This is a genomic window from Microbulbifer regidiadema (SeqCode) (genome assembly GCF_052466995.1).
This window is the reverse complement of record NZ_CP174297.1, coordinates 4007501-4064589: the sequence shown is the minus strand read 5'-3', so window position 1 is coordinate 4064589 and position 57089 is coordinate 4007501. Positions and strand designations below refer to the sequence as shown.

Sequence of the window (57089 nt, the reverse complement as noted above, 5' to 3'; positions counted from 1 at the left end):
GGCCTCAAGCAGATTGAAACCGATAAAGAATACCGTCAGCGAGACAACCAACAGCCAGCTGCTTGCACACAGCAGGGCCGCACTGCCACCGATCAAAGCCAAACCGGCAAAGTTAAGTGCGAGTGCTACCCGGTCACTTTTCTCCGCCACCCTCATCAGCGGCAACATCACCAGGAAAGTGCCGAACATTAACGGCCCATACAGCTTCCAGTGTTCATCTGCCGGCCACTCCAACCTGTCGACCAGTACCAGTGGCAGGGCGACAAATAGCGCCGTGAGCAACAAGTGGGAGAAAAAGGCTCCGGACACCAAGCGCCAAACAAGGCCGTTTTTAACTACGCTATGGAAGCCGCTGCCATAAACCGCCGGACGCCGCGCTACCTCTGGTGTCGGCACCAAACGCCAGACCAGCAATCCGCCCAGTAGCGCCAGACCCGCCGTCACCCAGAAAATCGCCGGCAAGCCGCCAACACCGGCCAGCGCCGGCCCCAATATCACCGCCAGCATAAACGCGACGCCGATCGAAGCCCCGATAATTGCCATGGCAATACCGCGCTTTTCATCGCGGGTTAAATCGGCCACCAGCGCCATCACCGCAGCGGCAATCGCGCCACAGCCCTGTAGTACCCGCCCCGCGATTAGGCCGTAAACCGAGTCCGTCAGCGCAGCGATAACGCTACCCAGGGCGAACAGCGCCAACCCCGTATAAATAACCGGTTTGCGCCCCCAGCGATCGGACAGGAGCCCCAGGGGAATTTGTAGTATCGCCTGGCTCAGACCATAGGCGCCCATTGCCAGTCCCAGCAGCATGGGCGTGCTATCGCGATAGCCCTCGCCGTACACAGTGAGAACCGGCAGGACCATAAACAGGCCCAGCATACGAAAGACATACAGGGAAGCCAGCCCACCCAGGGCACGGCGCTCAATGGAATTCATGCAAATCCCGGAACAGCATCAAATAGGGCGCGCATTGTACAGTGAGCCGCCTCCCGGCTGTAGGGGAAACAGCACAACTTTTATCCACAGCTAGTTGCGACCGTACTCATCATCGAGTCGGACAATGTCATCCTCCCCGAGATAACTGCCGGATTGCACCTCAATCAGCTCTAGGGGAATCGTGCCGGGGTTCTCCAGGCGGTGCACCACCCCCAGGGGAATATAAGTCGATTGGTTCTCGGTGATCAGGACCTCTTCTTCGCCCCGGGTAACCTTGGCAGTCCCCTGCACCACAACCCAGTGTTCAGCGCGGTGGTGGTGCATTTGCAGGGATAGCTGCTGACCCGGCTTTACCACGATACGCTTCACCTGGAAGCGCGGCCCCGCATCAATCGAATCGTAGTAGCCCCAGGGCCTATACACCTTGCGATGCCTTTGGGCCTCACTGCGGCCAGTGCTCTTGAGCTTGCCGACCAGTTTTTTGACTTCCTGAACCCGCTGCCGGTCGGCAATTAAAAGCGCGTCATCGGTATCCACAACTACTAGGTCGGATACGCCGAGAAGGCTAACCAAGCGGCTCTCACCACGCACCAGACAGCGCTGGGAGTCTTCTAGCAACACATCGCCCTGGAGCAGGTTGTCATTGGCATCGCGTTTAGCCAGCTCCCACAGCCCCTGCCAGGAGCCCACATCGCTCCAACCCGCATCCATGGGCACTACCGCAGCGGACTCCGTCGGCTCCATCACTGCATAGTCCACAGATTCATCGGCACAGGCAGCAAAGGCCGCTCTATCCACCCGGGTAAAATCCAGGTCCCGGACGGCGCTCTGATAGGCACTGCGACAGGCCGCGAGAATATCCGCACGGTATCGCTCCAGCTCCTCCAGATAGCGGGAAGCGCGGAACAGGAACATACCGCTGTTCCAGGAGTAATCACCGGATGCCAGGTAAGACTCTGCGGTTTCAGCGTCCGGTTTTTCGACAAACTCCGCCACTTTCCAGGCCGTTGCCGCCAAGTTATCCCCGCGTCGAATGTAGCCGTAGCCGGTCTCCGCCCGGGTCGGCACAATGCCAAAGGTCACCAGGTGCCCCTGCTCCGCCAGGGTTCGAGCCGACTCTACAGACTCTTGAAAGTTTGCCTCATTGGCAACGGCGTGATCTGCCGGCAGCACTAACAGCAAGGGGTCTGTGCCGGACTCCAGGGCTGCCAGGGCAGCCAGGGCGATAGCCGGCGCGGTATTGCGCGCGCAGGGCTCCAGCAAAATAGACTGGGCCCCGTGGCCGATTTCCTGCAATTGCTCGGCGGCGGCAAAGCGATGCTCTTCATTGCATACCAGGATCGGCGCCTGTAACTGCTCAATGCCCTCCAGGCGCCGCACAGTCGCCTGCAACATTGTTTCGCCGCCGATAAGGGGTAGGAACTGCTTGGGGTAGGCCTCGCGAGAGAGTGGCCACAGGCGCGAGCCGGTACCACCACAGAGAATCACAGGAATCATCAAATGCTATCTGCCTGAATGTCGGGTATTGCGAAAGACAATTTTCGCACATCAGGTGGCGAGTTTATACTTGACTGTTTTTCCGGCACCGCAGTTGTGATCGCCCCGCGCGGAGCAAGTCCGAGGCCCGGCCCCGTATTAGCAGCATATAGGTAGAGTGTGGACACGATTTATGTAAGGGGTGCTCGCACCCACAACCTGAAGAATATCGACCTGGATATTCCCCGCGATAAACTGATCGTTATTACCGGCCTATCCGGTTCCGGTAAATCCTCCCTGGCCTTCGACACCCTCTACGCCGAGGGGCAGCGCCGCTATGTGGAATCCCTCTCCACCTACGCGCGCCAGTTCCTATCGATGATGGAAAAGCCGGATGTGGATACTGTCGAGGGGCTATCGCCGGCCATTTCTATCGAGCAGAAGTCCACCTCTCACAACCCACGCTCCACCGTGGGCACCATCACCGAGATCTACGACTATCTGCGGCTGCTGTTCGCCCGGGTCGGCGAACCCCGCTGCCCCGAGCACGACGAACCCCTGCAAGCCCAGACGATCAGCCAGATGGTGGATCAGGTACTGGCTTTACCGGAAGGCAGCAAAATTATGTTGCTGGCGCCGGTAGTTCGCGATCGCAAGGGTGAGCACCAGCACGTGTTTGAACAACTGCGCCGCGACGGGTTTGTGCGGGCACGGATCGACGGGGTTACCTGCGACCTGGACGACACCCCCAAGCTGGATAAGCGCCGCAAGCACACCGTTGAGGTGGTAGTCGACCGCTTTAAGGTGCGCGAAGATCTGCAACTGCGCTTGGCGGAGTCCTTTGAAACCGCTCTGAATCTCACCGACGGCATCGCCTCCATCAGCTTTATGGATGGGGACCAGGAGGACCGTCTGTTCTCCGCCCGCCACGCCTGCCCGGTGTGCGACTATTCACTGGATGAGCTGGAACCACGCCTATTTTCCTTCAACAACCCCGCCGGGGCCTGCCCCAGCTGTGATGGCTTGGGGGTCAAGCAGTTCTTCGATGAAGACAAGGTGATTATCGATGCGGAAAGCAGTATTTCCGAGGGCGCCATTCGCGGTTGGGACAGACGCAATATCTACTATTACCACATGCTCGACTCCCTCGCCGAACACTACGGTTTCGATCTGGATAAGCCCTGGAAAAAATTACGCAAAGCCCACCGCAAGGTTATATTGCAGGGCAGTGGCGACGAAGAAGTCGACTTCAGCTACGTCAACGATCGCGGCGATGTCACCGTGCGCCAGCACACCTTCGAGGGCATTATTCCCAACTTTCAGCGCCGCTACCGGGATACCGAGTCCCAATCGGTTCGGGAGGAGCTGGCCAAGTACCTGAGCACACAAAAGTGCCCAGAGTGTCACGGCACCCGCCTGCGCCGCGAGGCCCGCCATGTCTTTGTGGATAACCGTACCCTGGCGCAAATTACCGAGCTGCCGGTAGGCGATGCGTTCGAGTACTTCGACCACGAACTGACTTTTAAGGGCGCTCAGAAAGAGATTGCCGATAAGATTCTCAAAGAGCTGCGCGATCGATTCCGCTTCCTCGTCGATGTCGGCCTGAATTACCTGACCCTAAACCGCAGTGCCGAAACCCTGTCCGGCGGTGAGGCGCAGCGCATCCGCCTCGCCAGTCAGATTGGCGCTGGCCTCGTGGGGGTTATGTATATTCTCGATGAGCCCTCCATCGGTTTGCACCAGCGAGACAACGAGCGCCTGCTCAATACCCTCACCCACCTGCGCGATCTCGGCAACACCGTGATTGTGGTGGAGCACGACGAGGATGCCATTCGCAGTGCTGACTTTATTGTCGATATCGGCCCCGGTGCCGGTGTCCACGGTGGAGAGGTTGTGGCAGCGGGCAGCGCCAGTAAAATTGCCAAGTGTAAAAAATCCCTCACCGGCCAATACCTCTCCGGCAAAAAGAAAATTGCCGTCCCAGAGGAGCGTTACGTCCCCGACCCGGACTACCTGCTGCGCCTCGAAGGCGCCAGCGGCAACAATTTGCAGGATGTCGACCTGGAGATCCCAGTAGGATTATTTACCTGTGTCACCGGTGTATCCGGCTCCGGTAAATCCACACTGATTAATACAACCCTGTACCCGCTCGCCGCCACAGCACTCAATAAGGCCACAACCCTTAAGGCTTCCCCCTATAAAGCGGTACACGGCCTGGAGCACTTCGACAAATGCGTGGATATTGATCAGAGCCCTATCGGGCGCACGCCCCGCTCCAACCCGGCAACTTATACCGGTATTTTCACCCCCATTCGCGATCTGTTTGCCGGCACCCAAGAGGCCCGTTCGCGGGGCTATAAACCCGGGCGCTTCAGCTTTAACGTCAAGGGGGGCCGCTGCGAGGCCTGTCAGGGCGATGGCGTAATTAAAGTGGAAATGCACTTCTTACCGGATATTTATGTCCCCTGTGATACCTGCCACGGCAAGCGCTACAACCGCGAGACCCTGGAGGTGCACTACAAGGGCAAAAATATCCACGAGGTTTTGGAAATGACCGTGGAGGATGCCCGGGAGTTCTTTGATCCCGTGCCCGCAATCGCGAAGAAGTTGCAAACCCTAATGGATGTAGGTCTGTCCTATATCAAACTGGGGCAGGCCGCCACCACCCTCTCAGGTGGTGAAGCCCAGCGGGTAAAACTCTCCCGCGAACTCTCCAAACGCGACACCGGACAGACCCTGTATATCCTCGACGAACCCACTACCGGCCTGCACTTTGCCGATATCCAATTGCTGCTGGACGTTCTGCACCGCCTGCGCGATCACGGCAATACTATCGTAGTGATCGAACACAATCTGGACGTAATAAAAACTGCGGACTGGATTGTAGACCTGGGCCCGGAGGGTGGCTCTGGCGGCGGGCAAATTATTGCCACAGGGACACCCGAGGACGTCGCAGAAATGGACATTTCCCATACCGGACATTTCTTAAAAGCAATGCTGGATTAACCGAACAAGAAAGGATGCCGGCCTAGAGCTCGGCATCCTTTGTTATCAATTTATTTAAGAATAACGACTAGACAGGCTCGATAAAATATGAGGCTTTTAAATCGCGAACACTTGAATTTAGTTGTCGCGGTAAGTGCAATTATGATTTCTCTGGTATCTTTCTATGCCACCTACTTACAAGCCAGTGCCCCAATGACCAAGCATCTTAATAGACAGGCCCCTAGCATTTAAACCAACTCCAATTTAGTACGATCGGGATGCCACAGTGAATATCGATATCAACTGCGATCTGGGTGAAGGTACGGATTTACACAGCTGTGATAGGGACGCTCAAATCATGCCGTTTATTTCCCGCTGTAATATAGCGTGCGGTGGTCACGCCGGCACCCCAGCTATCATGGCCAGATCTATAGAAAATGCACTACAAAATAATTTAAAAATTGGCGCTCACCCCAGCTATCCCGACAGGGATAATTTTGGTCGAAAATCGCTAGACATCCCACAAACAAAATTACTCGACTCTCTCTGCGAACAAATAGATCGATTAGAAAATATTGCACACCAGCTTGGAGCCAAGCTCGACCATATCAAACTACACGGCGCTCTCTACAACGATGCAGAATCAAACAGAGAAATGGCCAAAAGTATCACCACCCTATTTAATAAACGCTACCCATCTCTAAAGGTTTTGGGCTTAGCCAATGGCGCCATGCAGCTCACCGCCCCCCATAAAGCATTTATTCGCGAAGGCTTTATCGACAGGCAATATCTGAGCGACCACCAACTCGCGCCTCGCTCACTGAGCAACGCGGTTATTAGCGAGATAGAAAGGTGCCTGGAGCAGGCAACTTGCCTGGCAAAGGGGTTGGAGTTTAAAGATTACCACGGCGGCAAATTACTATTTTCCGTAGACACCCTCTGCCTTCACGGTGATAACCCCCAGGCGCCCGCTATCGCCAGACAACTCTATCAACACCTCAACACCAATGGTGTGAGTATAGTTCGATGACACACTCCAGCCCGCCAACACTGATTGCCAACGGGGATTGTGCGGTAGATATTCGCTTTCCCGGACAGCCCAGCAAGGCACTTAGCCGGACAATTATCGACTTAAGAGCAGCGCTGTTAGATGAAGATCAAGCAGGTATTATCGATATTATTCCCGCATATCAGTGCCTGACCGTTATTTTCAGCCCGGCTCTATGGGAGCATAAAGCCCTATGCCAACTACTCAGTAAAACTATCGGGGATTTTCTCCGCAACCCTCCCCCACCCCCCGACAAGCCTCGTATAGTGCGTATTCCTGTATGCTACGAGGAGGGCTTTTCTCCAGATCTGGAGATTTTAGCTAGGCACAGCAAACTATCCCCACAGGAAATTATCAGGCGGCACAGTGCACGACGTTACTTAGTGCATATGCTGGGCTTTACCCCAGGCTTTTTATACCTTGGCGGGCTTGACCCAAAGCTCTACTGCCCAAGAAAAGAAACCCCCAGAACAAGAATTCCCGCAGGTGCAGTGGGTATTGGCGGAGAGCAAACCGGTATCTACCCCCAGGCCACACCGGGCGGATGGCAAATTATTGGCCAGACACCGCTCAATCTTTTTCAACCAGCAAAGCCCTGCCCCTTTATCGCTGCGCCCCTAGATGAAATCGAATTTTACCCAATAGATACCCGGCAATTTCAGCAACTCTCACAGAGCGCCAAAAACAACCTCTCCTAACAAGGAAAATTTATGGGCATTCGCTTTATTCGCGCGGGGTTACAGACAAGCATTCAGGACCTGGGGCGCCCGGGATTGATGCACTGTGGAATTCCCTGGGGAGGTGCTGCCGATCCCCTGTCGATGAAAATAGCCAACCTACTACTGCAAAACCCCCTGGGAAATCCGACTTTTGAAATCACCCTGCTCGGACCTAAAATCGAATTTTTATGTAACCTCACTATCGCTATAGCCGGAGGCCAGTTCAGAGGTGCCTTAAACAATAATCCACTGGAAAACTTCCGGACTTACAAGGTTAAATCCGGGGATATCTTAGATATTTCCCAGGCGATCTCTGGCGCAAGAACTTACCTTGCAATTTCTGCAAAAATAGACACACCCGACATTTTAGGCAGCTCGGCAACCCATATTATTAGTCAATTTGGCGCAAACAACGGCAGACCAATAGGCTCCGAAGAGATTATCCCCCTAAAAGAAATTCACCCGACAAAAGAGCTCGGCCTCGAGCCAAGGTTTCACCTCCACTACTCCAAAAATTTACAGCTGCGAGTAGTACCTGGAGCAGAGAGCAAATTATTTTCCAGGGAGTTTATTGAGCAGTTCTACCGGTCAACTTATCCAGTATCCCCCCAGAGCAACCGCATGGGTATTCGCCTATCCGGCAAAAGCGACTGCGCCCCCTATAATATTAAAACCGGCAAAGAGCAGCTGCGATCATCTGGGCTCTACCCCGGCAGTATTCAGGTGCCGGCGGATGGAAACCCTATCATCTCATTTATTGAAGGACAGACTATTGGTGGCTATCCCCGAATAGGTCATATTATAAAATCAGAACTCCACCGTCTGGGCCAGCTATCCCCCACAGACAAAATAGCCTTTCAAAAAATCAGCATTGAAGAAGCACAGGAAATCCTCAAACAGAAGCAGAAATTATTAAATGACTTACAGTGCAGTCTAGGATTCCAATCAAAAGAACCTCTATATATTTAACCCCAACAATAAACAATACTGGCTCTATATTTCCCCAATCAGGCGCCCCAAACCACACAAGAAACTATTGCGCCAAAATATGCGAGTAAATTCCGGTAAACCGAAATAATTTTGAACAGCGTTCTACGTATATCAAAAAAATTGTGACCAACAAGTTTTTAAGCTTATCCTGCTAGACCAAAACAATATTGTTAACTAACCTCATTACGCTTTACCCAAACAGCGATTTGGATTGGCGCACTCCACCGCCCAATCAAAGGGAGCAGGTAAAACTCCAAGCAATAAATTCAGGAGCGGGGAATCGCAATCCAAAGAGAAAACCAACAATACCGACAGGGGACTAATAATGATAAAAATTCTCCGCAGTTTTATCTCGATATTCATATCGATCTCACTACTTATCAGCACGGCCGCCCATGCAGAACCAGGCGACTATAACTTTTGGACAACTCTCAAACATTTACTCAATCCACCCAGCGCCGACGAACCGGTAACCTCACAACAAACTCAGGGAATGTACCCACTAACAATGGACGACCCTGACTTCGATGATGACTTTGATCCCGCAGACTATAATACCTGGCAAAAAATTGATGTCCCTGCCAGCACTGGCGCCATGTGTGGAAACGGTTCAGCCTATAAGTTTTTTGTTCATCGGGTTCCCGATACCAGCAACACTATTTTTTACTTTGAAGGTGGTGGCGCCTGCTGGGATTATGAGAGCTGTTCAGGGCAAACCGGCATTCGCGGCGCCCGCAATCCCAATGGCATTCCCGACGACTACCTCAGCAATGTACACCTGTTAGATTTCACCAATCTCGACAACATTGCCACTGCCGGGGTCTCCCCCTTAATTTACACTCACCACCCCTACGACCAATACAAAACCGGTGAATGGAATATGGTTTATGTCCCATATTGCACCGGGGACATTTATGTCGGGGATAAAACAGAAATATACGCAGATAGTAGCGGCGAAAACCCAGATCTTATCTGGCACCACAATGGATTGCGCAATGTGCAAGCTGTAACATCCTGGGTCAAGAATAATTTACAGAAGCCCAAACAAATGCTCGCGACGGGATGTAGCGCGGGCAGTATTGGCGCCCTGCTAAACTATTCAAAACTGCGCGAGGATATGGACGTTGACTACGGTTATCTGCTCGACGATTCCGGCCCTCTTTACCAGGCTCCCCTCGATGGCGAAGACAGCGCCACATTCCCCTCACTGCCACTGCATAAGGAGGTAATCAGCGCCTGGACAAGCTACACGCCGAGCAGTAATCCCAGCGCAGAAAACCCTATCGCCATGCTCTCGGCAATAACTCCCGGATTTGAGGCCAATGAATTAGCATCCATTTATGCAGCCCTATCCAACAAATTCCCCGCTGACCGCCTGGGTATTACCCACTTTCTTGCTGACGGGAACTTCTCGTCTTACTCTTACGAAAGATTCTATGAGGATATTTACAATGATCCAGATGCAGAATCCCGCCTGAATAAATTGCGCCAGCGCTGGCAAAAAGACACCCATGAAAACTTGATTCCACTATTGGAGCAAACCAGCAACTGGGGTTATTACTTCCCCATGTTCCGCAACCTCAATGAGAGCCACTGCACCACCATTATCGATTTAAACTATGGTGAGATTGCTGAGCACGGGCTTGAGCTAGAGGATTTTCTCGACAATATTATCAATCATAACGGCGGCGGGATGATTCGGGCCTACGAAACAGACGACGTCTCAGACTATGAGAATAACACTAACTGGTTCTATGACCTGATCGCCTTATTTATGTAGTAAGAATGGAAGTTCAGCGCTGCCAGCAACTCACTGGCAGCGCTTTGGAAAATTAACTGCCATATACAGACTCGCGAGCTTCCTGCAGGCGCTTGCGCAAGTATTCATCCTTGCTCATACCCTCGGGAAAGGACGTCATCTGCTGAACCTCCTCGACGATAGAGCGCTCCATAGCCTTATAGGAGGAAAAACCGGGCTCCTCGGCGGCGGGATCGTAATCCCTAATGGCTATTTGCGCTTTATCCCGATAAACATTAAATAGCGCTTCTGCCCGGCGGATAAATTCAGTTCGGTCTGGAGTATTTTTTTCCAGCCAGGCCAATTTCATCGAGAGTGCTTCGGAGGCGCTAACACGCGCTTCCCGCTCTATTTTTTCAATGGTATCCCAGGCCTCTTCAGCGGAGAATTCCCCCAGACCGGCAAAGTAATCCTTCAGTGCCTGCTTCACACTCTCCCGATCCAGATAAGCTTGAACACGGGGGTGATTTAACAGCTCTTCGTCTTCAGTATTTTCCAACTGTGGCTGGGGCATACTGTCAGAAATATTCTGTGCTGAGCCACTGTCATCTTTTAGCGGCTTTATTATATGGCGTACTTTCTCCACGCCTGAGCGCACATCAATATCGTAGTGATCGACCGCTACAACGGCGAGGACTGCCACCCCGACAAGAAAAATTAGTTTCTTCATAATTAGTTACCGAGCAAATTAGAAATTATATATTTGCCTATCGCTAACTATCTAAGCAGAGAAATGGAAGGGCATAAAAGGAAATAACGCCCGCTCCAATGAACGGCGCGTCAATATCTTCCCCAGCATCAACTAGCCAACCCAGTTTACAGCCTGCTCATCATCTTTCTTGCCCACGCAGGGCTCATCCTTGGTCTTTGGCGCCACATAACCCACCTGCTGCTCCCTCGGTAGATTGGCGGATTCCCAGTTGGAAACGGCTTCTGCACAGAGGCTGCGTTGCTCAGAAGTTAGCACAACACCATTGGGCCATTTTCCAAGCTCAATAGCCCGCTTTAAGCTACCCACAATCTCCGGGTTCAAACGTTTTAACAACTGCTCAAAAGACATACAAAAATCTCCTTACCGCAAAAAAAAGGCCGGTCTAAGACCGGCCTTCCGTAGCGCTAACTAGCAACGCTTAAGCTTCAGCAGCTTCGTCTTCTACTTGAGGACGGTCTACCAGCTCAACGTATGCCATCGGCGCCTTATCACCAGCGCGGAAACCGCACTTCATGATACGGATGTAACCACCAGGGCGGGCTTCGTAACGAGGACCCAGCTCATCGAACAGCTTGCGCACAGCATCCTTATCACGGATACGAGCGAAAGCCAGACGGCGGTTAGCAACACTGTCTTTCTTAGCCAGAGTGATCAGCGGCTCGGCAACGCGACGCAGTTCTTTGGCTTTGGCCAGTGTGGTTTTGATCAGTTCGTGCTCCACCAGAGAGGCGCTCATGTTCTTGAACATGGCCTTGCGGTGAGCGCTCGTGCGGCTGAATTTACGGCCACTATAGCGATGACGCATGACTCAATTCCTTACGACCTAAGTTGCTGTCACAGCAGGTCGTTCTGGAGCGGTGTCGCGCTAAGCTGTAGCACCGCTCGGGTTCTTTCTACTAGTCGCAGCATCGCCGCGACTACCAAATGCTTACAGGGGGCTTAACTTGCTGTCGCCTTTCAGACTGGCCGGCGGCCAGTTTTCCAGGCGCATACCCAGGGACAAACCGCGGGAAGCCAGTACATCCTTGATTTCAGTCAGAGACTTCTTACCAAGATTCGGCGTCTTCAGCAGTTCTACTTCAGTGCGCTGGATCAGGTCACCGATGTAGTAGATATTTTCCGCTTTCAGACAGTTAGCCGAACGTACAGTCAGCTCCAGATCGTCTACCGGGCGCAGCAGTACCGGATCAACTTCCGGCTCTTCAGCCTTCGGTTGTGCATCCTTCTCGCCTTCCAGGTCCACAAATACTGCGAGCTGTTGCTGCAGGATAGTGGCGGCGCGACGAATTGCCTCTTCCGGGTCCAGGGTACCGTTGGTCTCCAGGTCCAGAACCAGCTTATCCAGGTCGGTGCGCTGCTCTACACGCGCGCTTTCCACGCTGTAGGAAACGCGACGCACTGGGCTGTATGAAGCATCCAGCTGCAGACGGCCAATTGCACGACTTTCCTCTTCCTCGTCACGACGAGCATCGGCGGGCTGATAGCCGCGACCGCGCGCTACAGTGAGACGCAGGTTGAGCTCGACATCACCAGTAATATTGGCAATCACGTGCTCAGGATTAACGATCTCGATGTCGTGATCTACCTGGATATCTCCAGCAGTCACTGCACCTGGGCCCTTTTTGCTCAGGCTCAATACCGCCTGATCCTTACCGTGCATAACAACGGCGATTTCTTTCAGGTTGAGCAGGATTTCAATTACATCTTCCTGCACACCTTCGATCGCGCTGTACTCGTGCTCGACACCTTCGATTTCCACCTCGGTGACGGCGCAGCCCGGCATGGAGGACAGCAGGATGCGACGCAGCGCATTGCCAAGAGTGTGGCCAAAGCCACGCTCCAGGGGCTCCAGAATCACTTTGGCGTGATTCGGATTGTACTCGGTGACGTCAATACGACGCGGTGTCAAAAACTCGTTGACAGCAGTCTGCATAGCCATACCTGTTTACAGTTGCATTCCTTAAAGTGGACTAATTGTTACTTAGAGTACAGTTCCACGATAAGGTTTTCGTTGATCTCTGCCGGCAGATCGACACGATCCGGAGTGCGCTTGAAAGTGCCTTCCAGTTTGCTCGCGTTTACGTCTACCCACTCGACATCGCCACGCTGGGCAGCGAGGGAAACGGAATTCTGGATACGCAGCTGCTTCTTGGCTTTTTCACGTACAGCGATAACGTCGCCTTCTTTAACCTGGAAAGAAGGGATGTTAACGGTAGTGCCGTTTACCAGAATCGCTTTGTGGGAAACCAGCTGACGCGCTTCAGAGCGAGTTGAGCCGAAGCCCATGCGGTAAACCACGTTGTCCAGACGCTGCTCGAGAAGTTGCAGCAGGTTTTCACCTGTAGCGCCCTTCAGACGTGCCGCTTCCTTATAGTAGTTACGGAACTGCTTTTCCAGTACGCCGTAGATACGACGAACTTTTTGCTTTTCACGCAGCTGAATACCGTAGTCGGACAGACGACCGCGACCCGCGCCGTGCTGGCCGGGCTTGGATTCTGCGCGACACTTGGAGTCGTGCGGACGAACACCACTCTTCAGCTGCAGGTCAGTCCCTTCACGACGGGACAGTTTACATTTTGGTCCAATATAACGTGCCATTTTGTCAGCCCCCTCTTACACGCGACGCTTTTTAGGTGGACGACATCCGTTATGCGGGATTGGCGTCACGTCGGTGATGTTGGTGATCTTGTAGCCGCAGTTGTTCAGTGCGCGAACGGCAGATTCGCGACCGGGGCCGGGGCCCTTAACTTCTACGTCGAGGTTTTTCAGGCCGTATTCCTGAGCTGCAGTACCTGCGCGCTCAGCGGCAACCTGGGCTGCAAACGGGGTGCTCTTACGCGAGCCACGGAAGCCAGATCCACCTGCGGTGGCCCAGCTGAGGGTATTACCCTGGCGATCAGTGATCGTCACGATCGTGTTGTTGAACGATGCGTGGATGTGGGCAATACCGTCGACAACGGTCTTTTTGACCTTTTTGCGAACAGTAGTTTTTGGCTTAGCCATACCAGTATCCTAAATCCTGTATCAAATCCCCTCGGCGATTAGCCGGACGGGGCATCTTGAACCGCGATTTCGCGCCTTAGTTAAGGCTTACTTGCGAATCGGCTTGCGCGGACCCTTACGGGTGCGAGCATTGGTCTTGGTGCGCTGACCACGCAGCGGCAAGCTGCGACGGTGACGCAGACCGCGATAACAACCCAGGTCCATCAAACGCTTGATGTTCATGGATATTTCACGGCGCAGGTCGCCTTCCACGGTCAGTTTTGCAACTTCACCACGGATGGTTTCGATCTGCTCTTCAGACAGTTCGCGGATTTTGGTGGATTCAGCGATACCAACCGCTGCCAAAATAGACTTAGCCGTAGTGCGACCAACCCCATAAATGTGGGTCAGGGAGATTACGGCGTGCTTGTGGTCTGGTACATTGACACCAGCAATACGTGCCATAGAGGCATACTCCACGTATTGGAGCCACTGCTTTATATATAAGTATGTGACTCTACTTTGATTTCGGCGCTGACAGCGACTAAAAAACCGGCGGCGCCACCAAAAAGGCGCGCAAGAATAGCTTTTCAGACACTAATTTGCAATAGCCAACGTCCGCAGCGGTCCCCCGAAGCGGATGAAGACGACAGTCAACGCCCCCAGTTGGAAGCTCGCTGTTGCTCACTTCCCACCCCAAAAAGTTCCCGGGGTGTTGCCATCCGATACGGGGCTGTATCGAGTGGCGAATTCTTCCAGCTTTTACAGAGGCGCCCAGAGGGCGCTCTCCGCAAGGGGCTGGCCCCTTCTTAGCCTTGACGCTGCTTGTGACGCGGCTCAGCGCTGCAGATTACCCGCAGAACACCCTTGCGACGCACGATTTTGCAGTTACGGCAGATCTTTTTTACAGAAGCACGTACTTTCATGACCTTACCTCAATTCAATCAAACTGCGAGCAGGTGACGCCCTAGCGACGACCGTAGCTTTGCAGGTTAGATTTTTTCATCAAACCCTCGTACTGGTGTGACAACAGGTGCGACTGTACCTGTGCCATAAAGTCCATCACTACGACTACAACGATCAGTAGTGAGGTACCCCCCAGATAGAAGGGAACGTTAAACCCAACCACCAGGAACTGCGGCAGCAGGGATACCAATGCGATGTATACAGCACCCACCAGGGTGAGGCGAGTCAGCACGCTATCGATATAGCGGGCCGTCTGCTCTCCAGGGCGAATACCTGGCACATAAGCACCGGACTTTTTCAGGTTATCTGCCACTTCATTCGGGTTGAACATCAACGCCGTGTAGAAGAAACAGAAGAAACCAATCAACAGTGCGAACAGAATAATGTTCAGCGGTTGCCCTGGCCCAAGCTGCAACGCCATCCACTGCAGGATCTCTGCACCGAGACCTTCCCCGCCCTGGCCAAACCACTGTGCCAGTGTGGCCGGGAACAGCAGGATACTGCTGGCAAAGATTACCGGAATTACGCCGGCCATATTTACCTTGAGCGGCAAGTGGCTCGACTGCGCAGCCGGAGCTGCGGAGTAACGCCCCGCTTGGCGCCTGGCGTGGTTGATGGTGATGCGGCGCTGGCCGCGCTCCATAACAACCACAAAGAACACTACAGCAAGAGCGATGACGCCAATCATCAGCAGCATGAGTATGTGCAGCTCACCCTGTCTCGCCTGTTCAAATGCCTGGCCGATGGCACCGGGCAAGCCGGCGACGATACCGGCAAAAATCAGCATGGAAATGCCGTTGCCAACACCGCGCTCAGTGATCTGCTCACCGAGCCACATCATAAATACAGCACCAGTCACCAGTGACGTGACCGCCACAAAGTAAAAACCAAACGCCGGCTCAGATGAGTAAGCCAGGTTCTGCCCTGCCAAGCCGAAAGTCATGCCGATACCCTGAATCAGGGCCAGCAATACCGTCAGATAGCGGGTGTACTGGTTGATCTTACGCCTTCCGGCCTCCCCTTCCTTCTTCAGCGCTTCCAGAGAGGGAGTCACCGCGCTCATCAACTGCATGATGATGGACGCGGAGATGTAGGGCATGATGCCCAGCGCCAGAATACTCATCCTTTCCAGGGCGCCGCCTGAAAACATGTTAAACAGGCCAAGAATGGTTCCCTGGTTCTGATTAAACAGGTTTGACAGCTTTTCCGGATCAATGCCGGGCACCGGAATATGTGTCCCCAGACGATAAACAAGAATCGCTAGAAACAGAAAACGAAGGCGAGCCCAAAGCTCGCCCAATCCCTTGCTGTTGCCCAGGGGATTTCCACCGGATCCTGGTCGTGCCATTGGCGCCTCGATTAGTCTTCTATTTTACCGCCAGCAGCTTCAATCGCTGCCTTTGCACCTTTGGTAACTCCCAGACCCTTAACGGTAACAGCTTTGGTCAGCTCACCTGAGAGGAACACTTTGGCGCGTTTAATATGGCTGCCGATGATATCGGCATTCTTAAGCGCTGCCAAATCGATTACGTCATTTTCTACCTTCGCCAGCTCAGCCAGACGTACTTCTGCGGTGAAGCGAGAAACACGCGCGGTGAAACCGTACTTAGGAAGACGCTTCTGCAAAGGCATCTGACCGCCTTCGAAGCCCGGACGAACACTGCCGCCGGAACGCGCTTTCTGACCTTTGTGGCCGCGGCCACCGGTCTTACCCAATCCACTACCAATGCCGCGACCAACGCGCTTGGCGCTGTGCTTGTGGCCCGGTGCAGGAGACAAGTCGTTCAAACGCATGTTATTCCCCTTCAACCTTAACCAGGTAGTTAACTTTATTGATCATGCCGCGCACGGAAGGAGTATCTTCCACTTCCACTGTGTGGCCGATACGGCGCAGGCCCAGACCCGCAACGCACGCCTGATGACTTTTCAGGCGTCCGTTGATGCTTTTGGTCTGGGTCACTTTAATGGTCTTTTTAGCCATGGTCTTAACCCACCAATAACCTTAAATCCGGGCTGTGATTAGCCCAGAATCTCTTCGACAGATTTACCGCGCTTGGCAGCGACATCTTCCGGGCTCTGCATTTGCTCCAGAGCTTTGAAAGTTGCACGTACGACGTTCACCGGGTTGGTGGAGCCGTAACACTTAGCCAATACGTTGTTTACGCCAGCCATTTCCAGTACGGAGCGCATAGCACCGCCGGCAATTACACCGGTACCCTGGGAAGCGGGCTGCATGTAAATCTTGGAACCGCCGTGGCGACCATTGGTAGCGTACTGGATGGTGTCACCATTCAGATCTACCTGGATCATGTTGCGGCGTGCAGCTTCCATCGCCTTCTGAATCGCTACAGGCACTTCACGCGCCTTGCCGCGACCGAAGCCGACACGGCCATTGCCATCACCAACGACAGTCAGTGCGGTAAAGGCGAAGATACGACCACCTTTAACAGTCTTGGCAACGCGGTTGACCTGGACCAGCTTCTCCTGCAGGCCTTCGTCGTTGCTTTTGTCTTTCTCTCTAGCCATAACTCAACCCTTAGAATTTCAGACCGGCTTCGCGGGCAGCGTCAGCCAGAGCCTTAACACGGCCATGGTATCTGAAGCCGCTACGATCGAAGGCAACTTGTTCAACGCCAGCGGCTTTCGCGCGCTCAGCGATCAGTTTGCCAACTGCGGCAGCAGCGTCAGCGTTGCCGGTTTTACCAGAGCGCAGGTCCTTGTCCAGGGTAGAGGCGGAAGCCAATACCGCACTGCCTTCGGCAGACAGGATCTGTGCGTAAATGTGGCGCGGGGTGCGGTTCACGGTGAGGCGAACGGCGCCCAGCTCACGGATCTTGGCGCGGGCACGACGTGCACGACGCAAGCGAGATGCTTTCTTAACGTTCATATCTATGCCCTACTTACTTCTTCTTGGCCTCTTTGCGATACACACGCTCGTCGGCATAACGGACACCCTTACCTTTGTAGGGCTCCGGCGGACGGAACGCACGGATCTCAGCGGCCACTTGGCCCAGCAGCTGTTTATTGCTGCTCTTCAGTACGATTTCAGTCTGGGATGGAGTTTCCGCAGTCACACCTTCCGGCAACTGATAATCGATCGGATGGGAGAAGCCCAGGGTCAGGTTAACCGCTTTACCGGCTGCTTTCGCACGATAACCAACACCCAGCAACTGCAGCTTCTTCTCGAAGCCCTTGCTTACGCCTATCACCATGTTATTGACCAGAGCACGGGTAGTACCCGCCAGCGCTTTGGCCTGCTTGGAGTTATTGCGCGCGGCAAAAGTCAGCTGGCTTTCAGCCTCGCTCACTTCTACATCACCGTGAATAACCATATCCAGGTTACCGCTACCGCCTTTAACAGCGATATTTTGACCTTTCAGGTCTACGGTTACACCTGCGGGGATAACTACCGGACTATTTGCTACTCGAGACATTGCAACCCCCGCTTAGAATACGGTGCAAAGCACTTCGCCACCGATACCGGCCTGACGTGCAGCGCGGTCAGTCATCACACCGTTAGAGGTGGAAACGATCGCGATACCCAGGCCACCACGTACGGTAGGCAGAGCTTTTTTACCAGTGTAAGCGCGCAGGCCCGGACGGGAAACGCGATTGAGCTCGGCAATAACCGGCTTGCCCTGGAAGTATTTCAGAGCAATGGTCAGTTCCGGCTTAGCGCCTTCGCTTACGTTTAAATCAGTAACGTAACCTTCGTCTTTCAGGACGTTGGCCACTGCTACTTTCAGTTTGGATGATGGCAGGGTGACTTCCGCCTTTCCGCGCGCCAGGGCATTGCGGATGCGAGTCAGCATATCTGCCAACGGATCTTGCATACTCATCTTATGAGACTCCTCAAATCTGCCTTAAACCAGCCGGTAATTACCAGCTGGACTTCACGAGGCCAGGAACATCACCACGCATCGCAGCTTCGCGAAGCTTGTTACGGCACAGGCCGAACTTGCGGTATACAGCGTGGGGGCGACCAGTAATACGACAGCGGCGTTGCTGACGTACCGGGCTTGCATCGCGCGGCATTTTCTGCAGCTTGAGTTGAGCCTCCCACTGCTCCTCTTCGGAAGCAGTGGAACTGGCGATGATCGCCTTCAGCTCTTGACGCTTTTCGGCGTACTTAGCTGCGGTTCGAGCGCGCTTGTTTTCGCGCGCAATCATGGATTTCTTCGCCATGGAATCCTCTTAACCCTTGAAAGGGAAGTTGAACGCTTTCAGCAGCGCACGACCTTGATCGTCGTTTGCAGCTGTAGTGGTAATACAAATATCCAGACCGCGGAGTTTGTCTACTTTGTCGTAGTCAATTTCCGGGAAGATGATTTGCTCAGTCACGCCCATAGAGAAGTTACCGCGGCCGTCGAACTGCTTCGGGCTAATGCCACGGAAGTCGCGGATACGCGGAATCGCGATGTCAACCAAACGCTCCAGGAACTCATACATGCGCTCACCGCGCAGAGTTACCTTGCAGCCGATCGGCCAACCGTCACGAATCTTAAAGCCCGCAATAGACTTGCGCGCTTTAGTAACGATGGGCTTTTGACCAGTAATTGCTGTCATATCGTTGACAGCGTGCTCCAGCACCTTCTTATCACCAATCGCTTCACCAACACCCATGTTGATGGTGATCTTGGTGATGCGCGGCACTGCCATCACATTCTCGAGACCAAGCTCTTCTTTTAGCTTGGCCACGAGGTCCTTAGTGTAGAGCTCTTTAAGCTTTGCCATGATCTACCAACCTGCTTTTGCGTCAAGAGCCTTAGATGGCTTCGCCGCTGGATTTGAAGACGCGAATCTTAGTGCCGTCTTCCAGTACTTTAAAGCCCACCCGGTCAGCCTTCTGGGTGCTAGGGTTGAAGATAGCTACGTTGGAAGCTTGGATAGCAGCTTCTTTCTCAACGATGCCACCTGCAATACCCATCTGTGGGTTTGGCTTTTGGTGCTTTTTGATCATCTGTATGCCGGAGACAATCAGGCGACCGTCGTTCAGTACTTTACGTACTGAACCACGTTTGCCCTTGTCACGACCGGCGATAACGATCACTTCGTCGTCACGCTTGATCTTGCGCATAACTCTTCTCCGCTCGAGGCCTAGATAACTTCGGGAGCGAGGGAGATGATCTTCATGAACTTCTCACCGCGCAGTTCGCGAGTTACCGGACCAAAAATACGGGTGCCAACCGGCGCCAGTTGCTGGTTCAGCAGCACCGCTGCGTTATCGTCAAATTTAATCAGGGAACCATCGGTACGGCGCACACCTTTCTTGGTGCGAACCACAACCGCGTTCATTACCTGACCTTTCTTCACTTTACCGCGGGGAATGGCTTCCTTAACGGTTACCTTAATAATGTCGCCCACGCCGGCATAACGACGATGGGAGCCGCCCAGCACCTTGATGCACATGACGCGGCGAGCCCCACTGTTGTCAGCTACTTCTAAGTAGGATTCCGCTTGAATCATTGTCTCTCTCCGAAACCTTTCAATTCGGCAGTCAATGCGCTAGGGGTTATACCTTCGCCGCACGCTCTACAATTTTCTGCAAGGACCAGGACTTGCTCTTGGACAGCGGACGAGATTCCTCGATCGTTACAACATCACCGATGCTGCAATCGTTGTTCTCGTCATGAGCCTTAAGCTTTGTGGACTTGCTCACAATTTTGCCGTAGATCGGGTGCTTAACACGGCGCTCGATCAAAACGGTGATGGTTTTATCCATCTTGTCACTCACAACCTTACCGGTCAGAGTACGCTTCAGTTTTGCTTCAGCCATGATTAATTACCTGCCTTCTCGGTCAACACAGTCTTTATGCGAGCAATGTCGCGACGAGTCTGCTTCAGCAGATGAGTCTGAGCCAGTTGACCGGTGGACTTTTGCATCCGAAGCTTAAATTGAGCTTCGAGCTGGTTCAGCAGTTCCTGGTTCAGCTCTTCAACTGACTTTTCGCGTAGATCTGCAGTCTTCATTACATCACCGAACGCTTAACGAAAGTTGTCTTTACAGGTAGCTTGGCCGCAGCAAGTGCGAAAGCCTCGCGAGCCAGCTCTTCGGATACACCCTCCATCTCATAGAGGACTTTACCCGGCTGGATCTGAGCTACCCAGTATTCAACGCCACCCTTACCTTTACCCATACGAACTTCGAGGGGCTTATTGGTAATTGGCTTGTCTGGAAACACTCGAATCCAGATTTTACCGCCACGTTTAATGTGACGAGTCATTGCGCGACGAGCCGCTTCGATCTGGCGCGCAGTAATGCGACCACGACCGGTAGCCTTAAGGCCAAACTCGCCAAAGCTCACTTTAGAGCCGCGCTGAGCAAGACCGCGGTTGCGACCCTTCTGTACCTTGCGGAATTTTGTACGCTTTGGTTGTAGCATTTGCGTACCCCTTATTTAGCAGCTTTTTTGCGGCTCTTTACCGGCTTCTCATCGGGTACTTCGTCACCGATGACTTCGCCTTTAAAGATCCACACCTTGATACCGATGATGCCGTAAGTTGTCTTCGCTTCAACATTGGCGTAGTCGATGTTGGCGCGCAGAGTGTGCAGGGGCACACGGCCTTCGCGATACCATTCGGTACGCGCGATTTCTGCACCGCCGAGACGGCCACTTACTTGAATCTTGATACCTTCGGCACCCTGACGCATAGCGTTTTGCACGGCACGCTTCATAGCGCGACGGAACATAACGCGGCGTTCCAGCTGCTGGGCAACGTTCTGGCCAACCAGAGCGGCGTCCATATCAGGCTTGCGCACTTCTTCGATGTCGATGTGCACAGGTACGCCCATCTGCGCGCTTACTTCATTGCGCAGACGTTCTACGTCTTCACCTTTTTTACCGATTACGATACCCGGGCGTGCAGTGTGAATTCTCACACGTGCAGTATTTGCCGGACGTTCGATCTCGATACGGCTCACAGAAGCGTGGGCCAGTTTTTTGCGAATAAATTCGCGAACTTTCAGATCCGTGTACAGCTTGTCTGCGTACTCGTCGCTGCCGGCATACCAAACAGAGGTATGCTTTTTAACGATACCCAGACGAATGCCGGTAGGATGTACTTTTTGTCCCATGGTTTTCTCGCCTGCTCTGTTATTTCTCGGCTACTTTCACAGTGATGTGACAAGTACGCTTAAGAATGCGATCAGCACGACCTTTGGCACGCGGTTTAATGCGCTTCATGGTCATACCTTCGTCCACAAAAATTGTGGAAACCTTCAGCTCGTCAACGTCAGCACCTTCGTTGTGCTCGGCATTGGCAATGGCCGACTCCAGTACTTTCTTAATGATCGCCGCACCCTTTTTAGTACTGAACGCCAGTATATCCAGGGCTTCTTCAACGCCTTTGCCGCGAACCTGATCAGCTACCAGTCGCGCCTTTTGCGCCGATAGACGTGCGCCGCGTAATTTTGCTGCTACTTCCATCTTTTTAACCTCGGCTTAGCGCTTCTTCGCTTTCTTGTCCGCAGCATGACCGCGGTAAGTGCGGGTAGCAGCGAACTCGCCCAGTTTATGGCCAACCATTTCTTCGTTAACCAAAACGGGCACGTGTTGACGACCGTTGTGCACGGCAATCGTCAGTCCAACCATTTCCGGCATAATCATGGAACGGCGGGACCAGGTTTTAATCGGCCGACGATCGTTTGCTGCAATCGCTGCCTCCACCTTCTTGATCAAATGCAGATCAATAAAGGGACCTTTCTTTAATGAGCGTGGCACTGTCGATTCCTCTCTAGCTGCTCAGACATCGCGCGGCTTACTTGCCGCGACGACGTACAATCATCTTATCGGTGCGCTTGTTCTTGCGCGTTTTCTTACCCTTGGTCGGAACGCCCCACGGAGTAACCGGATGACGACCACCAGAGGTACGGCCTTCACCACCACCGTGCGGGTGATCTACCGGGTTCATCGCCACACCGCGAACGGTAGGACGAACACCGCGCCAGCGTGCAGCACCGGCTTTACCCAGCTTGCGCAGGCTGTGCTCGGAGTTGCTCACTTCACCCAGGGTTGCGCGGCACTCAGCGAGAACCTTGCGCATTTCGCCGGAACGCAGACGAATGGTCGCGTACTGACCTTCACGAGCTACCAGTTGCACAGAGGCACCAGCAGAACGGGCCAGCTGTGCGCCTTTGCCAGGCTTCAGCTCGATCGCGTGAATTACAGAACCTACCGGAACGTTGCGCAGAGGCAGAGTGTTACCCACAACAATCGGTGCGGCATCGCCGGACTGAATGGTGGCACCTGCTTTCAGGCCTTTCGGTGCGATAATGTAACGACGCTCACCGTCGGCGTAACACACCAGAGCGATGTGTGCGCTGCGGTTCGGATCGTACTCCAGGCGCTCAACTTTAGCCGGAATACCGTCTTTGTTGCGCTTGAAGTCGATTACACGGTAGTGCTGCTTGTGACCACCACCGATATGACGGGTGGTGATACGACCGTTGTTGTTACGGCCACCGCTCTTGCTCTTGCTTTCCAGCAGGGGAGCGTGAGGAGCACCTTTGTGCAGGTCGGGGTTAACAACCTTAACCAGGTGACGACGGCCGGCGGAGGTCGGTTTTGTTTTTACAATTGCCATTGTAACTGTCCCCTTTACTCAGCAGCTTCAAAGTTGATGTCGCTGCCCTCAGCCAGGCGAACGTAGGCTTTTTTCCAGTCGCTGCGCTGGCCCATGCCATTGCGAGTGCGCTTGGTTTTGCCCTTTACGTTCACGGTGCGAACCTGCTCAACGGAAACGTTAAACAGCTTCTCAACCGCAGCCTTGATCTCAGCTTTTTCGGCGTCGGTGGTAACCTTGAAAACTACCTGGTTGGCGCTATCGGCCAGTCCAGCAGCTTTTTCGGAAATTACCGGGCCCAGCAGTACTTTGTAGAGTCGCTCTTGGTTCATCCCAGCACCTCTTCAATTTTCTTGAGCGCAGAAACGGTAACCACGACCTTGTCAAAGCGAATCAGGCTTACGGGATCGATCGCCTGTACATCGCGGACGTCGATCTTGTGCAAGTTGCGTGCGGCCAGGTAGAGGTTTTCGCTAACCTCTTCAGTCACGATCAGCGCATTGGACAGATCAAACTGAGCCAGCTTGCTTACCAACTGCTTGGTCTTGGGCGCGTCCACGTCGAAGGACTCAACCACTACCAGGCGCTCCTGACGAGCCAGCTCAGACAAGATGCAGCGCAGTGCAGCGCGGTACATTTTCTTGTTCAGCTTAACGCTGTGATCGCGCGGATCAGCGGCGAAAGTTACGCCACCGGAACGCCACAGCGGGCTGCGGATAGTACCGGCACGTGCGCGGCCAGTACCTTTTTGGCGCCATGGTTTTTTACCACCACCAGAAACATCGGAACGATTTTTCTGCGCCTTGGTACCCTGGCGAGCGCCGGCCATATAGGCCACAACTGCCTGGTGTACCAGATCTTGGTTGAACTCACGTCCGAAAGTCACTTCAGAGACAGCTACTGTGCCTTTAGCGCCTTCGGGAGTAGCGATATTCAGTTCCATATCTATTTCCCCTCAGACTTAGGCTTTAACTGCCGGACGAACGATAACGTTGCCACCGGGTGCACCGGGTACGGCGCCTTTAACCAACAGCAGGTTGCGTTCGGCATCGACACGAACCACTTCCAGGTTTTGCACGGTTACGCGCTCAGCACCCATATGTCCGGCCATTTTCTTGCCTTTCCATACGCGGCCAGGAGTCTGACATTGACCGATAGAACCGGGTGCGCGGTGAGACAGGGAGTTACCGTGGGTAGCGTCCTGGGTGCGGAAGTTCCAACGCTTAACGCCGCCTTGGAAGCCTTTACCTTTGGAAGTGCCGGTTACGTCGATCATCTGGCCAGCTTCGAAGCTGGAAACAGTAATTTCAGAACCGATTTCGAAAGTCTCTTCAGAACCGTCAGTGCGCAGTTCGAAAAGATTTGTGCCAGCCTCTACATTGGCTTTGGCGAAGTGGCCCGCTGCGGGCTTGGAGACACGGGAAGCTTTGCGGCTGCCTACTGCTACTTGAACAGCACTGTAACCGTCAGTTTCCTGAGTTTTCACTTGGGTGACGCGATTCGGAGCAACCTCAACAACGGTTACCGGAATGGATACGCCATCTTCAGTGAAGATGCGAGTCATGCCGCTCTTGCGGCCGACAATACCTATAGTCATCTTTTTTAACCTCTCAGTGCACGGGGCTTTAACCCACTGCGGCCGCCCAATTTCAGAGCGTTACACTACCCGAACCTTTTTCGTTCGGGATTCGGTAGTTAGTAAAAGTGTTAGCCGAGACTAATTTGGACCTCAACACCGGCCGCCAGATCGAGCTTCATCAGCGCGTCGACGGTTTTCTCGGTAGGTTCAACGATGTCCAGCAAACGCTTGTGAGTACGAATCTCATACTGGTCGCGAGCGTCTTTATTAACGTGCGGGGAAATCAGTACGGTGTACTTCTCTTTGCGAGTCGGCAGCGGGATAGGACCGCGAACTTGTGCGCCGGTGCGCTTAGCCGTCTCTACGATCTCCTGAGTGGACGCGTCGATCAGCTTGTGATCGAAGGCCTTCAGGCGAATACGGATACGTTGACCCTGCATGGAATCAAACTCCAATTATTAACTAAAGAACGTCCTCTTACGCAGCCCCGAGGGCGGGCGAAAAGGAGCGCGAATTCTACGGGGCGCACAGCAGGCTGTCAACTGTACAGGCTGATCAAATTTCAATCTATTGAAACTACAATTGAATACCCCAGGCGAAATGAGGAGCCAAAGATGACTATCGCCGCAACACTGAGTCAATACCTCAGCGACCGCTCGGTCGACTACCACTTGATTCAACATCCACACACCGACACCAGCCGCGAAAGCGCCCGCGCCGCCCATGTGCGCGAGGATCAGCTCGCCAAAGCGATTTTGCTGCAAGATATGGAGGGCTATGTAATGGCGGTGATTCCGGCCAGCAGCAATCTCGATATGCGCGCGCTGCATGAAGAAACCGGGCGCAACTCTCTGCAAATGGTGTCGGAAACCGAACTCGGGGCCATATTCCCAGACTGCGAACTGGGCGCCCTGCCCGTCCTCGGACAGGCCTACGGCATCACCACCCTACTAGACAGCAGTCTCGGGCATCGTGAAACCATCTACTTTGAGGCCGGCGACCACGAAGAGCTGGTCGAGATGAGTGGCCGACAGTTCACCAAGCTGTTCAGCGGCAGCAGGAGCTGCAACCTAAGCCGGGATTGGCCATAGACTTGACGGATAAAAAGCGGGCAACAGGGATAAGAAGTGGATAGCAGATGGGAATGGTGCTCAATGCATCATTCACCTGCATCGGGCAATGCCAATTTGCGCACATAAAAAAAGCCGCAGCGCGTCCGCTGCGGCTTTTTATTTAGATCAAGAGTAACGATTACTCAATGATCTTGGCAACAACGCCCGCACCTACGGTACGACCACCTTCGCGGATAGCGAAGCGCAGGCCGTCTTCCATGGCGATCGGAGCGATCAGGGTAACAACCATTTGAATGTTGTCGCCCGGCATTACCATTTCAGTACCTTCCGGCAGCTCACACGCACCAGTTACGTCGGTAGTACGGAAGTAGAACTGAGGACGGTAGCCTTTGAAGAACGGGGTGTGACGACCACCTTCGTCCTTGGACAGTACGTACACTTCCGCTTCGAACTTGGTGTGCGGAGTGATGGAGCCCGGCTTAGCCAGTACCTGACCACGCTCTACTTCGTCACGCTTGGTGCCGCGCAGCAGTGCGCCGATGTTCTCACCAGCACGACCTTCGTCGAGCAGCTTGCGGAACATTTCAACACCAGTACAGGTAGTAGAGGTGGTTTCTTTGATACCAACGATTTCGATCTCGTCGCCAGTGTTGATCACACCGCGCTCTACACGACCGGTTACAACAGTACCGCGACCAGAGATAGAGAATACGTCTTCGATCGGCATCAGGAACGGAAGGTCTACCGCACGCTCCGGCTCAGGGATGTACTCGTCCAGAGTCTCTACCAGCTTCTTAACAGCGGTAGTACCCATTTCGTTGTCGTCTTCGCCGTTCAGGGCCATCAGAGCGGAACCAACGATGATCGGAGTGTCGTCACCCGGGAACTCGTACTGGTCCAGAAGTTCGCGAACTTCCATCTCTACCAGCTCGAGCAGCTCTTCGTCGTCTACCATGTCCGCTTTGTTCAGGAATACAACGATGTAAGGTACACCTACCTGACGGGAAAGCAGGATGTGCTCACGAGTCTGCGGCATGGGGCCGTCAGCTGCAGAACATACCAGGATAGCGCCGTCCATCTGAGCAGCACCGGTGATCATGTTCTTAACGTAGTCGGCGTGTCCCGGGCAGTCTACGTGCGCGTAGTGACGAGTCGGGGACTCGTACTCAACGTGAGAGGTAGCGATGGTGATACCGCGCTCACGCTCTTCCGGTGCATTGTCGATACCGTCGAAAGCAACAGCGTCACCGCCCCATACTTCCGCACATACGCGGGTCAGAGCAGCGGTCAGGGTGGTTTTACCGTGGTCAACGTGACCGATGGTGCCCACGTTCACGTGGGGCTTGGAACGTTCAAACTTTTCTTTTGCCATCTTTAGATGTCCTCTAGCTAAAAGTTTGCCAAAGGGGCCCCAGCTGTTGGCCCGGCCCCCTTTAAGCAGAAATTAATTAAGCCTTGGTCTTGGCGATGATTTCATCGGCAACGTTTTTCGGCGCTTCGGCGTACTTCAGGAATTCCATGGTGTAGGTAGCACGGCCCTGAGTCGCAGAACGCAGGTCGGTTGCGTAACCGAACATCTCTGCCAGAGGTACTTCCGCATTGACAACCTTACCGGAGGGGTTGTCTTCCATGCCCTGAATGAGACCGCGACGACGGTTGAGGTCGCCAACCACGTCACCCATGTTCTCTTCCGGAGTTACTACTTCAACCTTCATCATCGGCTCAAGCAGTACCGCACCGCCCTGGCTGGACAGTTTCTTGGTCGCCATAGAACCGGCGATTTTAAACGCCATCTCATTGGAGTCGACATCGTGGAAGGAACCGTCGTACAGAGTCGCCTTCAGGCCCAGCAGCGGGTAGCCAGCCAGAACACCGTTCTTCATCTGCTCTTCGATACCTTTCTGCACCGCAGGAATGTATTCCTTCGGTACCGCACCGCCCACGATTTCGTTAACGAATTCCAGACCTTCCTGGGACTCGTCTTCGGCGGGCTCAAACTTCACCCATACGTGACCGTACTGACCGCGACCACCGGACTGACGAACGAACTTACCTTCGATCTCAGAGGTATTGCGGATAGTTTCACGGTAGGCCACCTGCGGCTTACCGATGTTAGCTTCAACGTTGAACTCGCGCTTCATGCGGTCAACGATGATGTCCAGGTGCAATTCACCCATACCGGAGATAATGGTCTGACCGGTTTCTTCGTCAGTCTTCACGCGGAAGGACGGGTCTTCCTGGGCCAGCTTGCCGAGGGCAATACCCATTTTCTCCTGGTCCGGCTTGGACTTGGGCTCAACCGCAACAGAGATTACCGGCTCGGGGAACTCCATACGCTCGAGAACAATCTTGTTAGCTTCGGAGCACAGGGTGTCGCCAGTGGTGACGTCTTTCAAACCGATCGCAGCAGCGATGTCACCAGCCAGTACTTCTTTAATTTCCTGACGATCGTTGGAGTGCATCTGCACCATACGACCGACACGCTCTTTCTTCATTTTTACGGAGTTGTATACCGCAGTACCACTCTCCAGCTTACCGGAGTAAACACGGAAGAAAGTCAGGGTACCAACGAAGGGGTCGGTAGCAATTTTGAACGCCAGTGCAGCGAAGGGCGCATTGTCGTCAGCTTCGCGGCTCTCAACAGTTTCGCCATCTTCCAGAGTACCTTCGATCGCCTTAACTTCAGTCGGCGCCGGCAGGTATTCGATAACTGCGTCCAGTACAGCCTGTACACCCTTGTTCTTGAACGCAGAACCGCCCAGAACCGGTACAATTTCGTTGGCCAGGGTACGCTGACGGATAGCTGCCTTGATTTCTTCTTCGGACAGCTCACCTTCTTCCAGGTATTTTTCCATCAACTCTTCGCTGGCTTCAGCTGCCGCTTCCACCAGGTACTCGCGCATTTCGTCGCACTCGTCCTGCAGCTCAGCGGGGATGTCAGCGTAGTCGAAAGTCATGCCCTGGTCGGCTTCATTCCACAGAATGGCCTTCATCTTCACCAGGTCAACAACACCCTTGAACTCGTCCTCAGAGCCGATGGTCATCTGCAGAGGTACAGCATTCGCGTTCAAGCGGTCTTTCAGCTGGCTCACAACGTTGCGGTAGTTCGCACCGGCGCGGTCCATTTTGTTTACGAATACCATGCGCGGTACTTCGTATTTGTTCGCCTGGCGCCATACGGTTTCAGTCTGAGGCTGAACACCAGAGGAGCCACACAGTACAACAACAGCACCGTCGAGTACGCGCAAGGAGCGCTCAACTTCAATAGTGAAGTCAACGTGTCCCGGGGTATCGATGATGTTTACGCGGTGCTGGTCGAACTGCTGCTGCATGCCGGACCAGAAACAGGTGGTCGCAGCAGAAGTAATGGTGATACCACGCTCCTGCTCCTGCTCCATCCAGTCCATGGTGGCAGCACCTTCGTGTACTTCACCAATTTTGTGGGACAGACCAGTGTAGAAAAGTACGCGCTCGGTAGTGGTAGTTTTACCGGCATCTACGTGGGCACAGATACCGATGTTACGGTAACGTGCGATGGGCGTTTTACGTGCCACAGTTGTATCCTCGATATAACGGCAAAAGGCAGCCTGGAATTTTCCGTGCTGCCTTTCGGTATTAATTTCCGATGTTGGTATTCATCAGACTTAGAAGCGGTAGTGAGAGAATGCCTTGTTGGCTTCTGCCATGCGGTGTACATCTTCACGCTTCTTGACCGCGCCACCCTTGTTCTGGGCTGCGTCGATCATCTCGTTGGCCAGACGCTGGGCCATAGATTTCTCACCGCGCTTACGGGAGAACTCTACCAACCAACGCATCGCCAGAGCCGTACGACGCGAGGGGCGCACTTCTACAGGCACCTGATACGTCGCACCACCAACACGGCGGGACTTCACTTCCACCATAGGCGCGATATTTTCCAAAGACTCTTCGAATACTTCGATCGGATCTTTGTTCAATTTTTCAGAAATAGTTTCAAGTGCACCGTATACGATACGCTCTGCAACTGACTTCTTGCCGCTGATCATGACGTGGTTCATGAACTTGGCCAGGGTGACGTTCCCGAACTTGGGGTCGGGTAGTACTTCGCGCTTGGCGACTACTCGTCTTCTCGGCATGGGTATTGCCTCTCTTCAGGGTTACTCCGAGACGCCGCCGTAAAACCTTACAATCCGGCGAGCTCAGCCTTACTCCGGTTGGAAACCGAAACGCAAATCGTTAAAGGTGATTAACCTTTAGGACGCTTGGCGCCGTACTTAGAACGGCCCTGCTTGCGATCGTTTACGCCGGCACAGTCAAGTGCACCGCGTACAGTGTGGTAGCGCACACCCGGCAGGTCTTTTACACGACCGCCGCGAATCAGTACCACGCTGTGCTCTTGCAGGTTGTGGCCTTCACCACCGATGTACGAAGTTACTTCGTAACCGCTGGTCAGACGCACACGGCAAACCTTACGCAGTGCAGAGTTCGGCTTCTTCGGTGTAGTGGTGTACACACGAGTGCAAACTCCGCGACGCTGCGGGCTAGCCTGCAGAGCAGGAACGTCGCTTTTTTCAACTTTGCGTTTTCTCGGCTTACGAACCAACTGGTTGATCGTTGCCATTAAAAATCACTCCAAAAATAAAATACCCCCACCTCTAACAGTGAGGGCCTATCGTCTGTGTGTATCGTCGATCCTGGGATCGAACGGAACACCCCACATAAGCGGGGGCCGCATTCTATAAGCGACGACCCGCCTAGTCAATCGGCGACGGAAGTAAGTGCTTACATCACAGACAGTCGCCAATATCAGATCGGGCACCGAAGTGCCCCGACCTACCCCACTCCACCAGCCGGTGGAGTGGGATATGCCTTATTCGCCTGAGGACTTCGACAGTGCCTCAGTCAGAGCCGCTTCAACCTCAGCAGCGGAAGGTCCTTCACCGAAGGCCTCTTCCAGTTGCAGGCTGCGCTTGCGCTTGCGCTCGCTGTGGTAGGCCAGACCGGTACCGGCCGGGATCAGGCGGCCCACAACCACGTTTTCTTTCAGGCCGCGCAGGCTGTCTTCCTTACCAGTTACCGCCGCTTCGGTCAGAACGCGGGTGGTCTCCTGGAACGAAGCCGCCGACAGGAAGGACTCAGTGGCCAGGGACGCTTTGGTAATACCCAACAGCAGGCGCTCGAACTGAGCGGGCTGCTTGTTCTCGGTACGCAGCTGTTCGTTCTCTTCGATCACGCGCTGATATTCAACCTGGTCGCCCTTAATCAAGCTGGAATCACCCATCTCGGTAATTTCAACTTTACGCAGCATCTGACGCACGATGGTTTCGATGTGCTTATCGTTAATGCCTACACCCTGGAGGCGGTAAACCTCCTGGATCTCGTTGGTGATGTAGCGAGCCAGCTCTTCCACACCTTTCAGGCGCAGAATATCGTGCGGGTTGGACGGGCCATCGGAGATAACCTCACCCTTTTCTACGGTTTCACCTTCGAACACGGTCAGCTGGCGGTGCTTCGGAATCAGAACCTCGTAGTGGTCCTTACCGTTGGCCAGCGGCTTGCCGTCGCGCGGGGTAATCTGCAGGCGAACCTTGCCTTTGGTCTCTTTACCGAAGGATACGGTACCGGAGATTTCCGCCAGAATGGACGGCTCTTTCGGCTTGCGCGCTTCGAACAGGTCGGCAACGCGGGGCAGACCACCGGTGATGTCCTTGGTACCGCCGGATTCCTGCGGAATACGTGCGATTACGTCACCCACGTTCACCTGCTTGCCTTCAGCCAGGCTGAGGATTGCACGCGGAGGCAGGGCGTAGTGCGCAGGCGCATTACTGTTAGCCAGAGTCAGCTCTTCGCCGTTCTCATCCAGCAGGGTTACCGCTGGGCGCAGATCTTTACCCGCTGCCGGGCGCTCGGCCGGATCGATAATCTCGATAGAGGACAGGCCAGTGATATCGTCGGTCTGCTTGCGGATGGAGAGCCCTTCTTCCATACCGGACAGTTTCACCCAACCGGCTACCTCGGTGATGATCGGGTGGGTGTGCGGGTCCCACTTGGCCACGATCTGGCCACCGTCTACCTCGGCACCTTCGTAGACGCTGATCACAGCACCGTAAGGCAGCTTGTAGCGCTCGCGCTCGCGACCGGCGCTGTCGGCAATCGCCAGCTCACCGGAACGGGACACGGCTACCAGAGTGCCGACTTCGGTTTTAACCGTCTTAACATTGTGCAGACGTACGGTACCGCCCTGCTTCACCTGGATGCTGTCCGCAGCGGAGGCACGGCTTGCAGCACCACCGATGTGGAAGGTACGCATGGTCAGCTGGGTGCCCGGCTCACCGATGGACTGTGCGGCAACAACGCCCACAGACTCACCCGGGTTGGCGCGGTGGCCACGGGCCAGATCGCGGCCGTAACACTGGGCACAGATACCGTGTGCAGTCTCACAGGTGATCGGGGAGCGAACCAGAACCTCATCGATGCCCATGGCTTCGATGCGCTCTACCCACTTCTCGTCGATCATAGTACCGGCGGAAACGGCGATTTCATCGCTGCCCGGCTTCAGTACATCGCGGGCCACAACACGGCCGAGGATACGGTCACCGAGAGATTCGATAACGTCACCACCCTCGATTACCGGCGCCATGGTCAGACCGTCGTCGGTGCCACAATCCAGCTCGGTAATTACCACGTCCTGGGCCACGTCAACCAGACGACGGGTCAGGTAACCGGAGTTAGCGGTTTTCAGTGCGGTATCCGCCAGACCTTTACGAGCACCGTGGGTCGAGATGAAGTACTGCTGTACGGTCAGACCTTCACGGAAGTTTGCCGTAATGGCGTTCTCGATAATGGAGCCATCCGGACGGGCCATCAGACCACGCATACCGGCGAGCTGACGAATCTGCGCTTCAGAACCACGGGCACCGGAGTCGGCGTACATGTATACGGAGTTGAAGGAGTCCTGCTTGGTCTCGTTGCCCTCGCGGTCGATCACCTTCTCTTTCTTGATACCGGCCATCATCGCCTGGGTTACCTTGTCGTTGGTGCGGGACCAAACGTCGATAACCTTGTTGTACTTCTCACCCTGGGTTACCAGGCCGGAAGCAAACTGGCTTTCAATCTCTTTCACTTCCGCTTCCGCAGCATCGATCAGTTCGGCTTTTTCAGCCGGAATCTCAAAGTCGTTCACACCAATGGAGGAACCGGACTTGGTAGAGAAATCGAAACCGGTATACATCAGCTGGTCGGCAAAAATAACCGTCGCCTTCAGGCCCACCTTGCGGTAGCACTCGTTCAGGGCGCGGGAGATTGCCTTTTTCTTCATCGGCTGGTTGACGTGCGCAAACGGCAGGCCTTCCGGCACGATGTTCCACAGCAGCGCGCGGCCTACAGTGGTGTCCTGAATGGAGATAGTCTCGTGCTTCTCACCGTCTTCGCCGACGATATTTTCGCGGATACGCACCTTGATCTTCGCTTGCAGACCAACCTGCTTGGCGTAGAAAGCGCGGCTCACTTCTTTGATATCGGAGAAGAACATGCCTTCGCCTTTATCGTTAACGCGCTCGCGGGTCATCCAGTACAGACCCAGTACCACGTCCTGGGACGGTACGATGATCGGCTCACCGTTGGCAGGCGACAGGATGTTGTTGGTGGACATCATCAGCGCGCGGGATTCCAGCTGCGCTTCGATCGTCAGCGGTACGTGTACCGCCATCTGGTCACCGTCGAAGTCGGCGTTATAGGCCGCACAAACCAGCGGGTGCAGCTGGATGGCCTTACCTTCAATCAGTACCGGTTCAAACGCCTGGATACCCAGACGGTGAAGGGTCGGTGCACGGTTAAGCAGTACCGGGTGCTCGCGGATCACTTCGTCGAGGATATCCCAAACGACAGCTTCCTCGCGCTCGACCATCTTCTTGGCAGCTTTGATCGTAGTGGCCAGGCCACGGGATTCCAGCTTGCCAAAGATAAACGGCTTAAACAGTTCCAGTGCCATCTTCTTGGGCAGACCACACTGGTGCAGACGCAGGGTCGGACCTACCACGATCACGGAACGACCGGAGTAGTCAACACGCTTACCCAGCAGGTTCTGACGGAAACGACCCTGCTTACCTTTAATCATGTCGGCCAGGGACTTCAGCGGGCGCTTGTTGGAGCCGGTGATGGCGCGACCGCGACGGCCGTTATCCAGCAGTGCGTCAACAGATTCCTGCAGCATGCGCTTTTCGTTGCGCACGATAATGTCTGGCGCGTTCAGCTCAAGCAGACGCTTCAGTCGGTTGTTACGGTTGATCACACGACGGTAGAGGTCGTTCAGATCGGAGGTCGCGAAACGACCGCCATCCAGCGGTACCAGCGGACGCAGATCCGGCGGCAGAACCGGCAGAGCCTTCATCACCATCCACTCCGGGTTGTTGCCGGACTTGTAGAAGGCTTCCAGCAGCTTCAGGCGCTTGGACAGTTTCTTGATCTTGGTTTCGGAGTTGGTCGCCGGGATCTCTTCGCGCAGGCGCTGGATTTCTGCGGGCAGCTCGATATCCGCCATCAGCTCCTGGATCGCCTCGGCACCCATCTTCGCTTCAAACTCGTCGGCGAACTCTTCCATCGCCTCAAAGTACTGCTCGTCATTCAGCAGCTGGCCGCGCTCCAGGGTCGTCATACCCGGCTCGGTAACCACGTAAGATTCGAAGTACAGCACGCGCTCGATATCGCGCAGGGTCATGTCCAGCAGCAGGCCGATACGGGACGGCAGGGACTTCAGGAACCAGATGTGTGCAACCGGGCTGGCCAGCTCGATGTGACCCATACGCTCACGGCGAACCTTGGCCTTGGTCACTTCAACGCCACACTTCTCACAGATAATGCCGCGGTGCTTCATGCGCTTGTACTTACCGCACAGGCACTCGTAGTCTTTTACCGGGCCAAAGATCTTGGCGCAGAACAAGCCTTCACGCTCGGGCTTGAAGGTACGGTAGTTGATGGTCTCCGGCTTTTTCACTTCGCCGTAGGACCAGGAGCGAATCATGTCCGGTGATGCCAGACCGATACGAATCGCATCAAACTCTTCCAGCTGCTCCTGGGACTTCACCAGATTTAATAAATCTTTCAAGGCCTTTCCTCCACTAGGGGGTAGTCAACCCGGCGCTCGCACTGGCCGCCGGGCTGGCCAGCTGCCCCACTGCTTCGCGGGGCGCTGGCACTTGTCTCATTTCACCTGCCAACAGGCTTCGGTACGGGTTCGGATTTACTCGTGCTCAAGCTCGAAGTTCATACCGAGAGAGCGGATTTCCTTAACCAGTACGTTGAAGGATTCCGGCATGCCCGGCTCCATGCGGTGGTCGGAGTCCACGATGTTCTTGTACATCTTGGTACGGCCTTCCACGTCATCGGATTTAACCGTGAGCATTTCCTGCAGGGTGTATGCGGCGCCGTAAGCTTCCAGCGCCCACACTTCCATCTCCCCGAAGCGCTGACCACCGAACTGGGCTTTACCACCCAGCGGCTGCTGGGTTACCAGGCTGTAGGAACCGGTAGAACGCGCGTGCATCTTGTCGTCTACCAAGTGGTTCAGCTTCAGCATGTACATGTAGCCCACAGTTACCGGACGCTCGAAAGCATCACCGGTACGGCCGTCGTGCAGGGTGATCTGACCGGAATCCGGGATGTCGGCAAGACGCAGCAGCTGCTTGATCTCACTTTCATCGGCACCGTCAAATACCGGGGTCGCCATAGGTACACCGCGACGCAGATTTTGCGCCATGGTCATGACTTCCTCATCGGAGAACTCGTCGAGTTCTTCCTTGCGTCCGCCAGTGGAGTTGTAGACCTCTTCCAGGAATCCGCGCACCTTGGCGATTTCCTGCTGTTCCTTGATCATCTTGTCGACTTTAACGCCGAGGCCTTTAGCGGCCATGCCCAAGTGCATTTCCAGAACCTGACCCACGTTCATCCGCGAGGGAACGCCCAGCGGGTTCAGGACGATATCTACCGGCTCGCCGTTTTGGTCATAAGGCATGTCCTCAACCGGCTTGATTACGGAGATAACACCCTTGTTACCGTGACGACCGGCCATCTTGTCGCCCGGCTGGATGCGGCGTTTGATCGCCAGGTAAACCTTGACGATTTTCAGCACGCCCGGAGCCAGATCATCGCCGGACTCCAGTTTTTTCTTCTTGTCTTCGAAGGCTTCGTCGAGCAGCTTGCGGCGCTCTTTCAGCTGAGCTTCCGCTTTTTCCAGCTGGTCGTTCAGGCTGTCGTCTTCCATGCGCAGCTTGAACCAGTCTTCGCGCGGCAGTGCGGCGAGGATTTCAGCGCTGAGCTCATCGCCCTTCTTAACACCCTTACCACCGGCGGCCTTCTGGCCCTGCAGAGCTTGTTGCAGACGCTCGAAGGTTGCACCTTCAACGATGCGGTACTCTTCGTTCAGATCCTTGCGAACCTCGTCCAGCTGCGCCTTCTCGATATCGATGGAGCGCTGGTCTTTTTGCAGGCCGTCGCGGGTAAATACCTGTACGTCGATCACGGTACCGCGAGTGCCGCTGGGCGCGCGCAGGGAGGTGTCTTTAACGTCGGAGGCTTTTTCACCGAAGATCGCGCGCAGCAGCTTCTCTTCCGGAGTCAGCTGGGCTTCACCTTTCGGAGTAACCTTACCCACCAGGATATCGCCAGCGCCTACTTCCGCACCGATGTATACGATGCCGGACTCATCCAGTTTGTTCAGCGCAGATTCGCCCACATTGGGGATATCCGCAGTAATTTCCTCACTGCCCAGCTTGGTATCGCGGGCAATACAGGTCAGCTCCTGAATGTGGATGGTGGTGAAGCGGTCTTCCTGTACAACGCGCTCACTGATGAGGATGGAGTCCTCAAAGTTGTAACCATTCCAGGGCATAAATGCGATGCGCATATTCTGGCCCAGAGCCAGCTCACCCAGGTCTACAGAGGGACCATCGGCGAGGATGTCGCCACGGACTACACGATCGCCAGTATTAACAATCGGACGCTGGTTGATACAGGTATTCTGGTTGGAGCGGATGTATTTGGTCAGGTTGTAGATATCTACACCTGCATCACCGGCTTCAACTTCAGCGTCGGCTACGCGAACAACTACACGGCTGGAGTCAACGCGCTCGATAATACCGCCGCGCTTGGCCACCACACACACGCCGGAGTCGCGCGCTACAGTGCGCTCCATACCGGTTCCCACCAGCGGCTTTTCAGCGCGCAGGGTCGGTACCGCCTGACGTTGCATGTTCGATCCCATCAATGCACGGTTGGCGTCATCGTGCTCGAGGAATGGAATCATCGCCGCAGCGACAGAAACCACCTGCTTGGCGGAAACATCCATATACTGGATTTCGCCCGGTGCCTTCAGGGTAAATTCGCCCTGGTGACGCACGCTGATCAGGTCATCAACAAAGTTACCGTTGTCGTCTACTTCCGCAGACGCCTGGGCAATAATGAAGTTGGCTTCATTGATCGCGGACAGGTACGTAATTTCATCAGTTACCTTGCCGTCAACCACTTTGCGGTAGGCGCTCTCGAGGAAGCCGTAATGGTTGGCGCGGGCGTAAGTCGCCAGGGAGTTAATCAGACCGATGTTCGGTCCTTCCGGCGTCTCAATCGGACATACGCGGCCGTAGTGAGTCGGGTGTACGTCGCGCACCTCAAAGCCGGCGCGCTCGCGGGTCAAACCACCCGGGCCGAGGGCGGAAACACGGCGCTTGTGAGTCACTTCCGACAGCGGGTTGTTCTGGTCCATAAACTGGGACAGCTGCGAGGAACCGAAGAATTCCTTCACCGCAGCGGCAACCGGCTTGGCATTGATCAGGTCCTGAGGCATCAGGCCTTCGGACTCCGCCATGGACAGACGCTCTTTAACCGCGCGCTCTACACGCACCAGGCCGACGCGGAACTGGTTTTCAGCCATTTCGCCCACGGAGCGCACACGGCGGTTACCCAGGTGGTCGATATCGTCGACCATGCCCTGCCCGTTGCGGATATCGATCAGCGTCTTCAGTACGTCGACGATATCTTCTTTGCTCAGGGTGCCGGCGCCAGTCTCGTCTTCGCGCCCCAGGCGGCGGTTGAACTTCATGCGGCCAACAGCGGACAGGTCGTAGCGCTCGTCGGTAAAGAACAAGTTCTCAAACAGCGCTTCTGCGGACTCCTTGGTGGGCGGTTCGCCCGGGCGCATCATGCGGTAGATCTCTACCAGCGCTTCCAACACGGTGCGAGACGGATCTGCACGCAGGGTGTCGGAGATAAACGGACCGCGATCCAGGTCGTTGGTGTACAGGGTTTGGAAGCTCTTAACGTTCAGTACACGCAGCTTGGCGATCACTTCATCAGTAATCTCGGTGTTACAGTCGATCGCGATTTCACCGGTGGACTCATCGATGATGTCGTTCGCCAGTACACGGCCAAACAGATACTCGAGCGGTGCTTCCAGCTTCTCTACGCCGGCCTTCTCCAGTTGGCGGATATGGCGCGGGGTAATACGGCGACCCTCTTCGACAATCACCTTGCCCTGGCCGTCCTTGATGTCAAAGGAGGCAACATCACCGCGCAGGCGGGACGGAATCAGCTCCAGGCTGACGCGGTCTTCCAGCAGCTCAAAGGTGCTGGTTTCGAAGAACATTTCCAGCATTTCCTGGGAGGTGTAACCCAGGGCGCGCAGCAGGATAGTGGCCGGCAATTTGCGGCGACGGTCGATACGCACGAATACCAGGTCTTTCGGATCGAACTCGAAGTCCAGCCAGGAGCCACGGTAGGGGATAACACGCGCGGCGTACAACAGCTTACCGGAAGAGTGAGTCTTGCCTTTGTCGTGATCGAAGAATACACCCGGGGAACGGTGCAGCTGGGATACGATAACGCGCTCGGTACCGTTAATGACAAAGGTACCGTTGTCGGTCATGAGCGGAATTTCGCCCATGTAGACTTCCTGCTCTTTGATGTCCTTGATGGACTTATTCGCAGACTCTTTATCGTAAATAATCAGGCGCACGCGCACGCGCAGCGGGCATGCATAAGTCACGCCGCGCAGGGTACATTCCTTAACGTCAAAAGCGGGCTTACCCAGCGTATAACTTACGTACTCCAGGGCGGCATTGCCGGAATAGCTGACAATCGGAAATACAGATTTAAACGCCGCCTGCAGGCCAACGTCCATACGGTCGTCGGGGCGCTTGTCGGCCTGTGTAAAATTGCGATAAGAATCGAGCTGTATCGCAAGCAGGAAGGGCACATCCATGACCTTAGGCAGTTTGCCAAAATCCTTGCGGATACGTTTTTTCTCAGTATATGAGTAAGCCATTCAAATTCCCCAGCTTGATCAGTGACAAGACTTCGTGGGACTCCGGTCGAGAGCCCCTCCGGGCGAGAAGCCTCTGATCAATACAGCCCTGCTGCACTGACCAGAAACCTCTCCGCTTGCTTATGGGTAGCGCTACTGCGCTATGGTTAAATGAGGTTTGCCACGGTTTTTCAATTCCGCCGGCACCGGTAAAAACCTCAGTACCGCAAACGGCAAAAAGGCCGGCGGACAAAAGTCCACCAGCCTTACCGCTATCTGCCGCTTTACGCGACGGCTAGCGGGAGACGCAAGAACCGAATTACTTCAGTTCTACAACTGCGCCAGCTTCTTCCAGCTCTTTCTTAGCGGCTTCAGCTTCGTCTTTGCTTACGCCTTCTTTCAGCGGGCTCGGAGCGCCGTCTACCAGACCTTTAGCTTCTTTCAAGCCCAGGCCAGTGATGCCGCGAACAACCTTGATCACGTTCACTTTCTTGTCGCCCGGAGAGGTCAGGATTACGTCGAAAGAGTCTTTCTCTTCAGCGGCTTCAGCAGCAGCCGGACCAGCGACAACTGCTGCAGCAGCAGTTACGCCGAATTTCTCTTCCATTGCTTCGATCAGCTCAACAACATCCTTAACGGACATTTCGGCAACAGCATTGATGATATCTTCTTTAGTCAGAGACATGATTCAGTACCTGAATTGGTTTGAGCAGTAGCTGCTCGTATTTCGTTTTGAAACTGCGATTCGCTCTAGCGAATAAATTACGCAGCTTCCTGCTCTTTTTGGTCGCGAACGGCCGCAATAGTGCGAACCAGCTTGCCAGCAGATGCTTCTTTCAACACGCTCATCAGCTTGGCGATCGCCTCGTCGTAAGTCGGCAGGCTTGCCAACAATGCGACGTCGGTGATCGCGCCTTCGAAGGCAGCACCTTTCAGTTCCAGCTTGTCATTGCCTTTAGCGAACTGGCTCAGGATGCGCGCGCCGGCACCTGGGTGTTCGTTAGAGAATGCAATGATGCTGGGACCTACGAATTTGTCAGTCAGACATTCGTATTCGGTACCTGCCAGAGCGCGACGCGCCAGAGTATTGCGGACGACTTTCAACCAAACGCCGTTCTCGCGAGCCTCTTTGCGCAGAGTGGTCATGTCATTCACGGTTACGCCGCGGGAATCCGCAACAACCGCAGACAGAGCACCTTCAGCAGCTTGCTGGACATCTGCGACAATCGCTTTCTTGTCTTCGAGTCCAATAGCCATAGTGTCACTCCTGGATTTGAAAAAAACCGGACTTAAACGTCCGATCCGTTCCGGTGCATAAAGCTCAAATCCAGTAAAAATACTGGTTTGGGCGACACCGTCTGCGTAGGCTCGAACCTCGCAATGGCCAACCTGGCCGAAGTTCGGATTAAGCCAGGCACGTTAAACCTCAACGCACCTGACACCTACGGTCTTTGACGGCCCACCTTCTGCCGAAGCATTCAGGTGGACCCCAAAGTTCGATTTACTGAGAGGTGATCACACCCCGCAGTGATATTTAGATGTTCAGGGAAGACTGATCGATAACCAGACCCGGGCCCATAGTGGTGCTCAGGGTGATCTTCTTCAGATATACACCTTTTGCAGAAGCCGGCTTGGCTTTCTTCAGGTCGGCAACCAGAGCTTCCAGGTTCTCTTTCAGAGAGTTCGCATCGAAAGCAACTTTACCGATACCACCGTGGATAATGCCGCCCTTGTCAGCGCGGAAACGCACCTGACCCGCTTTGGCATTTTTAACCGCAGTAGCAACGTCTGGAGTTACGGTGCCAGTCTTCGGGTTCGGCATCAGGCCGCGCGGGCCGAGGATTTGACCCAGCTGACCTACAACGCGCATCGCATCGGGAGAAGCGATAACTACGTCGAAGTCCATTTTGCCCGCTTTAACGTCGGCAGCCAGCTCGTCCATACCGATCAGGTCAGCGCCCGCTTCTTTAGCGGCATCAGCGTTTGCACCCTGGGTGAAAACAGCTACGCGAACTTCTTTACCGGTACCGTGCGGCAGAGTGGTCGCACCGCGAACAGCCTGGTCGGATTTACGCGGATCGATGCCCAGGTTTACAGAAGCGTCTACAGTTTCTGCGAACTTAACATTGGACAGATCTTTCAGCAGGGCTACAGCTTCTTCGATGCCGTAAGCCTTACCAGCTTCAACTTTCTCAGCGATTACGCGCTGACGCTTGCTCAATTTAGCCACTTAGAGACCCTCCACTTCGATACCGGCGCTGCGAGCGGAACCGGCGATAGTGCGCACGGCCGCGTCCAAGTCGGATGCAGTCAGGTCTGCTTTCTTCATTTCTACGATCTCTTCCAGCTGAGCGCGGGTTACTTTACCCACTTTCTCAGTGTTCGGACGACCGGAACCGCTCTTGATCTTGGCAGCCTTGCGCAGCAGTACAGCGGCGGGCGGCGACTTCATGATGAAGGTGAAGGAGCGGTCGTTGTATACAGAGATTACAACTGGAACTGGCAGACCTGGCTCGAGGCTCTGGGTCTGGGCGTTGAACGCCTTACAGAATTCCATGATGTTCACACCGTGCTGACCCAGTGCGGGACCAACGGGCGGACTCGGGTTGGCCTGGCCGGCCTTAACTTGCAGCTTGATATAAGCTTCTACTTTCTTAGCCATTACAGCTCTCCTCTAGTTGGGTATTAGCGCCCGCCGTATCAACCATAGAGTTAAAGGGCAAGCTCCCCGAACCCCGAAATGAAAACTCATTTTCCGGGGACGCGAAAACCCCCTTTCACCTCACGGCGAAAGGGGGCAAAGAATTTATACTGGAATCAGGTCTTTTCTACCTGACTGAACTCCAGTTCAACCGGGGTGGAGCGACCGAAGATCAACACCGCCACTCGCAAGCGGCTCTTCTCGTAGTTGACCTCTTCGACCACACCGTTGAAGTCATTAAACGGCCCGTCGATAACTCGAACCATTTCACCGGGTTCGAACAGCGTCTTGGGCTTGGGCTTATCGGCGGAATCGTCGATGCGATTCAGGATAGCCTGTGCTTCGCGGTCAGTAATCGGGGCCGGCTTATCCGCCTTGCCGCCGATAAAACCCAGCACTCGGGGAGTTTCTTTCACCAAGTGCCAAGTATCGTCGTTCAATTCCATTTCTACCAGGACATAGCCCGGAAAAAATTTGCGCTCACTCTTGCGCTTCTGCCCTGCGCGCATCTCGACCACTTCTTCCGTGGGAACCAGGACTTCACCAAACAGGTGGTCCATTTCGTTCAGCTCAATGCGCTCTTTCAGGGAGCTGGCGACACGCTTCTCATAGCCCGAGTAAGCCTGGACCACATACCAATTCTTTGACATGTATCAACCTTTAGCCGATAAATTTGGAAGCCGCCCAACCCAGAGCCGAATCAAGCGCCCACAAGATCAGCGCCATGATCAACACGAAAACAACCACAATCGCTGTGGTCTGGGTTGCTTCTTGGCGGGTCGGCCAAACCACACGCCTGACTTCAGTTTGCGCTTCGCGCAACAGTTGCCACAGCGCATTGCCTTTGGCGGTGTTTACAGCCACAACCAGAGCTACCAGACAGATGGCAGTTACTGCCAACACTCGGTAAAACAAAGGGAATTCAGCGTAATATGAATTGCCTGCAACAGCACCGCCCACCAGCAGTACTATTAACAACCACTTCAGACCGTCAAGACGAAAGGTTTTCGCTTCTGTTTTAGCATTCATATAAGAAGCCCTTAGCGCAGCACAGATAATCTTTTAGCGCTCATAAACACAAAAGCCCCACTGACAAGTAGGGTTTTGCGACACCCCAAAGCTTATTCAAGCGGAGTGATTAAAAATGGCAGGCCAGGAGGGACTCGAACCCCCAACACCCGGTTTTGGAGACCGGTGCTCTACCAATTGAACTACTGGCCTGTACAGTTTGAGCACTTTCACACTCAGAGATGAGAGAGCTACAGGAACTCTCCCACCTGATACACCACATAGAGTAATGTGATGTAAAAATCAAAGATTACTCAATGATCTTGGCAACAACGCCCGCACCTACGGTACGACCACCTTCGCGGATAGCGAAGCGCAGGCCGTCTTCCATGGCGATCGGAGCGATCAGGGTAACAACCATTTGAATGTTGTCGCCCGGCATTACCATTTCAGTACCTTCCGGCAGCTCACACGCACCAGTTACGTCGGTAGTACGGAAGTAGAACTGAGGACGGTAGCCTTTGAAGAACGGGGTGTGACGACCACCTTCGTCCTTGGACAGTACGTACACTTCCGCCTCGAACTTGGTGTGCGGAGTGATGGAGCCCGGCTTAGCCAGTACCTGACCACGCTCTACTTCGTCACGCTTGGTGCCGCGCAGCAGTGCGCCGATGTTCTCACCAGCACGACCTTCGTCGAGCAGCTTGCGGAACATCTCAACACCAGTACAGGTAGTAGAGGTGGTTTCTTTGATACCAACGATTTCGATCTCGTCGCCAGTGTTGATCACACCGCGCTCTACACGACCGGTTACAACAGTACCGCGACCAGAGATAGAGAATACGTCTTCGATCGGCATCAGGAACGGCAGGTCTACCGCACGCTCCGGCTCAGGGATGTACTCGTCCAGAGTCTCTACCAGCTTCTTAACAGCGGTAGTACCCATTTCGTTGTCGTCTTCGCCGTTCAGGGCCATCAGAGCGGAACCAACGATGATCGGAGTGTCGTCACCCGGGAACTCGTACTGGTCCAGAAGTTCGCGAACCTCCATCTCTACCAGCTCGAGCAGCTCTTCGTCGTCTACCATGTCCGCTTTGTTCAGGAATACAACGATGTAAGGTACACCTACCTGACGGGAAAGCAGGATGTGCTCACGAGTCTGCGGCATGGGGCCGTCAGCTGCGGAACATACCAGGATAGCGCCGTCCATCTGAGCAGCACCGGTGATCATGTTCTTAACGTAGTCGGCGTGTCCCGGGCAGTCTACGTGCGCGTAGTGGCGAGTCGGGGACTCGTACTCAACGTGAGAGGTAGCGATGGTGATACCGCGCTCACGCTCTTCCGGTGCATTGTCGATACCGTCGAAAGCAACAGCGTCACCGCCCCATACTTCCGCACATACGCGGGTCAGAGCAGCGGTCAGGGTGGTTTTACCGTGGTCAACGTGACCGATGGTGCCCACGTTCACGTGGGGCTTGGAACGTTCAAACTTTTCTTTTGCCATTGCAGCCTCCTATATATAGGCGAGCCGATAACGGCACCACCCACGTCCAGAACATGCACATCCGACCCGGAAACTCCGACCCCGGACACAAACAACCGCAAGAGCTCTCACTCTTGCGGTCATATAAAATGGAGCTCATGGGCGGATTTGAACCGCCGACCTCACCCTTACCAAGGGTGTGCTCTACCCCTGAGCTACATGAGCTAAAATCCTTGCCGATAACGGCAACTTAAAGTGTTGCACCCTGGAGAACAGTCCAACCGATCCAAACTTGGAGCGGGCAGCGGGAATCGAACCCGCATCATCAGCTTGGAAGGCTGAGGTTCTACCATTAAACTATGCCCGCTTGCGGGACCTCCATACGAAACCCTTGAGCTTCGCGCAACACCCTAAGGTGTAATATGGTGCAGGGGGGTGGATTCGAACCACCGAAGCTTTCGCGTCAGATTTACAGTCTGATCCCTTTGGCCACTCGGGAACCCCTGCTCAAAGCGGTGTGCATTGTCTACACATCTCGCTGCGCTGTCAACACTTTTTTCTTTAAATTTCACGCACTTAGCGGCGAAACCTAGTTTTGACAGCAACGGGATGAAAATGGAGCTGGCGAGAGGAGTCGAACCCCCGACCGGCTGATTACAAGTCAGCTGCTCTACCAACTGAGCTACGCCAGCCCTATCCCGTTCATTGCCGAAGTTGATAAGTCACCCTCGTCAATGGAGGCGGGATTCTATGGGAACTTATCTCGACACGCAACACCTTTTTTGCAGATAAATCAGTTTTTTTTGTCGTTTATTCCAACCTGCCGAAAAAAGCAGCGACTTTGGCGGGCGACTGGCGAATTTGTGACAAATTTGCCTTTTTATCAACCGAGCACTTCAGAGCAAAGATTTGGACGCCGATCCAGATCCGGGTATTCATCTTGCAGCTGCCGCCAGAATTCTATCGCCAGGCTTTCCGCGCTACCGGGGGGCATAACGATCCAGCGCTCCATATAGGTCTGCGGCTCCTCCCTAAATTGGGCGCTAACCCCCCTACCCTGTAAATCTTCAGTATGGGATTCAGCCCTGGCCCGCTCGCTGAAAATCCCAAAAGAAATCCCATTCTCCAGGCTGCCTTTGGGAATGACATAGCTGTCGACTCCCTGAGACTGTAGCTCACGCAAGCGATTGTAGGCTTCCCGCCTTGAATTCAGTGGCGGCAGGTATACCCAGTAGCGCATCTGGCCCTGCATCTCTATGTCACGGAGCTCGGCCTCAACCTGTAGAGACTGAATTCGCTGCAATATATCCTCCCCCTGATACTCCTCAGTCAAAGGCCCCACCAGAGTACACAGCTCTGCAACCTCGAAGGACTCCCCGCTCAACCCGCTGCTCTTTTTCTGAGCCGGTAGCTCTTCAGGGGATATTTCACTAACGAGGGTGATTCTTTTTCCCTGCGACTCTTGAGGGAGTGAATTCTGACCGCTATTCATCTGAGGAGCTGGTGCGACCAGCATATGCCAGGAGAAAAGCACCACATTCAGTGCAACTAAGAAAAAAGCTATCCAGCGCATAACAACGTAAATTTTTATGGATTACTAAGGGCCAGCCCATCCATCACCAGATCTGGGACCAGGCGATGTTCGTGCTGATAAACTGCGGAGAGCAACTGTGCGTCCCCACCGGTTAACCACAACAGAGGAGCTGAACCCGTGTGGGCCCGCAACTCTTCCATGGCCCGATCAACCGCGCCCAGTACCATAAGCAGGAGGCCCCGGTTTATCGCTTCATTGGTATTGCGCCCGGCGCTCAGGGTTTTTGTCAGAGCCAGTGCCTCGCGACTTTTTGCTGCATGGGTATCGATACTGAGGGCGCGATTCATCAAGCCGAAACCGGGCACGATATAGCCGCCGATATGGCGCCCGCTATTGTCCAGTAAATCCAGAGTGACCGCACTGCCGCAATCCACAATTAGGGATGCCCGTGGGGATTGCTGATAGGCCGCCAACATTGCCAGCCAGCGGTCCACCCCCAGAGCGGAGTGATCCTCATAACCACAGATAACGCCGGCACACTGTGGCGCAACTGCGGAGAATTCCGCCTCCAGGGTAAATAGCTCCCGGGCCACCCGACTCAAAAATTCGGCGACACTGGGACCGGCAACATTCACCACCCGAAAGCGCCGGGGGCTCAGGTCAGCCCAATCATCCGGCAAAACCTGCTCCCGCAACTGGCCGGTTTCGATATCCCCACGGGCAATCACATCACCCTCGACCAGATAGCGCCACTTACCCCGGGTATTGCCGACATCCAACTCTAAAATCAAACCTGCCCCCGCAAAGAAATTTCACCCCCATGGAATGACTTCTGCCCCTCCTCGGTATCGAGTAACAGGGCTCCCTTGTCATCGACACCGGCGGCAATACCCCGCCAGCTGAGGCTGCCGGACTGCAACTGAACCGGCTGCCCGGCGAACTGATCGAGGGCCGCCCAGGCTTCGCGGTAGGCCGCAAAGCCTTTTTCCGGGTAAGTTGCCAGCATCGGCAACAGCTCGTCGAGTATCGCAGCGGCTAATTCGCTGCGGCCAATTCCCGGGCGAACCTGCTGAAGGTCCGTCCAGGGCTGATCTATGCCCTCAGCGGTCTTTGCGCTGAGGCCATTGTTCAAGCCGATACCGATCACCACCGAACAGCGGTCGGTCAGGTCCCCTTTTAACTCGAGCAGAACCCCGGCCAATTTGCGCCCCTGGCACCACACATCATTCGGCCACTTCAGGCGCACATCCGCCACCGAGAAGCGCGCCAGAGCCCTGGCCACGGCGACACCGACAGCGAGGCTCAAGCCCTCCAGGCACTGCACTCCGCCACTAAAGTCCCAGCCCACCGAGAGGCTGAGGCTGCTGGCGTAGGGGCTGATCCAGTTGCGGCCGCGACGCCCCCGCCCGGCACTTTGCCGCTCGGCGAGCACTGCAACAGCGTGCCCCCGCCCCTGTTCGAGACGCTCTAACAGCAGGGAGTTTGTCGAACCCACCTCATCAAAAACCCGCAACTCACGCAAAAGCGCTCGAGCCGAACCGCCCAGCTGCTCGCTAATAGCCTTTTCTGACAGGAGGTCGAGCCCACCGGGCAGGCGATAACCGCGCCCCTTAACGGACTCCAGTGTCAGACCGTAGTACTCAAGCTTTTGCAACTGCTTCCAGACGGCGGCTCGACTGATACCCAGTGCATTCCCGAGGGACTCCCCCGAGTGCATTTCTCCATCCGCCAGAAGCTCCAACACTGGGCGAAGCTGTTCTAGTGGCGTTTTTACGGCTTCATCCTGCAACTTGATTAACCTTTCACGTAGCGGCGGTCATAGCGGTGTCCGAGACTGGTCAGGATCTCATATCCGATAGTTCCGGCATAACCGGCAACCTCATCCGCCGTAAGCTGCTCGTTGAGCACCGCTATCGACTGGAGAGAATCTCGCTCCTCAGCGCTGAGCGCGGAGATATCAAATATGGTGGAATCCATTGATACACGCCCGATAATAGGCAGCGCTCGCCCGCAGCCCCAACCGCGCCCACGCCCACTCTGGGCCCGTATAATGCCATCGGCATACCCTCCGCGGGCGACTGCCAGCCAGCTGCCCGCAGGTGCTTCCTGAGTCGCACCATATCCTACAAATCGGGGCTGGGCGACATAGCGCTTTTGCACGATAGGCAGCTCCAGGGTCACTGTCGCGCGCATCGGATTTTCTGTCCCGGGCACGGGGTTTAGGCCATACAGCGCGGAGCCAGGTCGGGCAATATCAAAGTGATACTCCTCCCCCAAAAAAATGCCGGAAGAGTTGGCCAGGCTGAGCTGAATATTCGGGCACAGCTCGCGCAAGCGGTCACCCGCCCGCTTGAAATAATCCAGCTGAATTTTATTTTGCGGGTGCTGGGGCTCGTCGGCACAAGCGAGGTGACTGAAAAACATCTGTATATCGACAGACTCCAACAGAGGGCGATCCTTGAGCAGCAACTCAAACTCCTCTGGCGTCATCCCCAGTCGGGTCATACCACTGTCAATTTTTAGCGCGCAGGGGGCCCGCAGCTGAGCCTTCCCACAGGTTTCCGCCCAGTTTCTCAACTGGTCGAGAGTAAACAGCGTGGGAATCAAACCGGCACGGGCACACTCCAGCTCAGCACCGGGCCTCACACCGGTAAAGACAACGATATTCACATCGTCGCCGAGATCACTGCGCAAACGCGCTCCCTCGGCCTGGGTAGCCACAAAGAAATCGCGACAGCCCTGAGCGTATAGCGCCGGCGTGACATGAGCCATCCCCAGGCCATAGGCATCCGCTTTCACCACCGCACCGCAGCGGGTACCGCTTTTCAGGCGATCGGCCAGGTCCTGGTAGTTATCTGCTATGGACTTCAAGTTGATACTCAATAGCCCTTCACGCAAGTCATTCATGCCGGTACAACTCTCTAATCAATAAACTAGGTCGCTCCGAGTAGGCTCTCTCGCTGTAGCGCTCGGGCACCGCCTAATATACACCCAACAACCAATAAAAGGCTGACCAGTGAACCCGTGATCATCCACATTATGGAGACCGCATCTCCCACCAGTAGAGCCTTAAACCACTGCTGCTGTGCCACCAGTGGAACCAATTGCCAGATAGGCTGCTCCAGCTCCACCGCCGACATATCCAGAACCAATAACATAGTGACCGGCAAAAGCTGCAATATCCCCAATTGAGTCTGTGCATCCTTAAATGACTGGGATCGCAGTGCCAGTAATATCTGCACAACGGCAATTAACAAAGCCAGTGGCAACAGGGCAAGCCCCATGGCAACCATTCCACCCGGCGTCGTTGCATGCTGTATTCCCATTTCAGCCAAGGGCAAAAATGGAAAAACGGCCATCAGCGAAATCAGCGCAAGCAGTGAAGAGAGCCAACTGATACTGGCTACAGCGAGCACCTTGGCCAGCACCACCTGCCAAGCTGCCAGGGGCTGCTGTAATAGCACTTCGAAACTCATTCTCTCCCGCTCACCGGCAGAGGCATCAATTGATGAGGACAAACAGCCGATAAATAGGGTCATTATCAACAGCGCCGGTATTGAACCCACAATCCAGGCGCTGCGGCTAGAGGGGGTACTCACATCCCGGACCTGTACCTGCCAGGGCGCCACCACTTTTAACGGCACGCCCCTGGCAACCATTCTCTGCTGAACAACAAGCTGGCGCAGTTCAGCCAGTTTTTGCTGTACATGGTTCGCCCCCTGGCCGCTAAAACGATCGGAGCTGTCGATATATAAATAAACTTTGGGGCTGCGAAAATGGCGATAGTCAGTGGAAAAACCTTCATCAATTTTAACCACCGCATCGTAACCTTGTTCGAGCAGAGCCAGCGGGTCTCCCTCTGGCAAACTATCCAGTTCCACCTGTCCCTTGCGCAGCTGCTGCTCCAATACCGGCAAATCCTGCCCGCCCAACAGGGCCAAGTGAACCGTCTTCTCCCCCTGGGACTTAAACATAAACAGCGTCATTGAGGCGATCATTCCGGGAAATAAAAGGGCAAACAGAAGCGATACGCACAGTGCTCGCCGGTCACGCCAAACTTCCAATAACTCCTTTTTTAACAGTGCCAGCATCACGGGGGTAAATAGTGGTTTTAAAAAATTCATGCCGACACCCCACGTCCAGCTTCAGCCCCATAGGCCAAGGCCACAAAACTGTCTTCCAGATTTTTACACCCGCTGCGCTCGACCAATTCCGCCGGCGTTCCGCTATCGACAACAGCACCTTGAGCCATCACCAATACCCTATCTGACAATTCGGCAACCTCAGCCATAATATGACTGGAAAATAGGATAGCGACGCCCTTGGAGCGCAACCTGATCAGTGTTTTTCGCAGCAACCTAGCAGCAAGCACATCGAGCCCGCGAGTAGGCTCATCGAGTATTAAATGCTTAGGTCGGTGAACCAGGGCGCGCGCCAGCGACACTTTCATTCTCTCTCCCTGGGAAAAACCTTTTGTGCGGCGCTGCCACAAATTCTCTAATTCCAACTCTTCGCGAACAGCATTCAATGCTCGCTGAAGTTCAGCGCCCGATAATCCCTGTGCACTGGCAAAAAAGGATAAATATTCCGCCACCGTAAGGCGCTCATACAGCCCTTCACGATCGCCAACAACACCCAGCTGACGCCTTATTTCCAAGGGTTTTTTCCCGACATCAAGCCCTTCGACAAACACATTGCCAGCATCTGCTTTAATTAGCCCGGTTATAATTCTCAGACAGGTGGTTTTTCCCGCCCCATTAGCCCCCAGTAAAGCCGTTATTTGGCCGTCAGGTATACTAAAACTCAGATCTTTGAGTATCTCTTTACCAGAGAACTGCTTGTGGATAGATTCAACTGTGATCACTTGTTATCCCCCTGCCCCGACAACAATTCACCCGGTAGTGCCTGATCAATTTCAGGACCGAAAGCACCCGCCATAAAAGGCGGCCTTTGAATATCAGCAATACAATGGCTCTCTAATGAATCCTGTGGGGATTTTAAAAAATCCTCTATTAATTCCGGGACACAACCTCGCATCGTATTGATATGCCCCCCGTCTGGAATGACCAAGCGTTTTGATTGCGTGAGATAACTCAAATTTTTTTCCGCATAATAGTAAGGCGTAATAGGATCGGCCTCCCCGGAAATAATTAATACCGGGTGATGCCTGACTTCAGGTGTCGCGTAAGTGATTGGAGGCACGGGCCAGACCTTGCAGCCCTCAGCAAAAATCTCAAAAAAAGCCGTACCTAAAAAACTACCGCGAATATCTGCCGCTAGCTCTTCCTCGCTAGTGCGATTTAATTCTTCAGCGCAGGCAACTGACAAGGTGAGCCCCATAGACATACTGCCGTCATCAGATAGCAGCCCAGCCAGCCCCGACAGCGGCAAATAATTCCCCTTGTCGGCCTGGCTGATTGCGTAAGGTAATTGCGCCGCAGTCTCCGGCGTATAAAGTGCCGTTCTGATTAAGTTTTGTAAAAAGCTGCGAGGAATTGCTGCTTCCATCGGACTGCCAGTATGTGGGTCCGGAAAATTAATCATTTGCTCATCCCAGTCACTGAGCAAGCTGTCCAGTGCCCCCCGCCAGTCGCCAAACTCAGCACATACAGAGTCAAGGCGACAGTCTTCCTCAAGCTTTATCAGAGCGTCCTGCGCAGCTTGCGCGGTAAGAAAAACCTTTGTATCTATCGGTGCTACAGCATCCAGAATAAGGACACTCAAACTATCCGGGTACCACTGCTGATAAAGCAGTGCGGTACGGGTTCCCCAAGAGCCCCCCCACAAAGCAATTTTTTTATGCCCCAAGTAGAGGCGCACCCGCTCAAGATCATCCACTGCCTGGCGGCTGTGCAGTGTTTTAGCGAAGGGGGCATTTGCATGGAAACAGGTGGATAATTGCTGAGTGATCCCATCCAGGTCTATGTAGACTTCCCCATCGAGGCCACAATCAAACGCGGCGGAATAACCCGAACCACGCCTATCGACCATAACAATTGCCCTATTCCGATTAACTTTATGTAAAGCCTTTAGAATCGGGGTCAAATAGCTCGCCGCCTGTCCGGGACCACCAGCCAATAAGTACAGAGGCTCCAATCCAGTATCATTAACCGCAGGCGCTATCATCACTGCCAAGTCTACGGCGGTTTCAGCTTCACCCACCGATAGCTTGCTACAGCGCAGAGCGCTGCTCCAACCATCCAGATAACAGGACTCAAAGCGACTAAGCTCTCCCTCCTCTGCAACTGCCTGAGACAGCACAGTAAAAAAGCCGATCGCAATGATCGTAAACCTTTGCACCCAGACCACGGCGAATCTCCTATCTGTCAACATTAATCCAGCCAGTGTATCGAAGCACCCCAAAGCTGTCGTCATTTTACAAGCGGCAGATAATGACATTTACATTAGCGCCCGTCCCTGCACAGTGGTATGGTTTCTTATTTACTTGCCCATGATTGCACCCATGAGCTTTTCAGACCGAGAAAAACACCTAATCCGAGCCGCCTTTGCCTGGGGCCAAATCACACAGCAGGAAGGCTATACACTTTCTGACCTTGAAATTGAAAAGTCGGTACTCTTCCGGCGATTACTCGGGGGCCGACCGCCACTGGCATTTCCTCCCCCTTTGCGCCACGGTTTTCCCTGGTATGACGTTATTGAAGGACGCAGCGAACACTTAGTGAGTGCCTCTGAGGCTTCACCGGAGTGCAGTATCATCGCACCGGGCTGTAAGCTCGGCGATACCTGTATCCTTATCGACGGTGCCTTTTGGCGCGTGGTGGAAACCGTGCGTGAACACGAGGAGTACATCGTTGAATGGGGCCAATACCCCATGCAGTGGCGCCTGAAAAAACATTGGGACGTAAACTATGAAATGACGCAACAGCTCCATAGTTTTCGTAAAGATAACCCCAATGCAGAAGTGAGCTTTGACAGCTACTTAAGTCAAAAGGAATACCGGGAATTTCGCATCGACGACGACCAGACCGTATGGCTGTGTGAATGGCAGTTAAGCCGCACCAGCCTGTCTGGCTGGGTTTGGGTTGGGACAATACTTCCAATTCCAGATTACCACCTCGCACCAGTCTTTGACGATGAGCTGGGTCCGGTTATTCTCGGCGAAGAGGATAATGCCAGTGGACAGGCATGGTTGCGCATTGAGGACGCCAGGAATGAATACCGCTTTGTTAAATTGCTTGGCACCTACGACTACCAGTCATTAATTGCCGCAACACCCTCCGACCTAAAGGCCTTTCTACAAGCCTTACAACAAGAGTCCTCAGCAGATATTGAGGTCCTCGACTGGCAGCAGGATAAAGTGGCGCGACGCTTCGCCCTTCCCGCCGAACTGGTACCACTGGAAGATCTCACCTTAAATGAGATGAATTTTGACTTAGTGCCCGATAACGCCTTTGCTTACTAGCTGTCCTAAAGCCCCACCCTGTGGGGCTTTTTTATTTCCAATAGTTTCTTTCCAGCAAATACTGGCGTACCAATCAGCCCCAGTAATCCACAGCTTTGTCCTCCATTACTCTGTTAATAACTGATGTCCGTTTTATGGCGCCTTTGTTACCAACAGAAACCATGGATAGACTTGTGTATAACTCGGGGATATCCCCTGTTAGCCCCGTGTTTCCTTGGCTGCACGGGAGGCGGGTAAAAAAGCAGCACTTTTTGCGTAGATTTCCACAGCCCTGTGTTACTAACAGAAAGTCTGGATAGACTTGTGTATAACTTGAATAAATCGCCTACAGGCCCCGTGGTTACAGGGGATTACCCAAGAGATCAAAAAACCACCGATATTTTTCTTGGCTCATTTTAATTTTTGGCCGAAGCAATATTGGTGCTTTTCTAGTTTTTGGCTTGTTTTTTTATCGGATATTTTTTTGTAGAAGCCCTGGCAAACAGGAAGAAAAAGAGGTGTAAAACCCTATTTTTATAGGTTTATTTTTTCAGAGAGGAACCGGGTAATTTATACATCGCTATTTTTAGCTTTTGTTTTTTATTTTTACGCGATTTCTTAAATAAAAATTAGAGCGTGAAAATTTCGGTTTATTTTCCTGGCCTTTGCCAAAAAAGTCAGCGCAGTAAAAATTAGCTTTTTAATTATTTTTATAAGCTGTCGGGTGTACCCAACCTACACTGTATGGCGAGCAGTGCTCGCCACCCTGCGGGCGCCTTCGGTGCAGCGCTTATCACATGGCAGCGCAGACGCTGCGAGGTAGTAAAAATATTGATCGGGATTTTTTCCAGGCATAAAAAAAGGGCCACCCTATTGGGTGGCCCTTTTCGGATTAGAAGCCTGACGATGACCTACTCTCACATGGGGAAACCCCACACTACCATCGGCGATGTTGCGTTTCACTTCTGAGTTCGGCAAGGGATCAGGTGGTTCCACAACTCTATGGTCGTCAGGCAAACTGGCTTGGGTTGGCGTTGGTCTTATAAGCAATCTGCTTGGCCTGCCGTGTTATCGCTGTTTGCCTCGGTCATTAGTGACCGGCGATAACCCCAAATAAGTCGGTAAAACAATCTGTAGTAATACACCGCAAGCGATTATTGTGTGTCTTTCATTCCACAATCCGCTAGCTTAGCTAGTCGTTAGTAACCATCTCTGTTGTATGGTCAAGCCGCACGGGCAATTAGTACTGGTTAGCTCAACGCCTCACAACGCTTCCACACCCAGCCTATCAACGTGGTAGTCTTCCACGGCCCTTCAGGAGGCTCAAGGCCTCAGGGAGATCTTATCTTGAAGGAGGCTTCCCGCTTAGATGCTTTCAGCGGTTATCCCGTCCGAACATAGCTACCCGGCAATGCCACTGGCGTGACAACCGGAACACCAGAGGTTCGTTCACTCCGGTCCTCTCGTACTAGGAGCAACTCTTCTCAAATCTCCAACGCCCACGGCAGATAGGGACCGAACTGTCTCACGACGTTCTAAACCCAGCTCGCGTACCACTTTAAATGGCGAACAGCCATACCCTTGGGACCGGCTTCAGCCCCAGGATGTGATGAGCCGACATCGAGGTGCCAAACACCGCCGTCGATGTGAACTCTTGGGCGGTATCAGCCTGTTATCCCCGGAGTACCTTTTATCCGTTGAGCGATGGCCCTTCCATACAGAACCACCGGATCACTATGACCTACTTTCGTACCTGCTCGACATGTCTGTCTCGCAGTCAAGCGCACTTATACCATTATGCTCATTGCATGATTTCCGACCATGCTGAGTGCACCTTCGTACTCCTCCGTTACTCTTTGGGAGGAGACCGCCCCAGTCAAACTACCCACCATACACTGTCCTCGATCCGGATAACGGACCAGAGTTAGAACCTCAAACATACCAGGGTGGTATTTCAAGGACGGCTCCACAGTAACTAGCGTTACTGCTTCAAAGCCTCCCACCTATCCTACACAAGTAGGCTCAAAGTTCAGTGCAAAGCTGTAGTAAAGGTTCACGGGGTCTTTCCGTCTAGCCGCGGGTACACTGCATCTTAACAGCGATTTCAATTTCACTGAGTCTCTGGTGGAGACAGCGTGGCCATCGTTACGCCATTCGTGCAGGTCGGAACTTACCCGACAAGGAATTTCGCTACCTTAGGACCGTTATAGTTACGGCCGCCGTTTACCGGGGCTTCGATCAAGAGCTTCGCCGAAGCTAACCCCATCAATTAACCTTCCGGCACCGGGCAGGCGTCACACCGTATACGTCCTCTTACGAGTTTGCACAGTGCTATGTTTTTAATAAACAGTCGCAGCCACCTGGTCACTTCGACCGGCCTCAGCTTAGGGAGCAAGTCCCATCACCAAAACCGGCGTACCTTCTCCCGAAGTTACGGTACCATTTTGCCTAGTTCCTTCACCAGAGTTCTCTCAAGCGCCTTGGTATTCTCTACCTGACCACCTGTGTCGGTTTAGAGTACGATTCACTATTACCTGAAGCTTAGAAGTTTTTCCTGGAAGCAGGGCATCAACCACTTCACCCACTAAGTGGGCTTCGTCATCAGCTCTCAGCCTTCTCATTAAAGAGTATGACCCGGATTTGCCTAAGTCATAAGCCTACAACCTTAAACATGGACAACCAATCGCCATGCCGGCCTAGCCTTCTCCGTCACTCCGTCGCAGTAATAGCGAGTACAGGAATATTAACCTGTTTCCCATCGACTACGGCTTTCGCCCTCGCCTTAGGGGTCGACTAACCCTGTCCCGATTAGCGTTGGACAGGAACCCTTGGTCTTCCGGCGGGGGGGTTTTTCACCCCCCTTATCGTTACTCATGTCAGCATTCGCACTTGTGATACCTCCAGCAGACCTCCCGATCCACCTTCAACGGCTTACACAACGCTCCTCTACCATGCTAATAAATTAGCATCCGCAGCTTCGGTTATCAGTTTGAGCCCCGGTATATCTTCCGCGCAGGCCGACTCGACTAGTGAGCTATTACGCTTTCTTTAAAGGATGGCTGCTTCTAAGCCAACCTCCTAGCTGTCTGGGCCTTCCCACATCGTTTCCCACTTAACTGATATTTGGGACCTTAGCTGGCGGTCTGGGTTGTTTCCCTTTCCACGACGGACGTTAGCACCCGCCGTGTGTCTCCCGCGATTGCACTCCTCGGTATTCGGAGTTTGCATGGGGTTGGTAAGTCGGGATGACCCCCTAGCCCAAACAGTGCTCTACCCCCGAGGGTGAGACGCGAGGCGCTACCTAAATAGCTTTCGAGGAGAACCAGCTATCTCCCGGCTTGATTAGCCTTTCACTCCGATCCACAGGTCATCCCCTAATTTTTCAACATTAGTGGGTTCGGTCCTCCAGTTGATGTTACTCAACCTTCAACCTGCCCATGGATAGATCGCCGGGTTTCGGGTCTATTGCCTGCAACTAAACGCCCTATTAAGACTCGATTTCTCTACGGCTCCCCTAAGCGGTTAACCTTGCTACAGACAATAAGTCGCTGACCCATTATACAAAAGGTACGCAGTCACCCCGAAGGGCTCCTACTGCTTGTACGTATACGGTTTCAGGTTCTATTTCACTCCCCTCTCCGGGGTTCTTTTCGCCTTTCCCTCACGGTACTGGTTCACTATCGGTCAGCTGGGAGTATTTAGCCTTGGAGGATGGTCCCCCCATGTTCAGTCAAGATAACACGTGTCCCGACCTACTCGATTTCACTCTAAATGCCTTTTCGTGTACGGGGCTATCACCCTGTATCGCGGTACTTTCCAGAACCTTCCACTAAAACATAAAGAGCTTAAGGGCTAATCCCCGTTC

At 54.0% G+C, this 57089-nt stretch carries 59 protein-coding genes, 5 tRNA genes and 2 rRNA genes (2 of these 66 running past the window's edge); 7 read left to right on the top strand and 59 right to left on the bottom strand.

The annotated features are described in order from the left end of the window. Positions 1–936, bottom strand: partial view of an MFS transporter gene (locus ACJJIK_RS17780; RefSeq protein ID WP_444929578.1) — the 5' portion only. It extends 216 nt beyond the left edge of the window; only the first 936 of its 1152 coding nucleotides appear in the window; the start codon lies at positions 934–936; its stop codon lies beyond the left edge, outside the window. A 90-nt stretch (positions 937–1026) separates the two neighbouring features. Continuing rightward, positions 1027–2433, bottom strand: coding sequence for a mannose-1-phosphate guanylyltransferase/mannose-6-phosphate isomerase (locus tag ACJJIK_RS17775; protein WP_444929577.1), 1407 nt, complete (start codon positions 2431–2433; stop codon positions 1027–1029). 159 nt (positions 2434–2592) lie between these two features. Here ACJJIK_RS17775 and uvrA point away from each other — a divergent pair, with 159 nt between their 5' ends. The 5 genes from uvrA to ACJJIK_RS17750 all read left to right on the top strand — a co-directional run bounded on the left by uvrA (position 2593) and on the right by ACJJIK_RS17750 (position 9934). Next, positions 2593–5418, top strand: a complete 2826-nt coding sequence (gene uvrA, locus ACJJIK_RS17770) for an excinuclease ABC subunit UvrA (RefSeq protein ID WP_444943473.1) — start codon at positions 2593–2595, stop codon at positions 5416–5418. A gap of 265 nt (positions 5419–5683) precedes the next feature. Next, entirely contained in the window at positions 5684–6427 is a 744-nt protein-coding gene (pxpA, locus tag ACJJIK_RS17765; protein ID WP_444943472.1) for a 5-oxoprolinase subunit PxpA, read from the top strand. Beyond that, positions 6424–7143, top strand: a complete 720-nt coding sequence (gene pxpB / locus ACJJIK_RS17760) for a 5-oxoprolinase subunit PxpB (RefSeq protein ID WP_444943471.1) — start codon at positions 6424–6426, stop codon at positions 7141–7143. The genes pxpA and pxpB overlap by 4 nt, the downstream gene beginning before the upstream one ends. A 12-nt stretch (positions 7144–7155) precedes the next feature. Beyond that, complete coding sequence (locus tag ACJJIK_RS17755) at positions 7156–8133, top strand: biotin-dependent carboxyltransferase family protein (RefSeq protein WP_444929573.1); 978 nt, start codon at positions 7156–7158, stop codon at positions 8131–8133. Between the two features lie 346 nt (positions 8134–8479). Beyond that, a complete protein-coding gene (locus tag ACJJIK_RS17750; RefSeq protein ID WP_444943470.1) occupies positions 8480–9934 on the top strand; it encodes a pectin acetylesterase-family hydrolase in 1455 nt (484 codons plus the stop codon). A 52-nt stretch (positions 9935–9986) separates the two neighbouring features. On the opposite strand, the gene ACJJIK_RS17745 is transcribed toward ACJJIK_RS17750, so the two are convergent. The 30 genes from ACJJIK_RS17745 to rpsJ all read right to left on the bottom strand — a co-directional run bounded on the left by ACJJIK_RS17745 (position 9987) and on the right by rpsJ (position 25193). Beyond that, positions 9987–10622: a hypothetical protein gene (locus tag ACJJIK_RS17745; RefSeq protein WP_444943469.1), complete on the bottom strand. Its 636-nt coding sequence runs from the start codon at positions 10620–10622 to the stop codon at positions 9987–9989. Positions 10623–10754: 132 nt separating this feature from the next. Continuing rightward, positions 10755–11012, bottom strand: a complete 258-nt coding sequence (locus ACJJIK_RS17740) for a YeaC family protein (protein ID WP_444929570.1) — start codon at positions 11010–11012, stop codon at positions 10755–10757. 70 nt (positions 11013–11082) lie between these two features. Continuing rightward, a complete protein-coding gene (rplQ, locus tag ACJJIK_RS17735) occupies positions 11083–11469 on the bottom strand; it encodes a 50S ribosomal protein L17 (RefSeq protein ID WP_108731671.1) in 387 nt (128 codons plus the stop codon). A gap of 123 nt (positions 11470–11592) precedes the next feature. After that, positions 11593–12597: a DNA-directed RNA polymerase subunit alpha gene (locus ACJJIK_RS17730; protein WP_444929569.1), complete on the bottom strand. Its 1005-nt coding sequence runs from the start codon at positions 12595–12597 to the stop codon at positions 11593–11595. 44 nt (positions 12598–12641) lie between these two features. Further along, positions 12642–13262, bottom strand: coding sequence for a 30S ribosomal protein S4 (gene rpsD, locus ACJJIK_RS17725; protein ID WP_108731669.1), 621 nt, complete (start codon positions 13260–13262; stop codon positions 12642–12644). A gap of 15 nt (positions 13263–13277) precedes the next feature. Beyond that, positions 13278–13667 carry a 30S ribosomal protein S11 gene (gene rpsK, locus ACJJIK_RS17720; protein WP_020411406.1) on the bottom strand — a complete coding sequence of 130 codons (390 nt, stop codon included), beginning with the start codon at positions 13665–13667 and terminating at the stop codon, positions 13278–13280. Between the two features lie 87 nt (positions 13668–13754). After that, positions 13755–14111 (bottom strand): 30S ribosomal protein S13, encoded by a 357-nt coding sequence (gene rpsM / locus ACJJIK_RS17715; RefSeq protein ID WP_282934388.1) that lies wholly within the window; start codon positions 14109–14111, stop codon positions 13755–13757. A 344-nt stretch (positions 14112–14455) separates the two neighbouring features. After that, positions 14456–14572: a 50S ribosomal protein L36 gene (gene rpmJ, locus ACJJIK_RS17710; RefSeq protein ID WP_010133825.1), complete on the bottom strand. Its 117-nt coding sequence runs from the start codon at positions 14570–14572 to the stop codon at positions 14456–14458. Positions 14573–14613: 41 nt separating this feature from the next. Then, complete coding sequence (gene secY, locus ACJJIK_RS17705; protein WP_444929568.1) at positions 14614–15960, bottom strand: preprotein translocase subunit SecY; 1347 nt, start codon at positions 15958–15960, stop codon at positions 14614–14616. A gap of 11 nt (positions 15961–15971) precedes the next feature. Further along, a complete protein-coding gene (rplO, locus tag ACJJIK_RS17700; RefSeq protein ID WP_108731666.1) occupies positions 15972–16406 on the bottom strand; it encodes a 50S ribosomal protein L15 in 435 nt (144 codons plus the stop codon). Position 16407: 1 nt separating this feature from the next. After that, on the bottom strand, positions 16408–16593 hold the full coding sequence (rpmD, locus tag ACJJIK_RS17695) for a 50S ribosomal protein L30 (protein ID WP_020411402.1): 186 nt from the start codon (positions 16591–16593) through the stop codon (positions 16408–16410). Positions 16594–16631: 38 nt separating this feature from the next. Further along, on the bottom strand, positions 16632–17138 hold the full coding sequence (gene rpsE / locus ACJJIK_RS17690; RefSeq protein ID WP_444929567.1) for a 30S ribosomal protein S5: 507 nt from the start codon (positions 17136–17138) through the stop codon (positions 16632–16634). Between the two features lie 10 nt (positions 17139–17148). Further along, positions 17149–17499, bottom strand: a complete 351-nt coding sequence (gene rplR / locus ACJJIK_RS17685; RefSeq protein WP_282934392.1) for a 50S ribosomal protein L18 — start codon at positions 17497–17499, stop codon at positions 17149–17151. Between the two features lie 13 nt (positions 17500–17512). Then, a complete protein-coding gene (gene rplF, locus ACJJIK_RS17680) occupies positions 17513–18046 on the bottom strand; it encodes a 50S ribosomal protein L6 (protein ID WP_444929566.1) in 534 nt (177 codons plus the stop codon). 12 nt (positions 18047–18058) lie between these two features. Further along, entirely contained in the window at positions 18059–18451 is a 393-nt protein-coding gene (gene rpsH / locus ACJJIK_RS17675) for a 30S ribosomal protein S8 (RefSeq protein ID WP_108731662.1), read from the bottom strand. Between the two features lie 40 nt (positions 18452–18491). Continuing rightward, on the bottom strand, positions 18492–18797 hold the full coding sequence (rpsN, locus tag ACJJIK_RS17670; protein WP_020411397.1) for a 30S ribosomal protein S14: 306 nt from the start codon (positions 18795–18797) through the stop codon (positions 18492–18494). A gap of 9 nt (positions 18798–18806) precedes the next feature. Continuing rightward, on the bottom strand, positions 18807–19346 hold the full coding sequence (gene rplE / locus ACJJIK_RS17665) for a 50S ribosomal protein L5 (protein WP_020411396.1): 540 nt from the start codon (positions 19344–19346) through the stop codon (positions 18807–18809). A 31-nt stretch (positions 19347–19377) separates the two neighbouring features. After that, on the bottom strand, positions 19378–19689 hold the full coding sequence (gene rplX / locus ACJJIK_RS17660) for a 50S ribosomal protein L24 (protein WP_444929565.1): 312 nt from the start codon (positions 19687–19689) through the stop codon (positions 19378–19380). Between the two features lie 20 nt (positions 19690–19709). Further along, the gene (gene rplN / locus ACJJIK_RS17655; protein WP_444929564.1) at positions 19710–20078 is read right to left on the bottom strand and encodes a 50S ribosomal protein L14; all 369 of its coding nucleotides are present in this window, start codon (positions 20076–20078) and stop codon (positions 19710–19712) included. Positions 20079–20124: 46 nt separating this feature from the next. Next, positions 20125–20388: a 30S ribosomal protein S17 gene (gene rpsQ, locus ACJJIK_RS17650; protein WP_444929563.1), complete on the bottom strand. Its 264-nt coding sequence runs from the start codon at positions 20386–20388 to the stop codon at positions 20125–20127. A gap of 2 nt (positions 20389–20390) precedes the next feature. Further along, the gene (rpmC, locus tag ACJJIK_RS17645; RefSeq protein ID WP_020411392.1) at positions 20391–20582 is read right to left on the bottom strand and encodes a 50S ribosomal protein L29; all 192 of its coding nucleotides are present in this window, start codon (positions 20580–20582) and stop codon (positions 20391–20393) included. Further along, the gene (rplP, locus tag ACJJIK_RS17640) at positions 20582–20995 is read right to left on the bottom strand and encodes a 50S ribosomal protein L16 (RefSeq protein ID WP_282934395.1); all 414 of its coding nucleotides are present in this window, start codon (positions 20993–20995) and stop codon (positions 20582–20584) included. The genes rpmC and rplP overlap by 1 nt, the downstream gene beginning before the upstream one ends. An 11-nt stretch (positions 20996–21006) precedes the next feature. Beyond that, positions 21007–21687, bottom strand: a complete 681-nt coding sequence (gene rpsC / locus ACJJIK_RS17635) for a 30S ribosomal protein S3 (RefSeq protein ID WP_444929562.1) — start codon at positions 21685–21687, stop codon at positions 21007–21009. 19 nt (positions 21688–21706) lie between these two features. Then, positions 21707–22039 (bottom strand): 50S ribosomal protein L22, encoded by a 333-nt coding sequence (gene rplV, locus ACJJIK_RS17630; RefSeq protein ID WP_282934397.1) that lies wholly within the window; start codon positions 22037–22039, stop codon positions 21707–21709. A gap of 15 nt (positions 22040–22054) precedes the next feature. After that, positions 22055–22333, bottom strand: a complete 279-nt coding sequence (gene rpsS, locus ACJJIK_RS17625) for a 30S ribosomal protein S19 (RefSeq protein WP_069946924.1) — start codon at positions 22331–22333, stop codon at positions 22055–22057. Positions 22334–22370: 37 nt separating this feature from the next. After that, positions 22371–23195: a 50S ribosomal protein L2 gene (rplB, locus tag ACJJIK_RS17620; protein ID WP_444929561.1), complete on the bottom strand. Its 825-nt coding sequence runs from the start codon at positions 23193–23195 to the stop codon at positions 22371–22373. A 14-nt stretch (positions 23196–23209) separates the two neighbouring features. Then, the gene (gene rplW / locus ACJJIK_RS17615; protein ID WP_282934398.1) at positions 23210–23506 is read right to left on the bottom strand and encodes a 50S ribosomal protein L23; all 297 of its coding nucleotides are present in this window, start codon (positions 23504–23506) and stop codon (positions 23210–23212) included. Beyond that, a complete protein-coding gene (rplD, locus tag ACJJIK_RS17610; RefSeq protein ID WP_444929560.1) occupies positions 23503–24117 on the bottom strand; it encodes a 50S ribosomal protein L4 in 615 nt (204 codons plus the stop codon). The genes rplW and rplD overlap by 4 nt, the downstream gene beginning before the upstream one ends. An 18-nt stretch (positions 24118–24135) precedes the next feature. Next, on the bottom strand, positions 24136–24771 hold the full coding sequence (gene rplC / locus ACJJIK_RS17605; protein WP_108731654.1) for a 50S ribosomal protein L3: 636 nt from the start codon (positions 24769–24771) through the stop codon (positions 24136–24138). Between the two features lie 110 nt (positions 24772–24881). Further along, positions 24882–25193, bottom strand: a complete 312-nt coding sequence (gene rpsJ / locus ACJJIK_RS17600) for a 30S ribosomal protein S10 (RefSeq protein ID WP_010133849.1) — start codon at positions 25191–25193, stop codon at positions 24882–24884. A 174-nt stretch (positions 25194–25367) separates the two neighbouring features. Here rpsJ and ACJJIK_RS17595 point away from each other — a divergent pair, with 174 nt between their 5' ends. Further along, positions 25368–25844, top strand: a complete 477-nt coding sequence (locus tag ACJJIK_RS17595; RefSeq protein ID WP_444929559.1) for an aminoacyl-tRNA deacylase — start codon at positions 25368–25370, stop codon at positions 25842–25844. 160 nt (positions 25845–26004) lie between these two features. On the opposite strand, the gene tuf (ACJJIK_RS17590) is transcribed toward ACJJIK_RS17595, so the two are convergent. The 25 genes from tuf (ACJJIK_RS17590) to ACJJIK_RS17470 form a co-directional block, all read right to left on the bottom strand. Further along, positions 26005–27198, bottom strand: a complete 1194-nt coding sequence (gene tuf, locus ACJJIK_RS17590; protein ID WP_444929555.1) for an elongation factor Tu — start codon at positions 27196–27198, stop codon at positions 26005–26007. Between the two features lie 76 nt (positions 27199–27274). Beyond that, positions 27275–29380: an elongation factor G gene (gene fusA / locus ACJJIK_RS17585; RefSeq protein WP_282934400.1), complete on the bottom strand. Its 2106-nt coding sequence runs from the start codon at positions 29378–29380 to the stop codon at positions 27275–27277. A 90-nt stretch (positions 29381–29470) separates the two neighbouring features. After that, positions 29471–29941, bottom strand: coding sequence for a 30S ribosomal protein S7 (gene rpsG, locus ACJJIK_RS17580; RefSeq protein WP_152451131.1), 471 nt, complete (start codon positions 29939–29941; stop codon positions 29471–29473). A 110-nt stretch (positions 29942–30051) separates the two neighbouring features. Next, entirely contained in the window at positions 30052–30426 is a 375-nt protein-coding gene (gene rpsL / locus ACJJIK_RS17575) for a 30S ribosomal protein S12 (RefSeq protein ID WP_108731651.1), read from the bottom strand. Between the two features lie 249 nt (positions 30427–30675). Continuing rightward, positions 30676–34908 carry a DNA-directed RNA polymerase subunit beta' gene (gene rpoC, locus ACJJIK_RS17570; RefSeq protein ID WP_444943468.1) on the bottom strand — a complete coding sequence of 1411 codons (4233 nt, stop codon included), beginning with the start codon at positions 34906–34908 and terminating at the stop codon, positions 30676–30678. A 135-nt stretch (positions 34909–35043) separates the two neighbouring features. Next, positions 35044–39117 (bottom strand): DNA-directed RNA polymerase subunit beta, encoded by a 4074-nt coding sequence (gene rpoB / locus ACJJIK_RS17565; RefSeq protein WP_444943467.1) that lies wholly within the window; start codon positions 39115–39117, stop codon positions 35044–35046. Positions 39118–39415: 298 nt separating this feature from the next. Beyond that, positions 39416–39781, bottom strand: a complete 366-nt coding sequence (rplL, locus tag ACJJIK_RS17560) for a 50S ribosomal protein L7/L12 (RefSeq protein ID WP_444929556.1) — start codon at positions 39779–39781, stop codon at positions 39416–39418. A 77-nt stretch (positions 39782–39858) separates the two neighbouring features. Further along, positions 39859–40353 carry a 50S ribosomal protein L10 gene (gene rplJ, locus ACJJIK_RS17555; RefSeq protein WP_282934404.1) on the bottom strand — a complete coding sequence of 165 codons (495 nt, stop codon included), beginning with the start codon at positions 40351–40353 and terminating at the stop codon, positions 39859–39861. A gap of 277 nt (positions 40354–40630) precedes the next feature. Further along, complete coding sequence (gene rplA / locus ACJJIK_RS17550; protein WP_413664283.1) at positions 40631–41326, bottom strand: 50S ribosomal protein L1; 696 nt, start codon at positions 41324–41326, stop codon at positions 40631–40633. After that, positions 41327–41758 carry a 50S ribosomal protein L11 gene (gene rplK, locus ACJJIK_RS17545; RefSeq protein WP_108731645.1) on the bottom strand — a complete coding sequence of 144 codons (432 nt, stop codon included), beginning with the start codon at positions 41756–41758 and terminating at the stop codon, positions 41327–41329. 155 nt (positions 41759–41913) lie between these two features. Beyond that, on the bottom strand, positions 41914–42447 hold the full coding sequence (gene nusG / locus ACJJIK_RS17540) for a transcription termination/antitermination protein NusG (RefSeq protein ID WP_108731644.1): 534 nt from the start codon (positions 42445–42447) through the stop codon (positions 41914–41916). A 10-nt stretch (positions 42448–42457) separates the two neighbouring features. Beyond that, entirely contained in the window at positions 42458–42826 is a 369-nt protein-coding gene (gene secE, locus ACJJIK_RS17535; protein WP_108731643.1) for a preprotein translocase subunit SecE, read from the bottom strand. 116 nt (positions 42827–42942) lie between these two features. Continuing rightward, positions 42943–43018, bottom strand: a tRNA-Trp gene (locus ACJJIK_RS17530). A 97-nt stretch (positions 43019–43115) separates the two neighbouring features. Further along, entirely contained in the window at positions 43116–44309 is a 1194-nt protein-coding gene (tuf, locus tag ACJJIK_RS17525; RefSeq protein WP_444929555.1) for an elongation factor Tu, read from the bottom strand. A gap of 129 nt (positions 44310–44438) precedes the next feature. Then, positions 44439–44513: transfer RNA gene (locus ACJJIK_RS17520), tRNA-Thr, on the bottom strand. Positions 44514–44581: 68 nt separating this feature from the next. Continuing rightward, positions 44582–44655, bottom strand: a tRNA-Gly gene (locus ACJJIK_RS17515). Positions 44656–44711: 56 nt separating this feature from the next. After that, positions 44712–44795 (bottom strand) — tRNA-Tyr (locus tag ACJJIK_RS17510). Positions 44796–44904: 109 nt separating this feature from the next. Beyond that, positions 44905–44980: transfer RNA gene (locus tag ACJJIK_RS17505), tRNA-Thr, on the bottom strand. Between the two features lie 191 nt (positions 44981–45171). Continuing rightward, a complete protein-coding gene (locus ACJJIK_RS17500; RefSeq protein ID WP_444943466.1) occupies positions 45172–45861 on the bottom strand; it encodes an SPOR domain-containing protein in 690 nt (229 codons plus the stop codon). Between the two features lie 14 nt (positions 45862–45875). Continuing rightward, positions 45876–46613, bottom strand: a complete 738-nt coding sequence (locus ACJJIK_RS17495; RefSeq protein WP_444943465.1) for a type III pantothenate kinase — start codon at positions 46611–46613, stop codon at positions 45876–45878. Continuing rightward, positions 46610–47611 (bottom strand): bifunctional biotin--[acetyl-CoA-carboxylase] ligase/biotin operon repressor BirA, encoded by a 1002-nt coding sequence (gene birA / locus ACJJIK_RS17490; protein ID WP_444943464.1) that lies wholly within the window; start codon positions 47609–47611, stop codon positions 46610–46612. The genes ACJJIK_RS17495 and birA overlap by 4 nt, the downstream gene beginning before the upstream one ends. A gap of 5 nt (positions 47612–47616) precedes the next feature. After that, complete coding sequence (gene alr, locus ACJJIK_RS17485; RefSeq protein WP_444929551.1) at positions 47617–48729, bottom strand: alanine racemase; 1113 nt, start codon at positions 48727–48729, stop codon at positions 47617–47619. A gap of 26 nt (positions 48730–48755) precedes the next feature. Beyond that, positions 48756–49946 carry an ABC transporter permease gene (locus tag ACJJIK_RS17480; RefSeq protein WP_444943463.1) on the bottom strand — a complete coding sequence of 397 codons (1191 nt, stop codon included), beginning with the start codon at positions 49944–49946 and terminating at the stop codon, positions 48756–48758. Next, the gene (locus ACJJIK_RS17475) at positions 49943–50686 is read right to left on the bottom strand and encodes an ABC transporter ATP-binding protein (protein WP_444943462.1); all 744 of its coding nucleotides are present in this window, start codon (positions 50684–50686) and stop codon (positions 49943–49945) included. Before ACJJIK_RS17475 ends, ACJJIK_RS17480 begins: the two co-directional genes overlap by 4 nt. Next, complete coding sequence (locus tag ACJJIK_RS17470) at positions 50683–52131, bottom strand: alpha/beta hydrolase (protein ID WP_444929548.1); 1449 nt, start codon at positions 52129–52131, stop codon at positions 50683–50685. The genes ACJJIK_RS17475 and ACJJIK_RS17470 overlap by 4 nt, the downstream gene beginning before the upstream one ends. A 154-nt stretch (positions 52132–52285) precedes the next feature. On the opposite strand from ACJJIK_RS17470, the gene ACJJIK_RS17465 reads away from it, so the two are divergent. Then, entirely contained in the window at positions 52286–53245 is a 960-nt protein-coding gene (locus ACJJIK_RS17465) for a hypothetical protein (protein WP_444929547.1), read from the top strand. Between the two features lie 877 nt (positions 53246–54122). Here the strand turns inward: ACJJIK_RS17465 and rrf are convergent. After that, positions 54123–54238: ribosomal RNA gene (rrf, locus tag ACJJIK_RS17460) — 5S ribosomal RNA — on the bottom strand. Positions 54239–54443: 205 nt separating this feature from the next. Continuing rightward, a 23S ribosomal RNA gene (locus ACJJIK_RS17455) occupies positions 54444–57089 on the bottom strand (it continues 250 nt past the right edge of the window).

Bases quoted from the DNA above. Each gene is read 5' to 3' on its own strand.
- ACJJIK_RS17775 (WP_444929577.1), bottom strand. From the start codon at position 2,433: ATGATTCCTGTGATTCTCTGTGGTGGTACCGGCTCGCGCCTGTGGCCA.
- pxpB (WP_444943471.1), top strand. From the start codon at position 6,424: ATGACACACTCCAGCCCGCCAACACTGATTGCCAACGGGGATTGTGCG.
- ACJJIK_RS17755 (WP_444929573.1), top strand. From the start codon at position 7,156: ATGGGCATTCGCTTTATTCGCGCGGGGTTACAGACAAGCATTCAGGAC.
- ACJJIK_RS17750 (WP_444943470.1), top strand. From the start codon at position 8,480: ATGATAAAAATTCTCCGCAGTTTTATCTCGATATTCATATCGATCTCA.
- ACJJIK_RS17745 (WP_444943469.1), bottom strand. From the start codon at position 10,622: ATGAAGAAACTAATTTTTCTTGTCGGGGTGGCAGTCCTCGCCGTTGTA.
- ACJJIK_RS17740 (WP_444929570.1), bottom strand. From the start codon at position 11,012: ATGTCTTTTGAGCAGTTGTTAAAACGTTTGAACCCGGAGATTGTGGGT.
- rplQ (WP_108731671.1), bottom strand. From the start codon at position 11,469: ATGCGTCATCGCTATAGTGGCCGTAAATTCAGCCGCACGAGCGCTCAC.
- ACJJIK_RS17730 (WP_444929569.1), bottom strand. From the start codon at position 12,597: ATGCAGACTGCTGTCAACGAGTTTTTGACACCGCGTCGTATTGACGTC.
- rpsD (WP_108731669.1), bottom strand. From the start codon at position 13,262: ATGGCACGTTATATTGGACCAAAATGTAAACTGTCCCGTCGTGAAGGG.
- rpsK (WP_020411406.1), bottom strand. From the start codon at position 13,667: ATGGCTAAGCCAAAAACTACTGTTCGCAAAAAGGTCAAAAAGACCGTT.
- rpsM (WP_282934388.1), bottom strand. From the start codon at position 14,111: ATGGCACGTATTGCTGGTGTCAATGTACCAGACCACAAGCACGCCGTA.
- rpmJ (WP_010133825.1), bottom strand. From the start codon at position 14,572: ATGAAAGTACGTGCTTCTGTAAAAAAGATCTGCCGTAACTGCAAAATC.
- secY (WP_444929568.1), bottom strand. From the start codon at position 15,960: ATGGCACGACCAGGATCCGGTGGAAATCCCCTGGGCAACAGCAAGGGA.
- rplO (WP_108731666.1), bottom strand. From the start codon at position 16,406: ATGCGTTTGAACGACTTGTCTCCTGCACCGGGCCACAAGCACAGCGCC.
- rpmD (WP_020411402.1), bottom strand. From the start codon at position 16,593: ATGGCTAAAAAGACCATTAAAGTGACCCAGACCAAAAGCATCAACGGA.
- rpsE (WP_444929567.1), bottom strand. From the start codon at position 17,138: ATGGCTAGAGAGAAAGACAAAAGCAACGACGAAGGCCTGCAGGAGAAG.
- rplR (WP_282934392.1), bottom strand. From the start codon at position 17,499: ATGAACGTTAAGAAAGCATCTCGCTTGCGTCGTGCACGTCGTGCCCGC.
- rplF (WP_444929566.1), bottom strand. From the start codon at position 18,046: ATGTCTCGAGTAGCAAATAGTCCGGTAGTTATCCCCGCAGGTGTAACC.
- rpsH (WP_108731662.1), bottom strand. From the start codon at position 18,451: ATGAGTATGCAAGATCCGTTGGCAGATATGCTGACTCGCATCCGCAAT.
- rpsN (WP_020411397.1), bottom strand. From the start codon at position 18,797: ATGGCGAAGAAATCCATGATTGCGCGCGAAAACAAGCGCGCTCGAACC.
- rplE (WP_020411396.1), bottom strand. From the start codon at position 19,346: ATGGCAAAGCTTAAAGAGCTCTACACTAAGGACCTCGTGGCCAAGCTA.
- rplX (WP_444929565.1), bottom strand. From the start codon at position 19,689: ATGCGCAAGATCAAGCGTGACGACGAAGTGATCGTTATCGCCGGTCGT.
- rplN (WP_444929564.1), bottom strand. From the start codon at position 20,078: ATGATTCAAGCGGAATCCTACTTAGAAGTAGCTGACAACAGTGGGGCT.
- rpsQ (WP_444929563.1), bottom strand. From the start codon at position 20,388: ATGGCTGAAGCAAAACTGAAGCGTACTCTGACCGGTAAGGTTGTGAGT.
- rpmC (WP_020411392.1), bottom strand. From the start codon at position 20,582: ATGAAGACTGCAGATCTACGCGAAAAGTCAGTTGAAGAGCTGAACCAG.
- rplP (WP_282934395.1), bottom strand. From the start codon at position 20,995: ATGCTACAACCAAAGCGTACAAAATTCCGCAAGGTACAGAAGGGTCGC.
- rpsC (WP_444929562.1), bottom strand. From the start codon at position 21,687: ATGGGACAAAAAGTACATCCTACCGGCATTCGTCTGGGTATCGTTAAA.
- rplV (WP_282934397.1), bottom strand. From the start codon at position 22,039: ATGGAAGTAGCAGCAAAATTACGCGGCGCACGTCTATCGGCGCAAAAG.
- rplB (WP_444929561.1), bottom strand. From the start codon at position 23,195: ATGGCAATTGTAAAAACAAAACCGACCTCCGCCGGCCGTCGTCACCTG.
- rplW (WP_282934398.1), bottom strand. From the start codon at position 23,506: ATGAACCAAGAGCGACTCTACAAAGTACTGCTGGGCCCGGTAATTTCC.
- rplD (WP_444929560.1), bottom strand. From the start codon at position 24,117: ATGGAACTGAATATCGCTACTCCCGAAGGCGCTAAAGGCACAGTAGCT.
- rplC (WP_108731654.1), bottom strand. From the start codon at position 24,771: ATGACTATAGGTATTGTCGGCCGCAAGAGCGGCATGACTCGCATCTTC.
- rpsJ (WP_010133849.1), bottom strand. From the start codon at position 25,193: ATGCAGGGTCAACGTATCCGTATTCGCCTGAAGGCCTTCGATCACAAG.
- ACJJIK_RS17595 (WP_444929559.1), top strand. From the start codon at position 25,368: ATGACTATCGCCGCAACACTGAGTCAATACCTCAGCGACCGCTCGGTC.
- tuf (WP_444929555.1), bottom strand. From the start codon at position 27,198: ATGGCAAAAGAAAAGTTTGAACGTTCCAAGCCCCACGTGAACGTGGGC.
- rpsG (WP_152451131.1), bottom strand. From the start codon at position 29,941: ATGCCGAGAAGACGAGTAGTCGCCAAGCGCGAAGTACTACCCGACCCC.
- rpsL (WP_108731651.1), bottom strand. From the start codon at position 30,426: ATGGCAACGATCAACCAGTTGGTTCGTAAGCCGAGAAAACGCAAAGTT.
- rpoB (WP_444943467.1), bottom strand. From the start codon at position 39,117: ATGGCTTACTCATATACTGAGAAAAAACGTATCCGCAAGGATTTTGGC.
- rplL (WP_444929556.1), bottom strand. From the start codon at position 39,781: ATGTCTCTGACTAAAGAAGATATCATCAATGCTGTTGCCGAAATGTCC.
- rplJ (WP_282934404.1), bottom strand. From the start codon at position 40,353: ATGGCTATTGGACTCGAAGACAAGAAAGCGATTGTCGCAGATGTCCAG.
- rplK (WP_108731645.1), bottom strand. From the start codon at position 41,758: ATGGCTAAGAAAGTAGAAGCTTATATCAAGCTGCAAGTTAAGGCCGGC.
- nusG (WP_108731644.1), bottom strand. From the start codon at position 42,447: ATGTCAAAGAATTGGTATGTGGTCCAGGCTTACTCGGGCTATGAGAAG.
- secE (WP_108731643.1), bottom strand. From the start codon at position 42,826: ATGAATGCTAAAACAGAAGCGAAAACCTTTCGTCTTGACGGTCTGAAG.
- tuf (WP_444929555.1), bottom strand. From the start codon at position 44,309: ATGGCAAAAGAAAAGTTTGAACGTTCCAAGCCCCACGTGAACGTGGGC.
- ACJJIK_RS17500 (WP_444943466.1), bottom strand. From the start codon at position 45,861: ATGCGCTGGATAGCTTTTTTCTTAGTTGCACTGAATGTGGTGCTTTTC.
- alr (WP_444929551.1), bottom strand. From the start codon at position 48,729: ATGAATGACTTGCGTGAAGGGCTATTGAGTATCAACTTGAAGTCCATA.
- ACJJIK_RS17480 (WP_444943463.1), bottom strand. From the start codon at position 49,946: ATGAATTTTTTAAAACCACTATTTACCCCCGTGATGCTGGCACTGTTA.
- ACJJIK_RS17465 (WP_444929547.1), top strand. From the start codon at position 52,286: ATGAGCTTTTCAGACCGAGAAAAACACCTAATCCGAGCCGCCTTTGCC.